The following is a 56,057-nucleotide window of genomic DNA, read 5'->3' on the forward strand; positions in this document are numbered from 1 at the left end:
CCTAATTCGTGATGATTTCCGGTCCCATGAGCGCTGTTGGGAGGAAGGTCGAGAGGGCCGGGATGTAGGTGACCATGATGAGGAAGACGAAGAGCACGGCCAGGAACGGCAGGGCGGCTCGGACGACGGCCATCATCGGCATTCCGGCGACGCCGGAGGTCACGAAGAGGTTCAGGCCCACCGGCGGGGTGATCATGCCGATCTCCATGTTGACCACCATGATGATGCCCAGGTGGATCGGATCGATGCCCAGCTGGATGGCGATCGGGAAGACCAGCGGCGCGACGATGACCAGCAGGCCCGAGGGCTCCATGAACTGGCCGCCGATCAGCAGGATCACGTTGACCACGATCAGGAAGGTGATCGGGCCCAGGCCCGCGCCCAGCATCGCCTCGGCGATGTGCTGGGGCACCTGTTCGTCGGTCAGCACGTGCTTCAGGATCAGCGCGTTGGCGATGATGAACATCAGCGTGATGGTCAGCTTGCCCGCATCATAGAGCGTGTTGATCGTGTCGCGGTGGAAGAACGCCGTGATCAGCGCCTGCGGCTTGCGCAGCAGCGAGATGTTGCGCGCCCCGTCCTTGGTGGCCAGCGGACCCATGTCGCGATAGACGAAACAGGCCACCAGGAAGGCATAGACCGAGGCCACGGCGGCCGCTTCGGTGGGGGTGAAGATGGCGCCGGTCAGGCCGGGAATGCCGTAGATGCCGATCATGATGATGGCGATCAGCATCAGCCCCCAGAAGGCGTCGCGGAAGGAGTCGCCGACCTCGCTCCAGCCCAGCCAGTCGCCCTTGGGCAGGTTCTTGACCTTGGCGATGACATAGATGGTGATCATCAGCATCAAGCCGGCCATCAGGCCCGGAATGACCCCGGCCAGGAACATCCGCCCGACCGAGACATCCGTGGCCGAGGCATAGACCACCATCACGATGGACGGCGGGATCAGGATGCCCAGGGTGCCGGCGTTACAGATGACCCCGGCGGCGAAGTCCTTGGAATAGCCCACCTTCTGCATCGCCGCGATGACGATGGAACCGATCGCCACAACCGTCGCCGGGGACGATCCCGAGAGTGCGGCGAAGATCATGCAGGCAAACACCCCGGCGATCGCCAGCCCGCCCGGCAGGTGGCCGACGCAGGCGATGGCAAAGCGGATGATCCGCCGCGCCACCCCGCCGGTGGACATGAAGCTTGAGGCCAGGATGAAGAACGGGATCGCCAGCAGCGTGTAGTGCCCGGCCATCGCCTGGTAGAGCGATTGCGCCACCGAGGCCAGCGAGCTGTCGGAATTGAGCAGCAGGAAGATGATCGAGCTGAGGCCCAGCCCCACCGCGATCGGCACGCCGATCAGCAGCAGGCCGATGACCATCAAGAACAGAAGTACGATTTCCATGGGTCAGGTGTCCTTGCCGAAGGGCGTGTCGTGGTGGGTGGCGCTGAGGTCGTCGACCTGGTCCTCGACCTCGTGGCTCACGATCAGGCTCTCATGGGTGCCTTTGATGATGCCGATGGTCACTTCGACCACCCGCACCAGCAGCAGCAGGCAGCCCACGGGCAGGATCAGATAGGGCACCATCCGCGGCAGCTTCTCGTAGGCTTCGCCTTCGTTGAAGATCGGCTCCAGCCAGCGCAGCCAGTCCACCATCGGGATCTGGTCGGTCTCGTACCAGGCCTGGTCGCGGCTATCGGCCAGACCGGTCGGGAACCAGCGCCCGGTGGTCGCGTCCATCCCGGCGAAGGGCGCGTAGTAATCCCAGGCCCCCTTCATCAGCAGGATCGCGTACAGGCAGCAGCACAGCGCCGCGATGATCGCCAGGACGCGCTGTTTCGGCGCCGTCAGCAGGTTGATCACCGCGTCCACGCCCAGGTGGGCGGTGATCCGGAACGCATGCGAGATGCCGAACAGCACCAGCCAGGCGAACAGCACCAGCACCACCTCAAGGCCCCAGATCAGGCTTTCGTTGAATACATAGCGCAGCACCACGTTGATGAAGGTCAGCAGCACCATGATGCCCAGAATGGCGGCGATGACGACTTCTTCGGTGCGGGCGACGACCCGCCCCAACGCGGTCTGCGGTTGATGTCTGGAATGCGCGCTCATCGGCTGCTCCCTCCCCTCAGGAAAAGGCCGCCCGGTCGCGCCGGACGGCCTGTCTGTCTGGTGATCGCGATTACATCGAGGCGTTGATCTGCTGGGCCGCGTCGATCGCATCGGCCCCCACGTCGCCTTCGAACTGGATCCACACCGGCTTCATCGCCTCGACCCAGGCCGCACGCTGCTCGGGCGTCAGTTCGCGGATCACGCCGCCGGCGTCCAGAACCGCCTGGCGGTTGTCGGCATCCACCTGCGCGATGGCCGCGTTGCGGGTCGCGGTGACTTCCTCGACGATGGTCTGCAGCTGGGTGCGCACGTCTTCGGGCAGCCCGTCCCACCAGTCGACCGAGGTCACGACCATATAGTCCAGCAGGCCGTGGTTGGTTTCGGTGATGCCGTCCTGAACTTCAAAGAACTTCTGGCCGTAGATGTTCGACCAGGTGTTCTCCTGGCCATCCACAACGCCGGTCTGCAGGGCGCCGTAAACCTCGGAAAAGGCCATCGGCTGCGGGCTGGCGTCCAGCGCTTCCATCTGTGCCACCAGCACGTCCGACGGCTGCACCCGGAACTTCAGACCGGCCGCATCGGTGGGCAGGATCAGCGGCTTGTTGGCCGAGAACTGCTTGAGACCATTGTGCCAGAAGCCCAGCCCCTGAAGGCCGCGGCGCTGCATCGAACTCAGCATGTCCTGGCCGGTGTCCGACGACTGGAACGCCTCGACAGCCTCCATGTTCTTGAACATGAACGGCAGGTCGAAGATGCGGAACTTCTTGGTGAACTTCTCGAATTTCGACAGCGAGGGCGCGGCCATCTGCACGTCGCCCTGCAGCATCGCCTCGAGAACCTGGTCATCGTTGTAAAGCGTCGAGTTCGGATAGACCTCCATGCAGGCGGTCCCGTTCATCTCGTCGTTCACGCGCTCTTGCAGCAACGAGGCGGCAATCCCCTTGGGATGCTTGTCGGTGTTGGTCACATGGCTGAACTTGATGACAATCTCGCCATCATCGCAGGCCGCCATCGCAGACCCCGCCGCCAGCACAAGACCCATGGCTGTCGCCGCTGCAGTCACAAATTTCATCGATCATCCTCCCGATCAGTCGCTGAAAACAGGACCACACAAAAATGCGCGCCCCCAAATCATCATCACCATTAAAAAGAGTCCGGCAACAAATCATGCGAGGACGCCCGAAATTCGGAAAAGCGCATGAATTTCAGTAAGATAAGGACGGAAACCTTGGGATAGGGCCCCTCATGTGTGCGGATTTCCGCACAGCGCAGCGCGGTGGTGTGCGGATTATCGCGCAATTTTCAAGTCCGGCTATGCTTATGGATAGGGGGCTATGCAAAAGACTTGTTCACGATTCTAATGTGCACGCGATATGTAAGTTAACAGAATTTCGTTCCTGCCCACCGTCCGTTGGAGATTGCAATGACCGTGCCAATCCGCGCATCTGCCGTCCTCCTGGCCCTTTGTCTCGCCACGGGAAGCGCTGCCAACGGAACGTTGCCGGCGCCCTCGGATCCGGTGATCCTGACCATCAGCGGCACCATCCTGCACACCAATGACGGTGACGTGGCGCGTTTCGACCGGGCCATGCTGGCCGGGCTGCCGCGCGTCGAGTTCACCACCGAAACCATCTGGACCGACGAAGCGACGACCTTCAGCGGCGTCCCCTTGCGGGAGGTTCTGGCCCACGTGGGCGCGCAGGGAAGCCATATCCTGGCCATGGCCATCAACGACTACAGCATGGAAATCCCGATGGATGAGTTGGGCGACTATCCGATCGTCGCCGATCTGCTGAACGGCGAACCCATGTCGGTGCGCGACAAGGGTCCGCTGTGGATCGTCTATCCCTATGATCAGGACGATTCGTTTCAGTCCGAGGTGATCTATTCCCGCAGCGTCTGGCAGCTTGGACATATCCAGGTTCTGCCCTGACGGTGTCGCGGGTGTTTTCGGAGGATCCTGCCGGCGCGCCTGCCGACGCCCAGACCGGGCCAAGGCCGCGCACCACCCTTTTGCACTATGCCACCTTCGTGGCGGCGATCGCCACGCTGGCCGGCGTGGTCTGGTTCGTCGCCAGCGATTTCGCGGCCAAGGTGGAAAGCCTTGCCAAGGCGCGGTCCGACAACGTGCAGTGGTCGCTGTCGCAGGTCGAGGTCGAATACCTGATCTTCGACCAGGCCCTGCGCGATGTCGGCGTTGTTGGCGCAGAGGCCCTGCCCCAACTGCGCCAGCATTTCGATATCCTTTACAGCCGCATCGACACCCTGCGCAGCAGCGACCTGTTCCGCGAGGTGCGCGAACAGGATGATTTCCAGCCCGCTCTGGCCGAGACATGGACCACCATCACCGATGCCCTGTCCTATATCGACGGGCCAGACCAGATGCTGCTGGACAATCTGGACACGCTGATCGCCCGGTTCGACGCCATCCACGACGACGTGCGGATGCTGGGGCTGCATGGCATTTCGTTCTTTGCCGAACGGTCGGACGAACGCCGCGAGGGCATCGCCGAAACCCTGAACCGGGTGGCGGCGATCACCCTGATCCTTGTCTTCATCCTGACGCTGATGATTTTCGTGCTGTGGCGGTTCTCGCGGGTGCTGCGCAGTCATGCGGAAGACGCCCGCCTGTCGGCCGACCGCATGTCGGCGGTGGTGACCACGGCGCTGGATGCGGTGGTTGTGTCGGACCACAGCGGCGTCATCCATGAATTCAACGGCGGTGCGGAAGACATCTTCGGCTACACCCGCGACGAGGTTCTGGGCCGCACCATCGAGGATATCCTGGTGCCCCCGCACCTGCGCACGGCCCATATCGAGGGCTTCCGGCGTTATCTGAGCACCGGCGAGCGCCGTGTCATCGGCCAGGGCCGCGTCAAGCTGGAAGCGCGGCGCAAGAATGGCAGCACCTTCCCGGTGGAGCTTTCACTTTCGTCCACCCGCCAACAGGACGGTGCCGAGATCTTCGTGGCCTTCCTGCGCGACATCACCAGCCGGGTCGCCACCGAACAGGCGCTGCGGCAGGCGCGCGATACCGCCATGGCGGGCGAACGCGCCAAGGCCGAACTGCTGGCCGTGATGAGCCACGAAATGCGCACGCCGTTGAACGGCATGCTGGGCACGCTGGAACTGCTGGGTGAAACCGATCTGTCGGCGCGGCAGCAGAAATACCTGTCGGTGGCCAACCGCTCGGGCCAGCTGTTGCTGCATCACGTCAACGACGTGCTGGACGTGGCGCGGCTGGAGTCGGGGAAAATGGGGATCGAGCAGCGCGTGGTGGACCTGTCGGATCTGGTGCGCGAGGTGGTCGAAGGCCAGCAGACCGTGGCCGAGGCCGGGGGCAATGCCATCGAGGTCTCGTTGCCACCGGCGGACAAGTCCCTGGTGCTGAGCGACCCGGTGCGCCTGCGCCAGATCCTGCTGAACCTTGTGGGCAACGCGGTGAAATTCACCCGCAATGGCGTGATCCACATCTCGGTGGATCGGCTGGGCTATGACGACATGGTGGAAATCAGCGTGACGGACACCGGCATAGGCATTGCGCCCGAGGATATCGAGCGCGTGTTCAGTGATTTCGTCACCCTTGATGCCACCTATGATCGGAAGAACACCGGCACCGGACTGGGTCTGGCCATCGCGCGGCGCATGGCCCGTGCCATGAACGGCGACATCGGGGTCGAAAGCGAACCCGGCGAAGGCAGCCTGTTCTGGATCCGCATCCCGATGCCCCCGGCCCCGGCCGACGCCACCGCCGACGAGGACATTCCCGCCCCGGTGGTGCCGCTGCTGCCCGAGGTTACAACCCCGGCGCAACCGGACCACGCACCGTTGCGGGTGCTGGTGGTTGAAGACAACGAGATCAACCGCCTGGTGGTGCGCGAGATGCTGGAAACCGCCGGCCATACGGTGACCGAGGCCATGGATGGGCTGGAAGGTGCCGACGCCGCACGCGACCACAAGTTCGACCTGATACTGATGGACATCTCGATGCCGCATATGGACGGGATCGAGGCGACGCGGCTGATCCGCTCCCGCGATGGCGCCTCGTCTGGCGTGCCGATCGTGGCCCTGACCGCCCATGCGATGCTGGAGGAAATCTCGCGCTTCAAGGCCGCAGGCATGGATCACAGCCTGACCAAGCCGATCTCACGCGAGTCGCTGCAAATCGCGCTGAACCTTGCACGCGGCACCCCGGCCAGCCCCGACATGCCCGAGAAATCCGCGCCCGAGGCCGACACGCCGGTGGATCAGTCCCGGCTGGATACCATGGCGCAGGAGGTCGGTGCCGAGCGTCTGGGCAAGCTGATCGACGCCTTCCTGGCCGAAGCCGACAAGACTGTCGACTGCCTGACCACCACACAGGAGACCGCCCGCGACGATCGCAGCGTACTGGCCACCCTGCACCATCTGGCGGGATCGGCGGCGGTGTTCGGTGCGCGCGACCTGCACGGCTGGCTGGCCGAGATGGAACGTCTGGGCAAATCGGGAAAAACTGGCCGGATGCACGACCGCCTGCCCGAAATTGGCCCGATCTGGGCGCGCACTCGGGCGCAGTTTGCCGAGATCCAGACCGCAGCCAACCCGGATTGATCCCGTGCCGGGGCGTGGCTTCGATGCCCGGTTTCGCCCCGATGCAGTGCCGCCCTGCCCCGGGCAACTTGAAATTGTTTGCAGAACCCGTCCAATTGCCGGAATGTCAGGACAAGATCCCGGCCCCTCGGGTGACATGGAGCATGGATATTGGAAGTTCTCATTGCCGACGATCATGATCTGGTGCGCGAAACCCTGGCGGCCTTTCTGACCGGCCAGGGCGGGATCGAGGTCGAGACCGTCGAAAACCTGGACCTGGCCTGCGACCGGATCAAGGCGAACGGCAGTTTCGACCTGGTGCTGCTGGACTATACCATGCCCGGCATGAACGGCCTTGAGGGGCTGCGCCGCGCCATGGAAATGAACGACGGCAAGCCGGTGGCGATCATGTCCGGCACCGCACCGAAATCCGTCGCGCAAGAGGCGCTGGATGCCGGCGCTGTGGGCTTTCTGCCCAAGACCCTGCCCGCCAAGTCGCTGGTCAACGCCATCCGCTTCATGGCAGCCGGCGAAACCTATGTGCCCGTCGCCTTCATGACCGCCGAGGAAGAGGTCGAGGAAAACCCTGTCGCCAAGAAGCTGAGCGAACGCGAGATGCAGGTGCTGGGCGGCCTTTGCCGGGGCATGTCGAACAAGGAAATCGCACGCGAGCTGGACCTGCAGGAGGTCACCATCAAGCTGCACGTCAAGACGCTGACCAACAAGCTGGAGGCGCGCAATCGCACCCATGCGGCGATGATTGCCAAGGAAGCCGGGCTGTTCTGAGCCCGCTTGCGCCTTGTTCCTGCGCCGCAGCATCGCCATATACCGCAGCAGCAACTTCGGAGACGGCATGAGCGACAACGAATTCCCCGGCTGGCACGGAACCACCATCATCGGCGTCCGCAAGGGCGGCAAGGTGGTGATCGCCGGCGACGGGCAGGTATCCCTGGGCAACACGGTCATCAAGGGTACGGCGCGCAAGGTCCGTCGGCTCAGCCCCGGCGGCTTCGACGTGGTGGCGGGCTTTGCAGGCTCGACCGCCGACGCCTTCACCCTGCTGGAACGCCTTGAGACCAAGCTGGAAGCCACCCCCGGCCAACTGGCCCGCGCCAGTGTCGAGCTGGCCAAGGACTGGCGCACCGACAAGTACCTGCAAAAGCTGGAAGCGATGCTGATCGTCACTGACGGCCGCGAACTGCTGGTCATCACCGGGGCGGGCGACGTGCTGGAGCCGGAACATGACGTGACCGCCATCGGCTCGGGCGGGAACTATGCCCTGGCAGCGGCACGCGGGTTGATGGAATCCGATCTGGACGCCGAAGAGGTCGCCCGCAAGGCCATGGCCATCGCCGCCGATATCTGCGTGTTCACCAATGGCAAGCTGACGGTCGAAACCATCGGCTAGACCCGCACCGGCGTTTCACCGCGTCGGGCACTGGCGGCGAATCCCATCGCAAGAAGTGCCGTGTTCGCCAGAAAGATCAGCGAATACAACGGCATCTGTCGAACCATCGGAACACCGGCATCGATCAGCGCGCCGGTGACCACCGGGCCAATGGCCGTGCCCAACACCAGCGCCGAGGCTGCCCCGGCGCGGATCGACCCCATGTGGCGCGTGCCGTAGAACTCGGCCCAGAAGGCGCTTGAAACCGTCATGAAGCCGCCTATCGTTGCGGACAGCAACATCAAGCCCACCGCCGTCATACCCAGCCCCGAGCTGACGCCCAGCACCGCGAACCCGGCCGCCATCGGCAGTTGAAACAGCGTCATCAGACGACGCGCGCCCAGCCGGTCGATCAGGATACCCGACCCGATGACCGCGCTGACCGATACCAGCGTGGCCAGTGGAAACAGCGTCACCAGTTGCGCATGGGCCAACCCCTTGGCCTGCGCCACATGCACCTGGTGGAAGTAGAAAGCGGTCATGAAAATCGCCGGGCTCATGATGCTGGGCAGGGCGCACCAGAACAGCGGATGACGCAGGGCCTGCGCGCGGGTCCAGTCCCGTCCGGCCATGCCCGGCGTATGGGTGGCATCCGACAGGCTTTGCGGGGTGCGCTCGCGCCGCAGCAGGAAAAACAGCAGCGGGATCGCCAGCAGGGCCAGCCCGGCGGCCAGCACCCAGAGCATGCGCCACGACAGCACCGGCTTCAGCGCCACGAACCCCACCGGCAACAGGGCTTCCGCCGCAGCAACCCCCAGCGTGGCAAAGGCCAGCGCCTTGCCCCGGTTCGAGGCGAACCACCGCGCCATGGCGATACTGGCCAGGTTGGTGGACATGCCCTGACCGAAGAACCGCAGCCCCAGGATGACGATCACCAGCATCGCCGGGGAGGCCACAGTCGCCATCCCCAGACAGGACGCCGCCATGCCCAGCACGATCAGCGCGCCAAGGCTGCGCACCCGCATCCGGTCGGCCCAGCCCCCGGCCCAGATCATCGCCAGCGCCGACAACAGCGTGCCCGCACTGTAAAGCGCGCCCCAACCGGCGTGGCTGAGCCCGAATTCGGCCTGCAATTCCGCCGCGAAGACCGAGATGAAGAAAGTCTGACCATAGCCCGACCCGAACGCGATCAGGAACCCGGCGCTGAGCCAAGGGGCATTGGACCGCAGAAAGCGGGGGTCGGGCATTTGCATGGACGGGGGCTCGGGCTTGGGGGCAGGCGTGCGGTCAGACTATCCGGTCTGACCAGCCCTGCAAAGACCCGCCCAGCTACAACACGTAGCGGCTGAGATCGGCGGATCTTGCCAGATCCCCCAAATGCCTCTCGACGAAGGCGGCGTTGATCTCGACCTGATCACCGGAGCGGTCCGGCGCGGTGAAGCTGAGGTCTTCGAACACCCGTTCCAGAATGGTGTAGAGCCGCCGTGCGCCAATGTTTTCAACACTTTGATTGACCTCGGCGGCAATGCGCGCCAGCGCGGCGATGCCGTCTTCGGTAAACTCGACGACGACTTCCTCGGTGGCCATCAGCGCCCGGTATTGCAGGGTCAGGGCGTTGTCGGTTTCGGTCAGGATGCGCACGAAATCGCCTTCGGTCAGCGCCCGCAGCTCGACCCGGATCGGCAGACGGCCCTGAAGTTCGGGCAGAAGGTCCGAGGGTTTGGCGATGTGGAAGGCGCCCGAGGCGATGAACAGAATGTGATCGGTTTTCACGGTGCCGTGCTTGGTGGACACGGTGGTGCCTTCGATCAGGGGCAGCAGATCGCGCTGCACGCCTTCGCGGCTGACGTCGCCGCCGCGCACGTCCTGCCGGGCGCAGACCTTGTCGATCTCGTCCAGGAAGACGATGCCGTTTTCCTGCACCGATTCCAGCGCGGCCTTGGTGACCACCTCGTCATCCAGCAGCTTGTCGGCCTCTTCCGAGATCAGAACCTCGTAGCTGTCGCCCACGGTCAGTTTGCGTTTCACGGTGCGCCCGCCAAAGGCCTTGCCGAAAATATCCCCGATGTTCATCATTCCCGCGCCGCCCATGCCCGGCTGACCGGGAATTTCCATGGTCGGGAAGGGGCTTGAGGTGTCGGTGACCTCCAGTTCGATCTCGTGACCGTCCAGATCGCCCCGGTGCAGTTTTTCACGGAACTTTTCGCGGGTTCCCTCGCGGGCATCTTTGCCCGCGATGGCCTCGATGACCCGATCCTCGGCGGCCTGTTGCGCCTTGGCTTTCACATCCTCGCGCATCTGTTCGCGAGTCTGGATGATGGCCGCATCCACCAGATCGCGGATGATCTGCTCCACATCGCGGCCCACATAGCCCACTTCGGTGAACTTGGTGGCCTCGACCTTCAGGAACGGTGCCTTGGCCAGTTTCGCCAGCCGCCGCGAGATCTCGGTCTTGCCGACGCCGGTCGGGCCGATCATCAGGATGTTCTTGGGATAGACCTCGTCGCGCAGGTCATCGGGCAGTTGCTTGCGGCGCCAGCGGTTGCGCAGGGCAACGGCGACGGCGCGCTTGGCATCGGCCTGGCCGATGATGAAACGGTCAAGCTCGGAAACGATCTCGCGCGGGGTCAGGGTGGTCATGGTCCGTCCTTTCGTTGCAGGCGATGTATGGTGCCTGCGGCCCGGTGCCAAGGGGCGCGTGGCAATCAGCGCTGCCGCTTGAGATAGACGTAGTAGGCGCCGTCGCCGCCGTGACGCAGATGCGCGGGGATCACCTGAAGCACCATCGCCGACAGGTTCTGCCCATGCAGCCAATGCGGCACCTGATGGCGCAGCACGCCGCGCGGCACCGGCATGGCATAGCCTTCGTCGCGATCCTTGCCCTTGCCGGTGATGATCAGGACAAGGCGGCGATGCTTGTGATAACTGTCTGCAATGAAACGCAAAAGGGCAGGGTGTGCCTGCGCCAGTGTCATCCCGTGCAGGTCCAGCCGACCTTCGGGGCGCAGCTTGCCGCGCCGGATCTTGCCCATGGTGCGGGCGTCCACGCGGCTGGGCATCTGCTTGAGATGCTCGGCGATGCCCGGCGCGGCCGCGTGATGCACCGGGTTCGGCGCCGGGGCGCGGCTGCCGATGCGGAAGGTGGGAAGATTTGGGGTGAAGCTGGCCTTGGGCGCCGGGGCCGACACGTCCTTGGCGCGGGGGTCGGGCATCGGCGAGGCCGAGCCCAGAAGATCGCCCAGATTGGCCTTTTCGGGTTTCAGGGGCGCAACGCTTTGCGCCACCTGAGACCAGAGTTCGCGATCTTCGTCAGACAGCGAGGAACGACGGCGACGGCGGGCCATGGCAGAACGCTCCCAACCGGTACGGGATTATTCGCCGGTGGCGACAAGCTGCCAGTTGGGATCGTCGGTGCCCATGACGCGGGCGAAGGTCCAGATATCGCGCTGGCGCTTGATCTCGTTCGGATCGCCCTCGACGATCTCGCCCGACAGGTTGCGCACGACCGAAGTCAGCTCGCCCACGAAACGTACCGTCAGTTCGCCTTCCGAGGTTGCCGGGTCGAAGGCGGCGGTCACCAGCTTGACCTCGCGCAGGCCGACGAAATTGGCGTCGATGGACAGGCCCTGTTCCTCTCGCGCGGCGATCACCTCGGCGAAACTTTCGCGCACGTCCTCGGCCAGGAAGGGGTCGATCTCGGCCAGATCGCCTTTTTCAAAGGCCATCAGGATCATTTCATAGGCGCCGCGTGCGCCCTGCAGGAACTCGCCCACCAGGAAGCTGCTGTCGATCCGCTTCATTTCCGCCAGCGCTTGCGCGGCGGGGCTGTCGGGATCCACATGATCGACGATGTCGTGATCCGGGCCCCCCTCGATCACTTCCAGATCGGGCCGCGACCTGTCATCGGACTTGGCGCCCGCAGACGTCAGGGGAGGTTTTTCGAAACCCTCACGGGTACCCAACACGCCTTTGAGCCGCAGGACCAGGAATACGGCGATCCCGGCAAGCACGAGGAGTTGGATAATTGACGAGCTCATGGAGACCTCTCAGGGCAATGGGATAGCAGAACGGGCATGAGTTTCTTATGTAGGTGACAGCATATCACAAGTCCACCAACTGGCCGGACGCAAAAACGCGAGAATTCACATGTGGCTACTGTTCGCCTTCATCGCCATCCCCCTGATCGAGATCGGCCTGTTCATTCAGGTCGGCGGCTGGCTGGGTCTGTGGCCCACGCTGGCGATCGTTGTCGGCACCGCCATCGCCGGCACCGCCCTTGTGCGCAGCCAGGGTGTGTCCGCATTGGGACAAATCCAGCGTTCCTTCGAGCAGATGGACGATCCCACCGGTCCTTTGGCACATGGAGCGATGATCCTGCTGTCCGGGATATTGCTGCTGACGCCGGGGTTTTTCACCGATGCGGTGGGCTTTGCCCTGCTGGTGCCGGCGGTGCGCGAACGCGTGTTTACCTACCTGCGCAGCCGGATGCGTGTGACCACGTTTTCCACCGGTCCGGCCCAGAACAGCGGCCCCATGTCGCGGGGCGGGCCGGGCAACGGGGTCATCGACGGCGAGTTCTACGAGGTCGACCCCGACGAAATCGAACCGCGCCCGGGCACCCGGCCTTCGAAGTGGACCCAGGACTGACCCCGCCAGGCCCGCGCACGGCTTGTGACGCCGGGGTCTAGCTGATACGCCCACGGCAAAATGACATCTATCTTCGGAGAAAACGATGAACGACGACGCCCCCGCACCCAATGGCGCTGCCCAGCAGACCCCGGTGAAGATGCAGGTCCTGGCCCAGTACATCCGGGACATGTCCTTTGAAAACATCGTGGCCCAGAAAGGCATCAACGGCGACGTGAAGCCGGACGTGCAGGTGCAGGTCAACCTGGATGCCAAGAAGCGCCCGGTGGACAACCAGTACGAAGTGCTGACCAAATTCACCGTCACCTCGAAAAACAAGGACGACCAGTCGGTTCTGTTCGCGCTTGAGCTGGAATACGGCGGCGTTTTCCACATCGAGGGCGTGCCCGAGCAGCAGCTGCACCCCTTCCTGCTGATCGAATGCCCGCGGATGCTGTTTCCCTATGTGCGCCGCATCGTGTCGGACGTGACCCGTGACGGGGGCTTCCCGCCGCTGAACCTGGACAACGTCGATTTCGTGGCGATCTACCGTCAGGAACTGGCGCGCCGCGCCCAGGCCGAAGCCGAGGCCGCCCCGGCCACGCCGCAGGCCTGATCTAGTCCTTTGTCTCGGCGGCGGGCAGGTACCGCCGCCAGACCGCATCGTCGCCAAGGGCTTCGATGAACACCGAATGCGCTTGGGCTTCGGCCCCGGACAGGCGCGCGGGCAGGGGGTTGGGGCGCGGACGCGGACGCCAGTCTTCGCCGCCGCGCCGATCCGCACCGCCCCGGTTCTGCGCCAGCATGAACCCCGGCTGACGCCCCCCGATCAATTCCAGATAGACCTCGGCCAGAATTTCGCTGTCCAGCAGTGCGCCGTGCTTTTCGCGCGCCGAATTGTCGATCCCGAAGCGGCGGCACAGCGCATCCAGCGAGGCAGGCGAGCCCGGAAACTTCTTGCGCGCGATGGCCAGCGTGTCCAGCGCCTGCGACATGGGCAGGGTGCGCAGCCCGGCCCAGCCCAGCTCGGCGTTCAGGAATTTCATGTCGAACGAGGCGTTGTGGATGACCAGCGTGGCCTCCTGCACGAAGTCGAGAAATTCCTGTCCGACCCGTTCGAACACCGGCTTGTCGGCCAGGAATTCTTCACTGATTCCATGCACTTCGAAAGCATCTTTGGGCATGTCACGCTTGGGGTTGATGTATTGGTGATACACCCGCCCGGTCGGCATGTGGTTGAGCAGTTCGACACAGCCGATTTCGACCAGGCGATGGCCTTCCGAAGGCTCGAAGCCAGTGGTTTCGGTGTCCAGAACGATCTCACGCATGGCGGTGCCCAATCTCCTGTAAAATCCGGTCCACATCCTCCTGCGCCTGCGCAAGGCTGGTGGAGCGAATAATGTAGTCCGCCCGTGCGCGCTTGTCCGCATCGGGCATCTGTTTGGCCAGAATGGCCTCGAACTGCGCCTCGGTCATGGTGCCGCGCGCCAGCACGCGGTCGCGCTGAACCGATGCGGGGGCCGAGACGACGGCCACTGCATCCATTTGCGCCTGGGTGCCGTTTTCGAACAGCAGCGGAATGTCGTAGACGGTGACCGGCGCGCTGCTGCGTGCGGCAAAGGCTGCGCGGTCGGCGGCCACAAGCGGATGCACGACCTTTTCGATACGGGCCAGCGCCGTGGGGTCGGCATCGATCCACGCCTTCAGCGCCGGGCGCGAGACCGCACCATCCACCACCGCCTCGGGATGCAGGGCCGCCAGGGGGGCCACCGCCGCGCCACCGGGCGCATACAGCCGATGCACCGCCGCATCCGCGTCCCAGACGTCACAGCCGGCATCGGCGAACATCTTCGCTGCCGTCGACTTGCCCATGCCGATCGATCCTGTCAGCCCCAGCCGAAACGCGCTCACGGTGCCAGAACCACGTCCCGCAGGGCGTCATCCACCAACGGGTTGGTCCCGAACCAGGCGTTGAAGCCCGGAACCGCCTGATGCAACAGCATCCCCAGCCCGTCGACAGTTTGCAGCCCGTGCTTGCGCGCCTCCTTCAAAAACGGTGTGTCCAACGGCACATAGACGATATCGGTCGCCAGAGCGCCCTTGGCGGCCCCGGCCAGAGACAGGGTGAAGGGGGGTTGTCCCTCCATCCCCAGCGAGGTCGTGTTGACCAGCGTATTGGCGCCCGCGGCGGCGGTTTCGGCCCGCTCCCAGTGGATGACGGTGACCTTGTCCCCGAAATGTTGGGCCAGCACCTCGGCCCGTGCGCGTGTGCGATTGGTCAACCGGATCTCGGGCACCCCTGCGGTCAGCAGCCCGTCAATAACCCCGCGCGCCGCGCCGCCAGCACCAAAAACTGCCGCTGGGCCGGCTTCGGGCCGCCAGTCGGGCGCATTCTGCTTCAAATTGGCGATGAACCCGTAGCCATCGGTATTGTCGGCATGGATCTTGCCATCCTTGAACACCAGCGTGTTGGCCGCGCCCACCCGCGCCGCCCGGTCGCTGACTTCATCGGCCAGCGCCAGCGCCGCTTCCTTGTGCGGCAGGGTGACATTGCAGCCGACGAAACCCGCTTTGGGCAATGTGCGCAGTACGGTTTCCAGATCCTCTGGCGCCACGCCCATCGGCACGTAGTGCCCGCTGATGCCGAGGAAATTCAGCCAGTAGCCATGCACGCGCGGCGACTTGGAATGCCCGATCGGCCAGCCGATGACACCCGCCAGGGGGATAGGGTCCGCACTCATCCTTCGATATCTCCTCGCAGGGTCAGGGTGTTCAGAAGCTCCAGCAGCGGCAGCCCCAGAACGTTGAAATAATCGCCCTGGATCCGGGAAAACAAGCGCACGCCTTCTTCTTCCAGCTTGTAGCCACCGACCGAATCACCCAGCCCCGGCCAGTTCCGATCCAGATAGCCCGCAAGGTAATCGTCCGAGAAGTCGCGCATGGTCAGCCGAACCATGCCGATGTGTCGCCAGATCGGCTGATTGTCGCGCACCAGCACTGCCGCCGACAGCAACCGATGGGTCTTGCCGCGCAGCTGGAGGAGTTGTTCGGCCGCAGTCTTGCGGTCGTTCGGCTTTCCAAGGACGCGACCGTCGAAATCCAGCACCTGATCGCTGCCCAGCACCAGCGCGCCGGGTCGTTTGTCACTGATCTTGCGCGCCTTCATTTCCGCCAGAAGATCGGCGATATCTCGGGGGGGGGCGCCCTCGGCTTCCATTGACGCGCGGATCGCACCTTCGTCCAGCCGGGGCTTTTCAACCTCGAAGTCCAGTCCCGCCGCGGCCAGCATCGCCTGGCGCGTCGCCGAACCGGAAGCCAGTACAAATTTCTGCATCTTGTGGATAACTCTGTGTGGGACTCTGCGGAGGGGCGGTGCATGGCGTCGGGACGAACCGGGACAGTTTCGGCAACCTCTCGCGCGGGGGGGATAAAGTCAAATCCACACCCACAGTCATCCACGGTAGACAAGTTTTCCCATGACGATAGGTCAGCTTCGGTGACTCAGATACTATCCGCAAACTTATCCACAGGTTGCGTTTTAGCATCACCCTACAGGTTGTTGTTTTTAAATATATTTTAGTTATCGACAGGACCAGAGATGGTTTCCGGACAGATTCTATTCACATGGAACAATCCTGTTGATAAACCCTTAATCCCCAATATCCCCTGTACTACCTACAACATCATCTTTTCTTTTCTCTTTCTTTATTGTTTTGAAGTGCTGCCAACCGAGGGAACGAAAATGTCCGATCTGCTTGTCAACCTGTATCCGTGGACGAAATCCTTGCATGTGATCTCGGTGATCTCCTGGATGGCGGGTCTGTTCTATATGCCACGCCTTTTTGTCTATCACGTGGAGCGGGTGAGTGCGGCAGGGCCCGAGACGGTTGAAATCTTCCAGACCATGGAACGCAAGCTGCTGCGCTTCATCATGAACCCGGCCATGGTCGCCACTTGGATCTTCGGTCTGGCTTTGGTGTTCACGCCGGGGATCGTCGACTGGGGCGCGTTCTGGCCCTACACCAAGGGTGCGGCCATCATTGCAATGACCTGGTTCCACCACTGGTGCGGATACCGCCGGAAAGACTTTCTGGCGGGCAAGAACACGCGCACGGGCCGCGATTTCCGGCTGATGAACGAGGTTCCGACGGTCCTGATGATCGTCATCGTCGTATCGGTGATCGCCCGCCCGTTCTGACGACAATCCGGTCTCGTTGACTTCGAATTGCGAAAGTCTATATACGGATTATAGCGGGCGTCCGTCCGTTATTTTCCGACTGCCGCAAGTTGAGCTGAACCGTGATCCCGGATCACGAGCGCCGGAGCGCATTGTATGAATATTGCCGTTTCCCAGGACCGGGTGAATCTCTCGGACCTCAAAGCAAAAAGCCCCACCGATCTGCTGGCGATGGCCGAGGAACTCGAAATCGAGAACGCCTCGACCATGCGCAAGGGCGAGATGATGTTCCAGATCCTGCGCGAACGCGCGGAGGATGGCTGGGAGATATCTGGCGATGGTGTTCTTGAAGTACTGCAGGACGGCTTTGGCTTCCTGAGATCGCCCGAGGCCAACTATCTGCCGGGTCCCGATGACATCTACGTCTCTCCCGACATGATCCGCCAATGGTCGCTGCGCACCGGCGACACCATAGAAGGCGTCATCCAGTCGCCGCGGGACAATGAACGCTATTTCGCGCTGACCAAGGTCACGAAGATCAACTTCGAAGCGCCCGAGCGCGCGCGTCACAAGATCGCCTTCGACAACCTGACGCCGCTGTACCCGGACGAACGCCTGAACATGGAGATCGAGGATCCCACCATCAAGGATCGATCTGCACGGATCATCGATCTGGTGGCCCCGATCGGGAAAGGCCAGCGCTCGCTCATCGTCGCGCCGCCACGGACCGGTAAGACGGTTCTGTTGCAGAACATCGCCGCGTCGATCGCCCGCAATCACCCTGAGTGCTATCTGATCGTCCTGCTGATCGACGAGCGGCCGGAAGAAGTGACCGACATGCAGCGCTCGGTGAAGGGCGAGGTCGTCTCCTCGACCTTTGACGAGCCTGCCTCGCGCCACGTCGGTGTGTCCGAGATGGTCATCGAAAAGGCCAAACGCCTGGTCGAGCACAAGCGCGACGTGGTGATCCTGCTGGATTCGATCACCCGCCTGGGCCGCGCCTACAACACCACTGTGCCGTCCTCAGGCAAGGTCCTGACCGGCGGTGTGGATGCCAATGCCCTGCAGCGGCCCAAGCGCTTCTTCGGCGCCGCACGGAACATCGAGGAAGGCGGGTCGCTGACCATCATCGCGACCGCGCTGATCGATACCGGATCGCGCATGGACGAGGTCATTTTCGAGGAATTCAAAGGCACCGGTAACTCGGAAATTGTTCTTGACAGGAAAGTCGCCGACAAGCGCGTCTTCCCGGCAATGGACATTCTCAAGTCCGGAACCCGGAAAGAGGATCTGCTGGTCGACAAGATCAACCTGCAGAAAACCTATGTCCTGCGCCGTATCCTGAACCCGATGGGCACCACCGATGCCATCGAGTTCCTGATCTCCAAGCTCAAACAAACCAAGTCGAATTCAGAGTTCTTTGACTCCATGAACTCTTGATATTGTGTAGGTTTGCGCAATGGACACCATATATGCCCTTGCCACGGCACAGGGCAAAGCGGGTGTCGCGGTTGTCCGGGTATCGGGGCCGCACGCCCATGATGCAGTAAAGGCCCTTTGCGGTCGTGTGCCGGATCCCCGGCGCGCAACGCTGTGCGACCTGCGCGATGCCGATGGCGGCCTGATTGATTCCGCCCTGATCCTGACATTTGCCAAAGGCGCATCGTTCACTGGGGAGACATCTGCCGAGTTTCAGGTGCATGGCTCCCGCGCGACGGTTGCAGCCCTGTTGCAAGTGCTGTCGCATCTTCCGGGTCTGCGGCTGGCCGAGCCGGGAGAATTCACCCGCCGCGCACTGGAAAACGGGCAACTTGATCTTACCGAGGTCGAAGGTCTGGCCGACCTGATCGACGCCGAAACCGAAGCTCAGCGAAAACAAGCGTTGCGCGTTCTATCCGGGGCTTTGGGTCAAAAGACGGAAAGCTGGCGGCAAGACTTGATCCGGGCCATGGCGCTTTTGGAAGTCACCATCGACTTTGCCGACGAAGAGGTGCCAGTGGATGTGACGCCGGAAGTCACGGCGTTGTTGCGGGACGTGACCGAAAGCCTTTCTCGTGAAATCTCCGGATTCCAGGCGGCCGAACGTATCCGCGACGGGTTCGAGGTTGCCATCGTTGGTCCGCCCAACATCGGCAAGTCCACACTTCTGAACACGCTTGCGGGCCGGGATGCTGCGATCACTTCGGATATTGCTGGCACCACGCGTGATGTGATCGAAGTGCGCATGGATGTGGGTGGTCTGCCTGTAACGTTCCTTGATACCGCCGGATTGCGCGAAACCGAAGACGTGGTCGAGGGGTTGGGGATCGAACGCGCGGTGTCGCGTGCCAACCAGGCAGACCTGCGCATCGTGCTGACGGACGGCGCAGTTCCATTTGGGGTATCGATCGGCACGGACGATCTTGTGTTGCTCGGCAAATCCGATCTTGTGGCAAAAAGCGGTCAGGGAATCTCTGGCAAGACGGGGGAAGGCGTCTCGGCCTTGTTGTCCCATGTGCAGGAGCGTCTGCAGGCGCGCGCAAGCACTGCTGGCTTGGCCGTGCAAGAACGCCACCGTCAAGCCATGACTCGCGCGCGTGAGGTTTTGGAATCGGCACTCGATGCGCTAGAGATGGGCCACCGCCCGACCGAACTGGCCGTCGAGGATATCCGGCGCGCGGTCGTGACACTGGATGCTCTGGTTGGTCGCATTGATGTAGAGAATGTGCTGGATGAGATCTTCAGCAGTTTCTGTCTGGGGAAATGACGATGTTTCACGTGAAACATGACAGCTTCGACGTGGTGGTGGTTGGTGGTGGGCACGCGGGTTGCGAGGCTGCTCATGCCGCAGCGCGCCTGGGTGTTCGTGTTGCCCTGGTAACCTTGGATACCAGCAAAATCGGCGTGATGTCCTGCAACCCAGCCATTGGCGGGCTTGGGAAGGGTCATCTGGTCCGCGAAATCGATGCCATGGATGGCATCATGAGCCCAGTGGCCGACAAGGCCGGGATCCAGTTTCGGCTTTTGAACCGCCGCAAGGGTCCTGCAGTTCAGGGACCAAGAGCACAGTCGGATCGCAAGATCTATCGTGACACCATGCAAAGGATGCTGGCTGCGGTACCAAATCTGTCGGTTATCGGTGCGGAAGTCACTGACATTGCGGTTGATGCGGGCCAAGTGACAGGTGCGGTGCTTGGCGATGGGAGCATTGTCCCGTCAAAAGCCGTTGTCATTACCACCGGCACCTTTCTTCGGGGTGTTGTGCATATTGGCGATACTTCCTATCCGGCTGGCCGTATGGGCGAGGACCCCTCCAACAAGTTGGCAGCCCGGTTTGCCGATATGGGTCTACCACTGGGCCGGTTGAAAACCGGGACACCACCGCGATTGGACGGGCGCACAATCAATTGGGCGGTCCTAGAGGATCAGCCCGGCGATGATGACCCCACGTTCTTCTCGTTTCTGACGAAATCGACCCATACGCGACAGGTCAGCTGCGGAATTACGCACACAAACACGCGCACACACGAGATCATCGAGAAAAACCTCAGCCGGTCTGCGATGTACGGCGGCCATATCGAAGGGGTGGGTCCCCGATACTGCCCCTCGATCGAGGACAAGGTGGTCCGCTTCGCTGATAAGGACAGCCACCAGGTATTTCTTGAGCCGGAAGGGCTGGACGATCCCACAGTCTATCCGAATGGCATTTCGACCTCCTTGCCCGAAGATGTTCAAAGGGCTTACGTTCGCTCGATTGTCGGTCTTGAGAGCGTCCAAATCCTGCAACCCGGCTATGCCATAGAATATGATTACGTTGATCCCAGGGCGTTGAACCTGAACCTTGAATTGCGGGAGCAACCGGGACTCTATCTGGCGGGTCAGATCAATGGCACGACCGGGTATGAAGAGGCGGCGGCACAAGGCCTAGTGGCTGGTCTGAACGCGGCCCGACATGCTGTGGGGGAAGAGGGCGTGACCTTCCAGCGCTCCAACTCGTACATCGGCGTTATGATCGACGATCTGACAACCAGAGGCGTCGCAGAACCGTATCGCATGTTCACGTCGCGGGCGGAATTCCGTTTGTCCCTGCGAGCCGACAATGCGGATCAGCGTCTAACTCCAATGGGTTTGGGCCTTGGGTGTGTTGGAGAGACGCGGAAGGCAGCGTTCCAGCAAAAGATGGATGCCCTGGAAGCTGGGCGCAAAGCCCTTGAGTCTGAAGACTGGACCCCGCGTGAAATCACATCGGCGGGCATCAAGGTTGCGGCTGATGGCGGTCGTCGGACCAGTTGGGATCTTCTGTCCTTTCCGAACGCTTCTTTTGACAACATCCTTGAGCTGAACCCAACCCACGAGGGCATGGACCCGGAAGTTCAGGTTCAGCTTTGGCGAGATGCGCTCTATTCGAAGTATCTGGACCGTCAAGCGCGGGATGTGGCGCTGTTGAAACGGGATGAAGCGGTGAAAATCCCGACCGACTTCGACTATGACGGAATTTCCGGCCTTTCAAACGAGTTGAAAACAAAACTCAACAAGAGCCGCCCGGCGTCCATGGCGCAAGCGGCGCGTCTGGAGGGGATGACTCCGGCAGCCTTGTCGCTGTTGTTGGTTCGGTTGCGTCCGGCGCGGCAGGAGAAACGGGCGTGACTCACAGCCTCCCGGGTCTCGATGTTTCACGTGAAACACTTGAGAAGCTGTCCGCCTATGCGGATTTGGTGAGGAAATGGACGCGAAAGATCAATCTCGTGTCACAGAAATCACTGATTCTGCTGTGGGACCGCCATATTGTCGACTCTGCCCAGGTCTTTTCTGCCGTTGCCCCCACGGGGGGGAGTTGGGTTGATTTGGGGAGTGGTGGTGGGTTTCCGGGCGCTGTGGTGGCAATCTTGGCGCAAGAACTCACACCTGACCTAGTTTTGACCTGCATCGAAAGCGACCAACGCAAGGCAGCCTTCCTGCGCACTGTTTCACGTGAAACATCAACGCCCTTCTCGGTGCTGGATGCGCGCATCGAGGCTGTCCCCCCACAGGACGCTCAGTATCTCAGTGCCCGTGCCCTGGCCCCCCTGACAGATCTGTTGGGGTTTGCAGAACGGCATCTTGCAAATGATGGTACCGCCATATTTCCAAAAGGCGCACGCCATGCAGAAGAACTGGCAGAGGCCCGAAAGCACTGGGAGTTCGACGTGCAAGAGATTACCAGTTTGACAGATGCCCAAGCAGTTTTGTTCAAGATCGGAGCCCCGAGACGTGTCTGAATTCTCCACACCGCGCATCATCGCTATTGCCAACCAGAAGGGCGGGGTTGGCAAGACAACCACGACGATCAACCTCGCTTCGGCGCTGGAAAAGCGGGGATTTTCCAGCCTCGTTATTGATATTGACCCACAGGGCAACGCCTCCACCGGCCTGGGTGTGGAAGTGGGTGAGCGTAGGAAAAGCACCTATGACCTTCTGATCGACGGCGCACCTCTGGGTGAAGTCCTGTGTGCAACGTCGATCGACAACATCCTGATTGCGCCGGCCACAACTGATCTGAGTTCTGCCGATATCGAGTTGGTGGCGAACGAGCGCCGCAGCTTTATCCTGCGCGACATACTGCGTAGCCCGGTGATGGCCGAGCTTGGCGTCGACTATGTCCTGATTGACTGCCCGCCATCGCTGAACCTTCTGACCGTCAATGCCATGGTCGCGTCTGATTCCATCCTGATCCCGCTGCAAAGTGAATTTTTTGCGCTGGAGGGGTTGTCCCAGTTGATGTTGACCATCCGGGAAGTGCGCCAGACCGCAAATCCCAATCTGCGGATCGAAGGTGTGTTGCTGACGATGCACGATCAGCGCAATCGTCTGGCGCAGCAGGTCGAGATCGACGCCCGCGAAACGCTGGGCGAACTGGTGTTCAAGACCATCGTCCCGCGCAACGTGCGGGTAAGCGAAGCGCCGTCGCATGCAGTGCCGGTTCTGGACTATGACCCGAAATCGAAGGGCGCGCTTGCATATGGGGACTTGGCAGACGAGCTTATTGCGCGCTATCACAGCATATCGGCATAAAACAATAAGGCAGGGCTAGATATGGGTGGAGAGAAACGCGGATTGGGCCGGGGTCTGTCGGCCTTGATGGCGGATGTTGCCCCGATCGAGGCCAATGAGAGCATCGCGCCGCGTGGTGAACTGGTGGTGCCCATTGAAGACATTGCTCCGAACCCGGATCAGCCGCGGCGTCGGTTCGGGGATCAGGATCTGACCGATCTGGCCAATTCGATCCGGGAAAAGGGCGTGATTCAGCCCCTGATCGTGCGGAAATGGCCGAACGGGGACGCCAAGTATCAGATTGTTGCCGGGGAGCGTCGCTGGCGCGCCTCGCAAATGGCGCAACTGCACGAGCTTCCGGTTCTGGTGCGGGACTTCTCGGACACCGAGGTTCTGGAAGTCGCAATCATCGAGAACATTCAGCGGGCCGATCTGAACCCCGTGGAAGAGGCCGCCGGCTATCGTCAGTTGATGGACAAGTTCGGCCACACACAGGAAAAAATGGCCGAGGCCCTGGGCAAGAGCCGCAGCCACATTGCCAACCTTCTGCGACTGCTGAACCTGCCCGCCGAAGTGCAGGCGTTCCTGGTTGACGGGCGGCTCTCGGCAGGGCACGCGCGTGCCTTGATCACCACCGAGGATCCGGTGGCATTGGCGCGCAAAGTGGTCGAGAAGGGGCTGTCGGTACGGGATACCGAACGGCTGGCCAAGGCCGAGTCCGAACCGAAAGCGCCGCGCAAGGCGCAGGTGGTCGATGACGAGAAAGACGCGGACACGCGCGTTCTTGAGCAGGATCTTTCGGCCAATCTGGGCATGAAAGTGCAGATCGCCCACAAGCCCGAAAAAGAGACAGGATCACTGACCATCAGCTACAAGTCTCTGGATCAATTGGATGAATTGTGCCGGATGCTCAGCCTTACGCCGTCGGGCGCGTCCATATAAAGATCAGCACGGCGCAGAGAACGAGGGCCTGGATCATCAGGATCTGGGCCCGAACCCCCATCAGGACGGACAGCCCGAAGGCCACGGCGATCGACACCGTGGCCAATTTCTTGGCATTTCGATGAATGGCGCCCTTGGCGTGCCAGTCGCGGATATGCTCGCCATAGACCGGATGGTTCACCAGCCAGTTGTGCAGGCGCGGCGAAGACTTTCCAAAGCAGAACGCGGCCAGGATCATCAGCGGTACGGTGGGCAGCAGCGGCAGGAAGATGCCCAAAGTGCCTGTTCCCACGGCCAGAAAGCCTGTCATCAACCAGAGCACTCGCATGGGTCAATCCATCAGCAGTTCGCGCAACACGCCGTTCAGCACCCGGCGCCCGGCTTGGGTCGCACGCAAGCGCGATCCGGTCAATGAAACAAGGTCCAACTCTTGCAGATGTGACAGGCGCGCGGGGTCGGGGACAAGGCCCAGACGCGCAAGCCGGGACAGGTCGCTGCCTTCAGACAGGCGCAGGCTCATCATCAGGTATTCGGCGGCCTGATCTTGCGCGGGCAAAGTGCTGCGCAGGGATTGGCCGGTGCCGCGCCGTTCCACCGCTTGCAGCCATGCGCCGGGGGCCAGATGGGTTTCGGTGGCCATGCGGCCTTCGGGCGTGCTGACCCGACCGTGTGCGCCGGGGCCGATACCGATGTAGTCGCCATAGCGCCAGTAGATCAGATTGTGCCGGCTTTCGGATCCGGGTGCCGCGTGGTTCGACACCTCGTAGGCGGGCATCCCATGCGCCGCGCAGATTTCTTGCGTCAGATCATAAAGGTCCGCTGACAGGTCATCGTCTGGCAGATCGCGCAGTTTGCCACGGGTATAGCGGTCGCCAAAGGCGGTGCCGGGTTCGATGGTCAACTGGTACGCCGAGAGATGATCAACGGCCATGGACAGGGCTTCGGTCAGTTCTGCTGACCAATCTTCGCGGCTTTGCCCCTGACGGGCATAAATCATGTCGAAGCTGACATGGTCAAACTCTTTTCGCGCAATATCAAATGCTTGACGTGCCTCGGCCACGCTGTGCATTCGGCCAAGACGGCGCAGGTCTTCGTCGCGCAGTGATTGCACCCCCATCGACACCCGCGTGATTCCGCCTTGCCGGAAGGCCCGGAATTTCCCGGCCTCGACCGAGGTTGGATTGGCTTCCAGCGTGATTTCGGGATCATTCGCCATGGGCCACAGGCGGCGGACGTCTTCCAGAATGGCGGCGACTGTATCCGGGTCCATCAGGCTGGGGGTGCCGCCGCCGAAGAACACCGTGTTCAGGACCCGGCCATGCGTTTCACGCGCCGCGCGCTGCAGTTCCGCCAGATAAGCCTTGCGCCAGCGGGTGTGGTCGATGGTGGCCGCGACATGGGAATTGAAGTCGCAATAGGGGCATTTGGCGGCGCAGAACGGCCAGTGGATGTAGAGGCCGAACCCGCCGGCCTCCCAATCGGGGCGCTCAGTCAAGCAGGCCCGCTTTCATCTTGGTGAAGGCATCGGCGCGGTGGCTCATGGAGTGCTTCTTTGCAGGATCCATCTCGCCGAAGGTTTCGGTTTCACCATCGGGCTGGAAGATCGGGTCAAAGCCGAAGCCCTGCGCGCCGCGCATCGGCCAGACAAGGCGGCCCGACACACGGCCTTCGAACAGCTGATCGGTGCCATCGGGCCATGCCACGCAGAGCGTACAGCAGAAATGCGCGGTCCGGGGTTCCGGCGCGCCTTTCTCTTCCAGCAGATCCCAGACCTTTTTCATGGCCATGGGGAAATCGCGCCCCATGGGCGTTTCGGCCCAATCGGCGGTAAAGACCCCCGGCGCGCCATCCAGGGCATCGACCATAATGCCGCTGTCATCCGACAGGGCGGGCAGGCCCGCCGCCTTGGCTGCTGCATGCGCCTTGATGCGCGCGTTGCCGGCAAAAGTATTCTCGGTTTCCTCCGGCTCGACGAAGCCAAGCTCCTTCACCGACACGACCTCGATCCCGTAGGGCGCCATCAGCGCCCCGATCTCGCGGATTTTCCCTGCGTTGTGGCTGGCGATGACCAGCTTGTCGCCGATCCTGCCGGTCATGCGGTGGCGGCTTTCTGGGCGGCGACCAGGTCAGCCACGCCCGCTTCGGCCAGATCCAGCAGTTCGCCCATCTGGGCACGGGTGAAGGTGGCGCCTTCGGCGGACATCTGCACCTCGACCAGCTTGCCGGAACCGGTGATGACGAAGTTGCCATCGACGCCCGCATCGCTGTCCTCGGGATAGTCCAGATCCAGCACCGGCTGACCGGCGTAGATGCCACAGGACACCGCCGCGATGGGATCGACCAGCGGATCCGAGATCACGTCGCCGGCCTTCATCAGCTTGTTGACCGCAAGGCGCAGCGCGACCCAGCCGCCGGTGATTGCAGCGCAGCGGGTGCCGCCATCGGCCTGGATCACATCGCAGTCGATGGTGATCTGGCGTTCGCCCAGGGCAACGCGATCCAGCCCGGCGCGCAGGCTGCGTCCGATCAGGCGCTGGATTTCCTGGGTGCGGCCCGACTGGCCGTTCTTGGCCTCGCGCCGCATCCGGCTGTGGGTGGCGCGCGGCAGCATCCCGTATTCGGCGGTGACCCAGCCAAGACCCGAGTTCTTCAGGAACGGCGGCACCCGCTCTTCCAGCGAGGCGGTGCAGAGCACATGGGTGTCGCCCATGCGGATCAGGCAAGAGCCCTCGGCGTGGCGGGTGACATCGGTCTCGATGGACACGGGGCGAAGTTCGTTGAGTTTACGGCCGGAAGGGCGCATGACATTTCCTTGCGTTGGGATGCCGAACCCTTATCTTCGCAAGGCGGTGTGGTTCAAGCCTGCAAGGGCTGTGTGCGCGAGAACGGGACAAACGGGATGACCGACAGCAGCAAGGTTCTGCAAGATCTGAACGACCGCTCCCGCGAGGTGTTCCGGCGGGTGGTCGAAGGCTATCTGTCCAGCGGCGATCCGGTGGGCTCGCGCACGCTGACACGCTCCATGTCGGAAAAGGTCAGCGCGGCGACGATCCGCAACGTGATGCAGGACCTGGAATATCTGGGGTTGCTGGGCAGTCCGCACATCTCGGCAGGCCGCGTGCCCACCGAAAAGGGCCTGCGCATGTTCGTGGACGGGTTTCTGGAAGTGGACCAGATGACCCTTCAGGATCGCGAGATGATCGACGCCACCGTCAAACGCTCGGACGGTGATGTGGGCGCGATTCTGGACGGCATCGGTTCGGCGCTGTCGGGGGTGACCCATGGTGCCAGCCTGGTGCTGACGCCCAAGCATGAAGCGCCGATCAAGCATATCGAATTCGTCAGCCTTGCCGCCGACCGGGCGCTGGTGGTGCTGGTCTTTGCCGATGGCCATGTGGAAAACCGCGTGTTCACGCCGCCGCCGGGGCAGACCCCGTCATCCATGCGCGAGGCGGCAAATTTCCTGAACGCGCTGGCCGAGGGCCGCACCGTCAGCGAATTGCGCCGGGTCATGGAAAGCGAGATCAAGCGCCGCCGCCAGGAAATCGACAAGCTGGCCCGCGACCTTGTGGAAAGTGGGCTGGCGGTCTGGGATGAACAAGGCGAAGGCGCCGAGCGGCTGATCGTGCGCGGCCGCGCCAACCTGCTGGAAAGCCAGGATGCGGTTGATCTGGAGCGCATCCGCATCCTGTTCGACGACCTGGAGCGCAAACGTGATATTGCCGAGTTCCTGGACCTGACCGAAACCGGCGAGGGTGTGCGCATTTTTATCGGCTCGGAGAACAAGCTTTTTTCACTTTCGGGTTCCTCTCTGGTCGTCAGTCCCTATATGAACGCGGATCGAAAGATTATCGGCGCCGTGGGCGTGATCGGGCCGACACGTCTGAATTACGGACGGGTCGTGCCGATCGTGGATTACACGGCGCAACTGGTCGGCAGGATGATCTCCGACCGGAGTTGAGAAGGAGGGATCATGGCAGATCCGAAAGCCAAAGACGTGGGCGAAATGGAAGACATTCTGCCGGGCGTCAGCGAAGACGACCTTGTCGATCTGGACACGCTGGCAGAGCAGGACTCGCCGCAAGACGTGGAAGCGGTTGCGCTTCAAGCCGAGATTGAAACCCTGAAGGCGGAACGCGACGAATTGCACGACCGCTTCATGCGGGCGCTGGCCGATGCCGAAAACGCCCGCAAGCGTGGCGAGCGGGATCGCCGCGAGGGCGAGCAATACGGCGGCTCGAAACTGGCGCGCGACATGCTACCGGTCTACGACAACCTGAACCGCGCCCTGCGCGCAGCACCCGAAACCGGCAGCGAGGCCGACAAGGCGCTGCTGGAAGGGGTCGAACTGACCCTGCGCGAGTTGCTGAACATCTTCGAAAAGCACGGCATCCAGCGCGTCGCGCCGGAGCGGGGCGAGAAGTTCGATCCGCAGCTGCACCAGGCCATGTTCGAAGCCCCGGTGCCCGGCACCAAGGCCGGCGAGATTATCGAGGTCATGGCCGAAGGCTTCCTGCTGCACGACCGCCTGCTGCGCCCGGCACAGGTCGGCGTATCGTCGATGCCGGCCTCCTGATCCGATCCCCATGACAGGTCGCGGCGCCCCGTTTCCCGGTGGCGCCGCAATTCGTTGGGGTGGCGCACTCCCGCCCCCTTTGCGGCCTGACGACCGCAAGGTGTTGGGCCCGGCGCCGCTGCGCGGCGCAAGATGAGTATTTATTCCAAGAAGAAATGCGGTGTATGGCCGGGCTGCCTGCAGACAGCCTGGATGAGGCTGTCGTTCGGCGATCAACCGTCCCGCACCATCCCGCGCAGCTCGTACAGTAGGGTCAATGCCTGGATCGGGGTCAGTTGGTCGGGGTGGACATCTGACAGTCGGTCTACAGCCGGATGGGTTTTCTCGACGGTGGGGGTGGGCGGCGGCGGCGCGGCGAACAGGGGCAGGTCGTCGAGCATCGGGGCCCGTTTGCCGCCCTCGCGGTCGCCGGCTTCCAGAGTTTCCAATACCTGCCGCGCGCGAGCGATGACCGGGGCGGGCAGGCCGGCCAGTTTCGCCACCTGCACCCCGTAGGAGCGATCGGCCGCACCGGGGCGGACCTCGTGCAGGAAGATGACCTCGCCTTCCCAATCCTTGACCGCCACGGTGGCGTTGCTGGCATGGTCCAGCTTTTCGGCCAGCGTGGTCATTTCGTGGTAATGGGTGGCGAACAGCGCCCGGCAGCGGTTTACGTTGTGCAAATGTTCCAGCGTCGCCCAGGCGATGGAAAGCCCGTCGTAGGTGGCGGTGCCGCGCCCGATTTCGTCCAGTATTACGAGGGCGCGCGCGTCGGCCTGGTTCAGGATGGCGGCGGTTTCCACCATTTCCACCATGAAGGTCGACCGTCCCCGCGCCAGATCGTCAGCGGCACCGACGCGGCTGAACAATTGCGAGACGATCCCGATGCGGGCCTCGCGCGCGGGCACGAAGGCGCCGGACTGGGCCAGCAGGGCGATCAGCGCGTTCTGCCGCAGCCAGGTGGATTTGCCTGCCATGTTGGGCCCGGTCAGCAGGCAGATGGCGGCGCCATCCCCCTCGGCGCTGAGGGCGCAATCGTTGGCGACGAAGGGCGCGCCCGACTGGCGCGACAGCGCGGCCTCGACCACCGGGTGACGTCCGGCGCGCACGTCAAAGGCGCGGCTGTCCTCCATCCGGGGGCGGGTCCAGTCGGCGCCGGCGGCCAGATCGGCGAACCCGGCGGTCAGGTCGATCTCGGCCAGCGCGCGGGCGGCGTTGCCGATCTTGGCGGCGGCGTCCAGGCAGGTGGCGCACAGACGCGCGAAGATCTGCTTTTCCAGGTCCAGCGCGTGCGAGCCTGCATTCAGCAACCCGCGCTCCAGCTCGGACAGCTCCACCGTGGTGAAGCGGATGGCATTGGCGGTGGTCTGGCGGTGGATGAAGGTTTCCGTCAGCGGTTCCGAGGTCATCTTGCCGGCATGGGTTGCCGGGGTTTCCACGAAATAGCCCAACACGTTGTTATGCTTGACTTTCAGCGAACCAATGCCGGTCAGATCCGCATATTTCGCCTGCAAGCCGGCGATCAGGCCCCGGCCCTCATCGCGGAGGGTGCGGGCCTCGTCCAGTGCGCTGTCATAGCCGCTGGCCACGAAGCCGCCGTCGCGGGCCAGCAAGGGCGGATCGGCGACAAGGGCTTCATCCAGCAGATCAGCCAGCGCCTCGTGCCCCAGCAGGTCCTGCGCGGCCCAGCCCAGACGCTCGGGCAGATCCTCGGGCAGCATCGCGGCGATGGCCCCGGCCTGGGCCAGCCCGTCGCGCAGGGCGGTCAGGTCGCGCGGGCCGCCACGGTCCAGCGACAGGCGGCTGAGGGCGCGATCCATGTCGGGCGCGCGTTTCAGAGCCGCGCGCAGGTCGTCGCGCAGGCGGGGATCGTCCAGCAGGGCCTCGACCGCGTCATGCCGGCCCCGGATTTCCGTCAGATCCTGCGAGGGCGCCGACAGCCGCCGTTCCAGCAGCCGCGCGCCGCCCGCCGTCACTGTCCGGTCCACGGTCGCCAGTAGCGAGCCGTTGCGCCCGCCCGACAGGCTTTGGGTAATCTCAAGGTTGCGGCGGGTCGCGGCGTCGATCGCCATGGCGCCGCCCGGCGCTTCACGCACCGGCGGGCGGATCAGCGGCAGTTTGCCCTTCTGGGTGATCTCCAGATAGTCGACCAGCGCGCCAAGGGCCGCGGTTTCGACCCGGTCGAACTGGCCGAAGGCGTCCAGCGTCGCCACCGCGTACAGCGCCTTCAGGCGGGCCAGCCCGCCTTCGCTGTCGAAACTGGCCGCGCCCAGCGGCATAAGGGCAGCGCCGGTTTCCTCGGCCATGCTGCGCAACGCGGGTTCCAGCGCGTCGGGGCACAGGATCTCGGGCGGCGACAGGCGGGACAGCAGATGCGGCAGCATCACCCGCTTGCAGGGTGCCACCGTCATCTCGCCGGTGGAGATATCCACCCAGGCCAGGGCGCCGGTGCCCCGGATCTCGGCCCAGGCGGCCAGGTAATTGTGCCGCCGCGCGTCCAGCAGGCTGTCCTCGGTCAATGTGCCAGGCGTCACGACCCGCGTCACGCCGCGCTTGACTACCGACTTGTAGCCGCGCTTTTTCGCTTCGGCCGGGTTTTCCAGCTGTTCGCAGATGGCCACGCGAAAGCCCTTGCGGGTCAGGGTCAGCAGATAGCCTTCTGCGGCATGGACCGGTACGCCGCACATGGGAATATCCGCGCCCTCGTGCTTGCCGCGTTTGGTCAGGGCGATGTCCAGCGCAGCCGCCGCAGCCACCGCATCGTCGAAGAACATCTCGTAGAAATCCCCCATCCGGTAGAACAGGATGGCATCGGGATGATCGGACTTGATCTCGAGATACTGCGCCATCATCGGCGTCATGGGGCGGCTCCGGGGCTGCGATTTGCGTCTCATGGGTGTAGTGCGTCGGGCGAAGCGGCAAAAGCCCCCATCGGCCCGATCCGCCTTATCTGCGCCTGTCTGCGCTAACACGCGTTGAGACCGCACGGTGGCTCGCGTAAGACGGCGGGAACCGACGGAGGAGACCCCGCCCATGTCCAAGACCAAGATCACGCCCGAAGACGCGCTGGCGTTTCACCTGCTGCCGCATCCGGGCAAACTGGCGATTCAGGCCACCGTGCCGATGAGCACGCAGCGGGATCTGTCGCTGGCCTATTCGCCCGGCGTTGCGGTGCCCTGCGAGGCCATCGCCGCCGACCCGCAGGCGGCCTATGACTATACCACAAAGGGCAACACGGTGGCGGTGATCTCGAACGGGACGGCGGTGCTGGGGCTGGGCAACCTGGGCGCGCTGGCGTCGAAACCGGTGATGGAGGGCAAGGCGGTGCTTTTCAAGCGCTTTGCCGATGTGAACTCCATCGACATCGAGCTGGACAGCGAGGATCCCGAGGAGCTGATCGCCGCGATCCGGCTGATGGGGCCGACCTTCGGCGGCATCAACCTGGAAGACATCAAGGCGCCCGAGTGTTTCATCATCGAGCAGCGCCTCAAGGAAGAGATGGATATCCCCGTCTTCCACGACGACCAGCACGGCACGGCGGTGATCTGTGCCGCCGGGCTGATCAACGCGCTGCACCTGTCGGGCAAGAAGATCGAGGATTGCCGCATCGTGCTGAACGGCGCGGGGGCGGCGGGCATCGCCTGTCTCGAACTGCTCAAGACCATGGGCGCCACGCATGACAACTGCATCATGTGCGACACCAAGGGCGTGATCTATCAGGGCCGCACCGAGGGCATGAACCAGTGGAAATCGGCCCATGCCGCGCGCACCGATCTACGCACGCTGGAGGAAGCCATGCAGGGCGCCGACGTGTTCCTGGGCGTGTCGGCCAAGGGCGCGGTCACCCGCGAGATGGTCGCCTCGATGGCCGACAACCCGGTGATTTTCGCCATGGCCAACCCCGATCCCGAGATCACGCCGGAAGAAGCCCACGACGTGCGGCTGGATGCCATCGTCGCGACCGGGCGGTCGGACTATCCCAACCAGGTCAACAACGTGCTTGGGTTCCCCTATCTGTTCCGCGGCGCGCTGGACATCAACGCGCGGGCCATCAACGACGAGATGAAGATCGCCTGCGCCCAGGCGCTGGCCGAACTGGCGCGCGAAGATGTGCCCGATGAGGTCGCCATGGCCTATGGCCGCAAGCTGAGCTTCGGGCGCGACTACATCATCCCGACACCGTTTGACCCGCGCCTGATCCATCGCATTCCGCCCGCCGTGGCCAAGGCCGGCATGGACACCGGCGTGGCCCGCCGTCCGATCATCGACATGGATGGCTACAAGCGGTCGCTGAAGGCACGGATGGATCCCACCGCGTCGATCCTTGAAGGCCTGCACGCGCGGGCCCGTCAGAATCAGGCCCAGATGATCTTTGCCGAAGGCGACGATATCCGCGCCCTGCGCGCTGCCGTGGCCTATCAACGCTCGGGCCTGGGCAAGGCCCTTGTGGTGGGTCGCGAGGCAGATGTGAAAACCAAGCTGGAAGCGGCGGGATTGGGCGATGCGGTGCGCGAATTGCGCATCATCAATGCCGCCAACACCGTGCATCTGGAGGCCTACAAGGACTTCCTTTACGACCGGCTGAAACGCAAGGGGTTCGACGGGTCCGACGTGCATCGTCTGGCGGCGCGCGACCGGCATGTGTTCTCGGCGCTGATGCTGGCGCATGGCCATGGCGACGCGATGGTGACCGGGGCAACCCGGAAGTCGGCGCATGTGATGGAACAGATCAACCACGTCTTCGACGCCGATGCCGAACATGGGGTGGTCGGGGTCACGGCGCTGTTGCACCAGGGCCGGATCGTGATGATCGCCGACACGCTGGTCCATGAATGGCCCGATCAGAACGACCTTGCCACCATCGCCGAAGGCGCGGCATCTGTCGCCCGGTCGCTGGGGCTGGAGCCGCGCGTGGCCTTCGTCAGCTTTTCGACCTTCGGCTATCCGGTGTCGGAGCGGGCCGAAAAGATGCACATGGCGCCGAAAGTGCTGGAAGCACGGGGTGTGAATTTCGAGTTTGAAGGCGAGATGACAGTGGATGTGGCGCTGAACATGTCCGCCATGGAGGCCTATCCGTTCTCGCGCCTGTCAGGCCCGGCCAACATCCTGGTGGTGCCGGCGCGGCACTCGGCCTCGATCTCGGTCAAGCTGATGCAGGAAATGGCGGGCGCCACGGTGATCGGTCCGATCCTGTCGGGCGTGGCCAAGCCGATCCAGCTATGTTCGACCAATGCCACCGAGAACGACATCTTGAACATGGCGGTGCTGGCGGCATCCAAGATCGGGTAAGCACCCATGCACCGGGAAAGGGCCCCGCGGCGCGGTGCCCTTTTTTTGAGTATTTTTTCCAAGAAGAAACAGGCCGGTCCGCAACGGGTATGATGCCCGCGCAAGGCAGCGGACGAGGGCAGGTCAACTGCCGGTAAAGGGCGCGGCGTCACCCCAGATGGCGCGGACGCGGGCGTCGCGGCCACAGGCGTCGCGGTATTTCTTGTAGGCGGAGGCCTTGGACTGCGGGCCGAAGCGCGTCAGGATCAGGCCGTCCTGCTTGTAGTAATCCTGATGATAGTCCTCGGCCGCATAGAAGGGGGCAGCCGCGCGCACCGGCACCTTGGTTCGACGGCCAAGATCATCCTCGGCCCGGGCAATGGCGGCCTCTGCCGCGCGTTTCTGGCCGGGGGTCTGGGCGAAGATTGCGGGGGCATAGGTGTGGCCGCGATCACAGAACTGGCCGCCGTCGTCGTAGGGATCGATGGAGCGCAGGAACAGATCCAGGATCTGGTCGTAGGAAATCACGTCTGGATCGAAGGTGATCTGCACCACTTCCGAATGGCCGGTGCCGCCGCGCGTCACCTGCTTGTAGCTTGGGTTGGCGACAGTGCCGCCGGCAAAGCCAGACACCGCGCCGGTCACGCCTTTGACCTTCTCGAAATCGGCCTCGACGCACCAGAAACAGCCGCCTGCCACCAGCGCGGTCTCTTGGCCTGCCGCACTTGCGTCGCTGGCTTGCAGGGTCAGCCCCAGGGCAATGGTCAGCGCCAGAAGCGCGGGTTTGAGGGTCGCAAGTTTGCGGAACAGGGTCATGGCATGGCCTCCTTTTCCCGAACCCTGACGCCATATTCGGCGGGTGATCAACGCTGGAATTGCGATGTCACGCAGGGTTGAGGGGCCGTGAAAGGATGCAAGCCTCTGTTATTTCCCGGCGGATCGGCTAGGGTTTTCGGTGCGGGGACAAGGGTTTCCGGGACATGATGGAGGATAGGATGAGCAAACGCGACGACCTGATTGCGGTATATGCAGAGGATCTGGCCAACAAATGCGGGGTAACCCCGGACAGCGATCTTCTGACCAAGGTGGTGATCGGTCTGGGCCCGGCGATCTACAATGCCGACAGTTCGATGGTGGCGGGCAGCGATCCGTCGGAACTGGAGACCGTGAAAAAGAACTTCCTGATGGGCAAGCTGGGTCTTGCGGACGGCCCGGAACTGACTGCCGGGATCGACGCGGTGCTGGATATCTATGGCCGGTCCGAACGCCAGAAGTACCGCGCGGTGGTCTATTACCTGCTGACCAAGCATTTCGGTAAGGAAGACATCTACGCCTGAAGCCAAAATTTGCGAGACTTTTGAAACGATTGCGCGACAGAAGCCTTTTGCGCCGGGGGGATGGATCGGCTATCACGGTCTTGTCCTGCCAGGATGGCTGGAACCGAAATTCGAAACACGTGTGGTGCGAAAGCACGTGGGGTGAAGGGAGGTCCGGCTTGGCGGGACCTCCCTGTTTTCTTGTCCGTGTTGGTCAGGGTTTGCCCCCGGCGACCGCTTGAGGCGGCGGTCAGAGCGTGCCGGCTTCTTGCAGTGCCGCGAAGGCCTCTTCGGCGGTTTCCACAAAGCGGAAAAGGTCCAGATCCTCGTCCGATATGGTCCCGGCGCGGGCCAGGGCTTCCCAGTTGACGATTTCGCGCCAGAAGGATTGTCCGAACAGCAGGATCGGGACCGGGCTCATGCGCTTGGTCGAGATCAGGGTCAGCGCCTCGAACAATTCGTCCAGCGTGCCGAAACCGCCGGGAAACACGGTGATCGCCTTGGCGCGCATCAGGAAGTGCATCTTGCGGATGGCGAAATAGTGGAAGTTGAAGCTGAGTTCCGGCGTCACATAGGGGTTCGGCGCCTGTTCGTGTGGCAGCACGATGTTCAGCCCGATGGACACGCCGCCCGCGTCCAGCGCGCCGAGGTTGCCCGCTTCCATCACGCCTGGTCCGCCGCCGGTAACCACGACGTTTTCGGTATTGCCGGTGGCGACGCTGCGCTCGGTAACCAGTCGGGCGAAGGCGCGGGCCTCGTCATAGAAATGGCTGAGCGCGCCCAGGGTCGGCGTGCGGGCCTTGTCGGCATTTTCCGGCGCGGGAATGCGCGCACCGCCGAACAGAACCACGGTGGAGCGGATGCCGGCTTCGTCCAGCGTCAGCTGACATTTCAGCAGTTCCAGTTGCAACCGCACCGGGCGCAGGTCTTCGCGGGACAGGAAATCGTTGTCGGTGAACGCCAGCCTGTGGGTGGGTGACCGGGTCTGCGGGGTGTCGGGAATGCCGCGCGCCCGCTCGATATCGTCGCGGGCATGGGGCAGGGGATGGGCCTTCTGGTCCGTCATGGGGTGTCCTCGCCACTCGATCGCGCGTCGTTGCGCCTTGGGTCTTGCCGAAGTATAGCCTTGCCGGAGCTTGAGCCAGAGTAAACGCGCGAAAGGGTCGCCCATGTCGAATGCCGCCTTGGAAACTGCCATCGAAGCTGCCTGGGAGGCACGCGACAGCATCACTCCCGAAACCAAAGGGGAAGCCCGCGATGCCATCGAAAGCACGCTGAACGCGCTGGACAGCGGCAAGCTGCGGGTTGCCGAGCGGCAGGCCAATGGAGATTGGCATGTGAATCAATGGGCCAAGAAGGCTGTGTTGCTGGGATTCCGCCTGAAGGACATGGAGAAACAGTCCGGCGGCCCGCAGGACGGTGGCTGGTGGGACAAGGTCGACAGCAAGTTTGCCGGCTGGAAGAAGAAGGACTGGAAGGCGGCCGGGTTCCGCGCCGTGCCGAACTGCGTGGTGCGCAAGTCGGCCTATATTGCCCCCGGCGTGGTGCTGATGCCGTCCTTCGTGAACCTTGGCGCCCATGTGGACAGCGGCACCATGGTGGACACCTGGGCCACCGTCGGTTCCTGCGCGCAGATCGGCAAGAACGTGCACCTGTCGGGCGGCGTTGGCATCGGCGGCGTGCTGGAGCCGATGCAGGCCGGACCGACCATCATCGAGGACAACTGCTTCATCGGTGCCCGGTCCGAGGTTGTCGAGGGCTGCATCGTCCGCGAAGGCTCGGTCCTGGGGATGGGGGTCTTCATTGGCCAGTCCACCAAGATCGTCGATCGCGAGACCGGCGAAGTCATGTATGGCGAAGTGCCCTCGGGGTCTGTCGTTGTGGCCGGGTCGATGCCGTCGAAGAACGGCGTGAACCTGTATTGCGCGGTGATCGTGAAGCGGGTGGATGCGCAGACCCGCTCCAAGACCTCGATCAACGACCTTCTGCGCGACTGATGTGCTGAGCGCCGGGGGCGGCTCCCGCCCCCGCGCGGCCCCCTGGGCCTTGCGGCGTTGGGCCGGGCGCCGCTGCGCGGCGCAAGATGAGTATTTTTGCCAAAAAGAAGAGATGGTCGCGACGGAAACCCCGGGCCGCGCCGTAACAGTCTTGTTCCATTCCGGGAGGCAAGAATGTTCAAGGACGTAACGCTTGTATTGGCCATTGCGCTGGGGTTTCTCGTGCAGGGCGGGTTCGGGATTGCGCCCCCTGTCCTCGGCTAGGGGCATTGACCCGGCCAAGCGCGCCGCATACCTCCGATCCCATGACCAAGGAAAAGAAACCTCAGCAGGTGTTCACCCTGCTTGTCGAGATCGGCCGCAAACCCGGCGATGGCCTGCCCAAGGGCGCTACCGGGGCCGCGCTAATGTGCTATGCCAGCGGTGTGGATGAGCCCGAAGCGGTGCGGGAAACCGTGGCGGTCCTGAAGCAGGCGGAGTTGGCGCCGCTGGATGTCACCGGCTATGGCACCCTTGAGGAGCGGCTGGAGCAGGGCCACGACATTTCCGACGAGGAGCGTGCCCTGATGGAGCGCGCCCTTGCCGAAAATTCGGTGATCGTGGCGCAGATGACCCCTTTCTTCGAGGATACCGTCGGAGGCCCGCATTGACCCCCGTTGATCCCGTAGCCCTGACCGCCGACCTTGTGCGCTGCCCTTCTGTCACGCCGGAAGAAGGCGGGGCGCTGGAGCTTCTGGCCGCGCTGCTGACCGAGGCGGGATTTTCCTGCACTCGGGTGGATCGCGCCGGCATTCCCAACCTCTTTGCCCGCTGGGGCGCGAAGGGCCATGCCCGCAGTTTCGGCTTCAACGGCCATACGGATGTGGTTCCGGTGGGCGACGTTGCAGCCTGGACCTGCGACCCCTTCGGGGCTGAGGTTCGCGACGGCTGGATGATGGGCCGGGGCACCACGGACATGAAGTCCGGGGTGGCGGCCTTTGTCGCGGCCGCCATTGACCTGGTGCGGCAGACGCCGCCTGACGGGGCCATCATCCTGACCATCACCGGGGATGAGGAAGGCGACGGCGTCGATGGCACCGATGCCATTCTTGACTGGATGGCCGAGCAAGGCGAAGCGATGTCGCTGTGCCTTGCCGGTGAGCCGACCTGCCCCGAAACCTTCGGCGAGATGATGAAGATTGGGCGGCGTGGGTCGCTGACCGCCTGGATCACCGCCAGCGGGGTGCAGGGGCATTCGGCCTATCCGCATCGCGCCAATAACCCGATCCCGGCGCTGGCCCGTCTGGTCGACCGGTTGTCAACGCACGCGTTGGACCAGGGTACGGCTCATTTCGATCCCTCGACGCTGGCGGTCACCGGTTTTGACACCGGCAATGCGGCCAACAATGTCATCCCGGCGCAATGCACGGCAATGGTCAACATCCGCTTCAATGATACGCACAGTTCCGATGCGCTGTTGGAGTGGCTGCGGGACGAGGCCGACAAGATCACCGCCGAGACCGGCATCACCTTCGAGATGACCAGCAAGGTGTCGGGCGAAAGCTTCATCACCCCGCCGGGAGAGTTGTCAGAGCTGATCAGCCGGGCCGTGCAGGCCGAAACCGGGCTGACGCCGGTGCTGTCGACCAGCGGCGGCACTTCGGATGCGCGCTATGTGCGCAATCACTGCCCGGTTGCGGAGTTCGGCCTTGTTGGCAAATCCATGCACCAGGTGGACGAGCGGGTCGAGGTGGCGCAGATCCCGCGCCTGAAATCCGTCTACACCCGCATCCTGAAAGACTATTTCGGGTGCAACTGACCATCGACGAGGTCTCCGATCCCGCAGCCTGTTTCGCGCTGCGGCAGGCGGTTTTCGTCAAGGAGCAGGAGTTTCGCGTGGCCGAGGAATTCGATGACCTGGATGCCACGGCCCGGCATTTGTTGGCCTGCGACGGCACAACCCCCGTGGCCACGGCGCGGTTGATGATCGAGGGCAACACCGGGCGCATTGGCCGGATTTGCGTGGTCAAACCCTACCGCGGCCAGGGCGTCGGTGCGGTGCTGGTGCGTGATGCGCTGGACCGATTGCGTGCCACACCCGGGGTGCACCGTGCGGTTCTGGGGGCGCAGGTACGGGCTGCGGGGTTCTACACGGCCCTGGGATTCTCGGTCTGCGGGCCGCTCTACGACGACGGCGGCGTGCCGCATCACGACATGGAGATTGCCTTGTGACCCCTAAGCTGGTGGTCATGGTGAAAGAGCCGCGACCGGGTCGCGTCAAGACCCGTCTGGCCGCCGGGATCGGGGCAACCGCCGCCGCCTGGTGGTTCCGGCATCAGACCGCACGCCTGCTGCGCAACCTGCGCGATCCGCGTTGGCAGATGATCCTGGCTGTCGCCCCGGATCGCGAAGGGTTGCGCAGCCGCATCTGGCCTGCTGACCTGCCGCGCTGGCCGCAGGGGCTGGGGGATCTGGGTGACCGCATGGGCCGGATATTCCGCGCCCTGCCGCCCGGTCCGGTGCTGATCGTCGGGGCCGATATTCCGGGGATCACACCGGCCCTTGTCCGCGATGGTTTCCGGGCGTTGGGCGACCACGATGCGGTGTTCGGCCCGGCACAGGACGGCGGCTATTGGCTGATCGGCCTGGCGCGCCGCCGCCCGGTGCCGCCGGGGCTGTTCGACGGGGTGCGCTGGTCCAGCGAACACGCGCTGTCCGACACCCTCGCCACTCTGCCCGACCACCGCATCGCCCGACTGGCGTGCCTGCGCGATGTGGACACGCTGCGGGATCTGCGCGCCCTTGCCGCCGCGGGTCAAGGATCGCGCAGCGACCGCGCGCCCCGCGCGGCCTGTCCTTGACGCGCTGCTCCCAAAACATTCTTGAACGGGTGTCTGAGACGCACAAGCGTCCCTCAGACACCTCCCCAGCCGACCTGCTGAGTCGCGCAGCGACTCAGCCCGGCCCAACGCCGCACGCGTTTCTTCGAAACGCACCGCGGCGGCGGGGGCACGCCCTTTCCCGGTGACGCGCGCCGATGCCCGTGCTAGTCCAGCCTCATGACACGTATCCCCTCCAGGGACGAGATCCTCGACTGGATCGCCGCCCATCCCACGCAGAGTTCGAAACGCGACATCGCCCGTGCCTTTGGCATCAAGGGGGCCGATCGTATCCCGCTCAAGGCGCTGCTGCGCGAACTTGAGGCCGAGGGACACCTGGAAAAGCGCCGCAAGACCTATCGCGACCCGGATCGCCTGCCGCCGGTCAGTGTGTTGCAGATCCTGCCGGTGGGCGGCGAGGGCGACCTTTTCGCCCGGCCGCTGGAATGGCATGGCGAGGGGCCGGAGCCGAAGGTGCTGTTTATCCCGCGCGGCGGCGAACCGGCACTGGGGGAAGGCGACCGCATCCTCGCCCGCCTGGCCAAGATCGAGGATCAGCCTCACGCCTATGAAGCGCGTCTGATCCGGCGCATCGGCACCAACCCGCTGCGCATTCTGGGCATCTTTCGCAAGGGGGCCGAAGGCGGGCGCATCCTGCCCATCGACAAGAAATCCGACAAGGAATACCGCGTCGCCCCCGGTGCCACCCATGGCGCCAAGGATGGCGAACTGGTCGAGGGCGAGCAGGCCGGACCGCGCACCCGGCTGGGCCTGCCGTCGGCGCGGATCGTTTCCCGGCTGGGCGACCCCAGCGCGCCGCGGGCGGTGTCGCTGATCGCCATTCACGAACATGGCATTCCCGATGCTTTCCCCGACGAGGTGATCGCCGCCGCCGATGCCGCCAAGCCCGCGCCGCTGGGCAAGCGCGAGGATCTGCGCGACCTGCCGCTGGTGACCATCGACCCGGCCGATGCGCGCGACCATGACGATGCGGTCTATGCCGAGGCCGACGGCGACCCCAACAACCCCGGCGGCCATGTGGTCTGGGTCGCCATCGCTGATGTGGCCCATTACGTCACACCGGGCAGCACACTGGACCGCGAGGCCCGCAAGCGCGGCAACTCCAGCTATTTCCCCGACCGGGTGGTGCCGATGCTGCCCGACCGGCTGTCGGGCGATCTGTGTTCCTTGCACGAGGATGTGCCGCGCCCCTGCATTGCCGTGCGGATGCAGCTGGATGCAGAAGGAGAGAAGATCGGCCACCGCTTCACCCGCGCCATGATGCGTTCGGCCGCGTCGCTGACCTATGACGAGGTGCAGGCGGCGATGGATGGCGAGCCTTCGGGCCGCATCACGCCGATGATGAGCACCATCATCCGCCCGCTCTATGCCGCCTATGCCGCCGTCCGCAAGGCGCGGGAGCGTCGCCAGCCGCTGGAACTGGACCTGCCCGAACGCCGGATCGTGTTGGGCGAGGATGGCAAGGTCGCCTCGGTCGCCTTCCGGCCCCGCTTTGACGCGCACCGGTTGATCGAGGAATTCATGATCCTCGCCAATGTCTGCGCCGCTGAAACGCTGGTGGCCAAGCGCCGCCCGCTTCTGTTCCGCGTCCACGAGGAGCCCAGCCCCGAAAAGCTGGAATCCCTGCGCGAAACCGTGCAGGCGGCGGGCTTCACGCTGGCCAAGGGGCAGGTCCTGCAAACCCGGCATCTGAACCGCCTTCTGGAACAGGCCGCCGGTACCGACGAGAGCGAGCTGGTCAGCATGACCACGCTGCGGTCGATGACGCAGGCCTATTACAACCCCGAGAATTTCGGGCACTTCGGGCTGGCCCTGAAGAAATACGCGCATTTCACCTCGCCGATCCGGCGCTATGCCGACCTGATCGTGCATCGCGGCCTGATTTCGGCGCATGGCTGGGGCAAGGACGGGCTGACCCCCGAGGATGAAGAAAACCTTGAAGAAACCGCCAAGCAGATCTCGGACACCGAGCGGCGCTCGATGCTGGCCGAACGCGACACCACCGACCGCTACCTGGCCGCCTATCTGTCGGAACGGGTCGGAACCGAGGTCGCGGGCCGGATCTCGGGCGTGGCGAAATTCGGGCTGTTCATCCGCATGGATGACACCGGCGCCGACGGGCTGGTGCCGGTGCGCACGCTGGGCGCGGAGTTCTTCCACTATGATCCCGAAAGCCAGACCCTGATGGGGTCGGACACCGGCGTTGTGCTGGGGCTGGGCCAGCGGGTCATCGTCCGCCTGGCCGAGGCCGAAGGACTGACCGGCGCCATCGGGCTGGAACTGCTGGAGGTCGAGGGCAAGGCGCTGCCGCGCAGCGGCCGGAGCTACGGCGGACGCGGCAAGCCGGTCAAGCGCAAGGTCGGCAAGGCAAAGGCGAAGGCCGCCAAGACCAAGCGAAAGGTTGCCCGCACACGACGCTGACCCCTAGCCGGAAACCACCAATTGCGCTACCTTTCGTCCAAAACACTACATACTGGGTTTCGAACAGGGGATCCCCATGAGGTTTTTCAAGCAGTTACTACCCGTCGTCTTCAGTTTGACCGCCACGGCGCTGGTTGCGGAATCCGCGCTGGTCAGCCAGGCGGCCAATGTTTCACCGCGGCCCATCCTGCGACCCGAGGTCAGCAACGTGACATCTGTTTCCGTCAGCAATCTGGGCTTTGAACGCTGGCTCAACGGGTTCCGGTCCCGCGCCCGTGCGCAGGGCATTTCGGATCAGACGCTGAACGCCGCCTTCAGCGGCATCCAGTACAACACCAATGTGATCTCGCGCGACCGCAACCAGTCGGAGTTCACCAAGGCGCTGTGGGAATACCTTGACAGCGCGGTGTCGAATGCCCGGATCGACAACGGTCGCGCGGCCTACCGCAAGTATCAGCAGACGCTGGCCGCGATCGAGCGGAAATACGATGTCGAGGCCGAGGTTGTCGTCGCGATCTGGGGGTTGGAAAGTGCCTATGGCACCTATCGGGGCAACAACGATGTGGTCGAGGCGCTGGCGACACTGGCCTATGACGGGCGGCGCGGGAACTTCTTCGAAGAACAGCTGATTGCGTCGCTGAAGATCTTGCAGGCCGGGGACGTGGCACCGCGCAACATGATCGGAAGCTGGGCCGGGGCGATGGGGCACACGCAGTTCATCCCCACCTCGTATCTGGCCTATGCGGTGGATTTCAGCGGTGACGGCAAGCGCGATATCTGGTCGAACGATCCCACCGACGCGCTGGCCTCTACCGCTGCCTATCTCAGCCGTTTCGGCTGGAAAAAGGGCCAGCCCTGGGGGGTCGAGGTGCGCCTGCCCAGTGGGTTCAACTATGGGATGGCAGGCCACGGCACGGCGAAAACGCCCCGGCAATGGGCGGCGCTGGGGGTGCGTGGCATGGATGGCCAGCCTGTGCCGAACCATGGCCGCGCCTCGATCCTGCTGCCCGCCGGGTCGCAGGGACCGGCCTTCATGATCTTCAAGAATTTCAACGTGATCGAACGCTACAACGCCGCTGACAGCTATGTCATCGCCGTGGGCCACCTGAGCGACCGGATCAAGGGCAAGCCCGATTTCATCGCCAGTTGGCCACGCGGTGACCGCACGCTGCGGCTGTCCGAGCGCAAGGAGCTGCAACAGCGGCTGAGCGCGGCGGGCTATTCCACCGGCGGTGTCGATGGCCTGATCGGCCCCAACACCATCGACGCGATCCGGGACTATCAGAAATCGGCCGGTCTGGTGCCCGATGGCTATGCGTCGGTAGAGCTGTTGAAAACGCTGCGCTAGACGCAGGCCTTCGGGCCGGTTCACCCCCGGCCCGCAGGCCCCGCGTTCAGAATTGGTCCAGCAGGCCTTCGGCGCGAAAGCTCAACTCGCGCGATTTTCCGATGATCACATGGTCATGCAGGGTCAGGCCCAGCACCGAAGCCGCATGATCGATGCGCTCGGTCATGGTGATATCGGCCTGTGACGGGGTCGGATCGCCCGAGGGATGGTTGTGCACAAGGATCAGTGCCGTGGCGTTCAGTTGCAACGCCCGTTTCATCACCTCGCGCGGGTAGACCGGCACGTGATCGACGGTGCCTTGCGCCTGTTCCTCGTCCGCGATCAGCGTGTTCTTGCGATCCAGATAGAGCACCCGGAACTGTTCGACCTGGCTGTGCGACATGGTCGTGTGGCAATAGTCCAGCAGCGCCGACCAACTGGACAGAACCTCGCGATCCAGCACCTTGGAACGGGCCAGCCGTGCCGCAACCTCGCGGCTGAGGGCAAACTCCAGCACCACCGAGGCACCTACGCCTTGCACCTCTGTCAACCGTTCAGGCGGGGCCGCAAGCACATGGGTGAGATCGCCGAAGGTCTTGAGCAGCGCGTGGGCGATGGGCTTTACATCGACACGCGGCAAGGCCCGGAACAGCATTAATTCCAGCAATTCATAGTCCGGCACGGCCTTGGGGCCACCGTCCAGAAACCGTTGGCGCAGTCGTTTGCGATGTTCGCGGATGTAAGAGGGTTGTTTGCGCGATCCGACCACTGCCGCCACCGGCGTGGCGGCACCATCCAGCGGCAGAAAGGGTTCGCGAAAGGCGTCAGGGGTCTCCATGGGCACCAGATTTCGCGCCCATGGATAAAGTTTGTCTTAACGGGTCAGCTTTTCATGCTGTCCCAGAAGCCCTTGACCTTGCCGAAGAAACTGTCGGCCTCGGGATGGTTGTCGGCAGACAGCCCTTCGAATTCCTTCAGCAGCGCTTTCTGCTTTGAGGTCAGGTTGACCGGGGTTTCGATGGCCATCTCGATGAACATGTCGCCCTGTCCACCGCCACGCAACGCGGGCATGCCTTTGCTGCGCAGACGCATCTGCCGGCCCGACTGGCTGCCGGCGGGCACTTTCACCCGGCTGCGGCCGCCGTCGATGGTGGGCACTTCGACATCGCCGCCCAGGGCCGCGGTCGTCATCGGCACCGGCACGCGGCAATACAGGTTCACGCCGTCGCGCTGGAACAGGTTGTGCTCGGCCACCTCGATGAAGATGTACAAGTCACCCGTGGGCCCGCCGCGCATTCCGGCCTCGCCCTCGCCGGCAAGGCGAATGCGGGTGCCGGTTTCGACGCCGGCAGGAATGTTCACCGAAAGCGCACGTTCCTTCTCGGTCCGGCCTTGTCCGTGGCAGGTCGCGCAGGGGTTCTTGATGATCTGGCCAAGCCCGGAACAGGTCGGGCAGGTGCGTTCAACGGTGAAGAACCCTTGTTGCGCCCGCACCTTGCCCATGCCCGAGCAGGTCGGACAGGTCACCGGCTCGGCACCGCCCTCGGCCCCGGTGCCGCTGCACGATCCGCAGGTCACGGCGGTGGGGACGGTGATGGTCTTTTGCAGGCCGCGATAAGCGTCCTCCAGCGAGATCCGCAGGTTATAGCGCAGGTCTGCCCCGCGCGCGGCACGCTGGCGTCCGCCGCCACGTCCGCCGCCGCCCATGAAATCGCCGAACAGATCGTCGAACACGTCCGAAAAGGCCGAGGCGAAATCGCCCTGCCCGCCGGGATGCCCGCCACGCGGACCGCCGCCGCCCATGCCGCCCTCGAAGGCTGCATGGCCAAACCGGTCATAGGCCGCCTTTTTCTCGGCGTCCTTCAGAACCTCGTAAGCCTCGGCGGCTTCCTTGAACTTGCCCTCGGCATTCGGGTCGCCGGTATTCCGGTCGGGGTGAAATTCCTTGGCCTTCTTGCGATAGGCCTTCTTGATTTCGTCCGCCGATGCGCCGCGCGCGACCCCGAGAACGTCGTAGTAGTCGCGTTTTGCCATATGCGCAGTCCTCTTTCACAACACAGGACCGGCCCCACCCGAAAGGCAGGACCGGTCCAGGTGTCACATGGCGCTTAACCGCGCTTGTTGTTGTCCAGATCCTCGAAGTCGGCGTCGACGATATCGTCGTCCACGCCCGAGGGTTCGTCGGCCCCTTCCGGAGCCGCTTCGCCGGACTGTTCCTGCTGCGCCTTGTAGATCGCTTCGCCCAGCTTCATCGAGGCTTCGGTCACGTTCTGGATGCCCGAACGGATCTTGCCCGCGTCTTCGGTTTCCAGGGCTTCCTCAAGCGCGCCAATGGCCAGTTCGATCGCCTCGACCGTGGTCGGATCGACCTTGTCGGTATGCTCTTCCAGCGACTTCTTGGTCGAGTGGATGAGGCTTTCGGCCTGGTTCTTGGCCTCGACCACGTCCTTGCGCTCTTTGTCGGCCTCGGCATTGGCCTCGGCGTCGCGGACCATCTGGTCGATCTCGTCGTCGGACAGACCGCCGGACGCCTGGATCGTGATGTTCTGCTCCTTGCCGGTGCCCTTGTCCTTGGCGCTGACCGCAACGATGCCGTCGGCGTTGATGTCGAAGGTCACTTCGATCTGGGGCAGACCACGCGGTGCCGGCGGGATGTCTTCCAGGTTGAACTGGGCCAGCATCTTGTTGTCGGCCGCCATTTCACGCTCGCCCTGGAACACGCGGATGGTCACCGCGTTCTGGTTGTCCTCGGCGGTCGAGAAGACCTGCGACTTCTTCGTCGGGATCGTGGTGTTGCGGTCGATCAGGCGGGTGAAGACACCGCCCAGGGTTTCGATGCCCAGCGACAGCGGGGTCACGTCCAGCAGAACCACGTCCTTGACGTCGCCCTGCAGAACACCGGCCTGAATGGCGGCACCCATGGCGACAACCTCATCGGGGTTCACACCCTTGTGCGGCTCCTTGCCGAAGAACTTGGTCACTTCTTCCATGACCTTCGGCATCCGGGTCATGCCGCCGACCAGAACCACCTCGTCGATGTCCGAGGTCGACAGACCGGCGTCTTTCAGCGCGGCCTGGCACGGCTTCATCGAGGCCTTGATCAGATCGCCGACAAGGCTTTCCAGCTTGGCGCGGGTCAGCTTCATCACCATGTGCAGCGGCTGGCCGCCGTTCGGGTCCATCGAGATGAACGGCTGGTTGATCTCGGTCTGGCTGGAGGACGACAGTTCGATCTTGGCTTTCTCGGCAGCTTCCTTCAGACGCTGCAGGGCCATCTTGTCCTTGGTCAGATCGACGCCGTTTTCCTTTTTGAACTGATCGGCAAGATAGTTCACGATCCGCATGTCGAAGTCTTCACCGCCCAGGAACGTATCCCCGTTGGTGGATTTCACTTCGAACAACCCGTCGTCGATTTCCAGGATGGTCACGTCGAAAGTACCGCCGCCAAGGTCATAGACCGCGATGGTTTTGGCTTCTTTCTTGTCCAGACCATAGGCCAGGGCCGCGGCGGTCGGTTCGTTGATGATCCGCAGCACTTCCAGACCGGCGATCTTGCCGGCATCCTTGGTGGCCTGACGCTGGGCGTCGTTGAAATAGGCCGGGACGGTGATGACCGCCTGGGTCACTTCCTCGCCCAGATAGCTTTCGGCGGTCTCTTTCATCTTCTGCAGGATGAAGGCCGAGATCTGGCTGGGGGAATATTTCTCGCCACGGGCTTCGACCCATGCGTCGCCGTTGCCACCGTTGATCACGGTGAATGGCAGGTTCTTCATGTCTTTCTTCAGGTTCTCGTCGTCGAACCGGCGCCCGATCATACGCTTCACACCGAAGATGGTGTTGTCGGGGTTGGTGACGGCCTGGCGCTTGGCCGGCTGGCCAGCAAGACGTTCATTTTCGGTGAATGCAACGATAGACGGGGTGGTGCGGGCACCTTCGGCGTTTTCAATAACGCGGGCTTGCGACCCATCCATGATAGCGACGCAAGAGTTGGTGGTCCCGAGGTCGATACCGATCACTTTGGCCATGTGTATGTACCTTCTTACTTTGGCGATGTTTGGGGACGGCCCGAGACGTGGCGCCTGTCCCCGATCCCTAACATGATGCCGGGATATCCCGGCTGACTGGGCAGTATATAGGTGGCGAGTCTTTGGGCTGCAAGCGACCCATGGCGCAGGAAAACCCGTGAATGCGGGGAAATTTGCGGCCAAACTGCAGGGAAATGGCGCGGAGGGGACTAAAATGCCCGAACTGGATCTGAACGGGGTGCGCCTGTTGCCCGGCCATCTGGACCCCAAGGCACAAGCAGACCTTGTTGCAGAGGTGCGCAGGGTCTGTGCCGCCGCCCCCTTGATGCGGCACATGACGCCGCGTGGCCAGCCGCTGTCGGTGCGGATGACCGCGGCAGGAAAATTCGGCTGGATCAGTGACCGGCAGGGCTATCGCTATGCCGCGCGGCATCCCGGCGGCACCGACTGGCCGCCGATCCCCGACGTGCTGCTGCAGGTGTGGTCCGATCTGCTGCCCAAGGCCCGCGCGCCTGAAAGCTGTCTTGTGAATTTCTACGGCGAGGGCGCGCGCATGGGCCTGCATCAGGATCGTGACGAGGCCGATCTGACCCAGCCGGTGCTGTCGATCTCGCTGGGCGACGACGGGCTGTTCCGGGTGGGCGGGACCACGCGCGGCGGCAGGACGCGTTCGGTCTGGATGAAATCGGGCGACGTTGCGATCCTGCAGGGGGCAGGGCGGCTGGCCTATCACGGCGTCGACCGCATCCGCTTCGGCAGTTCTCCGCTGTTGGCGCAGGGGGGTCGGCTCAACCTGACCTTGCGCGTTGTGACCTGAGCCGCGATGCTGCGCCGAATGCGCCCAAACCCGCAGTCCGCGCTTGTCGTTGGCGCAAACGCGGGGAAAAAGGGGCCAGTAGACAGCGTGGAGTGGTACTCATGGATTTTGGTAAACTGGAAACGGAAATGCGCCGCCTGGCCCTGGAAGCCGGCGATGTGATCATGGAGATCTATGGGCGCGAGGATTTCGACGTGAAGGCGAAATCCGACGACAGTCCGGTGACCGAAGCCGACGAGGCCGCCGATGCGCTGATCTCGGCCGGGTTGCGGGCCGCTTTCCCCGATGTGCTGCTGGTGACCGAGGAACAGGCCGCCTCGCACACCGAATCCGCGTCCAGCTTCCTGATCGTCGATCCGCTGGATGGCACCAAGGAATTCGTCAAGCGTCGCGGCGATTTCACCGTGAACATCGCCTACGTGGAAAATGGTGTGCCGATCCGGGGCGTGGTCTATGCGCCGGCCAAGGATCGCCTGTTCTACACCGATGCCAGCGGCAAGACAGTCGAGGAAACCGCGCCTTTCGCCAAGGACACCAAGGGCGCGGTGACCGAGGTGTCGGTCAAGACCCCGGACAATGCCGCGCTGCTGGTTGTGGCGTCGAAAAGCCACCGCGATCAGGCCACCGACGACTATATCGCCAAGTACAACGTGGCCGACATGAAAAGCGCGGGCTCGTCGTTGAAGCTGTGCCTTGTGGCCACCGGCGAGGCGGACATCTATCCGCGCCTGGGCCGCACGATGGAATGGGACACCGCCGCCGGGCAGGCGGTGTTGATGGGCGCGGGCGGCAAGATGATCCGTTTCGATAACCATGCCCCGTTCACCTATGGTAAACCGGGGTATGAGAATCCATTCTTCATCGCCCATGCGCCGGGTGTCGAGTTGAAGGAAGCCTGATCGCCCATGTCCGTCGTCATCGTCATTCCGGCCCGCTATGCGTCGACCCGTTATCCCGGCAAACCGCTTGTCCTGCTGCGCGGGCCTGACGGCAGCGCCAAAAGCCTGATCCAAAGATCGTGGGAAGCCGCCTCGGCAGTATCGGGCATCGACCGTGTGGTGGTTGCCACCGATGACGACCGCATTCGCGCCGCGGCGGAGGCCTTTGGCGCCGAGGTGGTGATGACCGCCGAAAGCTGCGCCAATGGCACCGAACGCTGCGCCGATGCGCTGGAGCGGATGGGCGGCGGGGCCGAGATCGTGGTCAACCTGCAAGGCGATGCGCCGCTGACGCCTGCCTGGTTCGTCGAGGATCTGGTCGCGGGCCTTCAGGCCGCACCCGATTTCAAGGTGGCGACGCCGGTGCTGCGCTGTGACGGCGCGGCCCTGTCGGGGTTTCTGGCCGATCGCCGGGCCGGGCGGGTCGGCGGCACCACGGCGGTCTTCGACCGCACCCACCGGGCGCTGTATTTCTCGAAGGAAGTCATTCCCTACACCTCGGCCGACTATGCCGATGCGGCACCGACCCCGGTGTTTCACCACGTGGGCTGCTACGCCTATCGCCCCGATGCCCTGACCGCCTATGGCCAGATGCCCGAAGGGCGGCTTGAGGCGCTGGAGGGGCTGGAGCAGTTGCGTTTTATCGAAAACGGCTGGCCGGTGCTGTGTGTCGAGGTCGAAGGCCGGGGCCGCGCCTTTTGGGAGTTAAACAACCCAGAGGATGTTCCGCGGATCGAATCCATGCTTAAATTGATTGGATAGCGTCGGGTCTTGTCCGTCCTGTGGGTGCCGGCCGGAAAAGGGCGTCGCGTTGACGCGGAGTTTCAATTTGGTCGTGCAGCCGCAGAAAGTTGTCATAAAAGCAAAGTAGTCCCTTGCCGGGTCGGGAGTGCCGAACTTGCAACGGGGCGGGCCGCAGGTCATCATTTGCAAGCGGTCGTGAAAGTAGAGGAATGGGTATAGCTATGACGCGTAAGGTCACCAAAGCCGTGTTTCCGGTGGCCGGAATGGGAACAAGGTTCCTGCCGGCAACGAAATCGATCCCCAAGGAAATCATGACTCTGGTGGACCAGCCGTTGATCCAGTACGCGATCGACGAGGCACGCGCCGCGGGCATCACCGACTTCATCTTCGTGACCTCACGCGGGAAATCCGCGCTTGAGGACTATTTCGACGGCGCCCCACTGCTGGAGCAGACCTTGAAGGAAAAGGGCAAGACCAAGCTGCTGAAGGCGCTGCACAAGACTGACATGCCATCCGGTGCGATCTCTTACGTGCGCCAGCGCGAGGCGTTGGGGCTGGGCCACGCGGTCTGGTGTGCCCGCCGCCTGATCGGGGACGAGCCCTTTGCCGTGCTGCTGCCCGACGATGTGATCGACAGTGAAACCCCCTGCCTGAAGCAGATGGTCGATGCCTATGAGAACACCGGCGGTTGCATGGTCGCGGCCATGGAAGTGCCGCACGAGAAGATTTCGTCCTACGGGGTGCTGGACGTGGCCGACGACAAGGACGCAACCGTGTCGGTGAAAGGCATGGTCGAAAAGCCCAAGGCCGAGAACGCGCCGTCGAACCTGGCGGTCATCGGCCGATACATCCTGTCGCCGGCGGTTCTGGACAGCCTGAACGAGATGAAGACGGGCGCCGGGGGCGAGATCCAGCTGACCGATGCCATCGCGGCACAGATCAACACCGCCGAAGGCGTGCACGGCCACCGGTTCAACGGTCAGCGATTCGACTGCGGTTCGAAAGCGGGCTTCCTGCAGGCAACGGTCGCCTTCGGTCTGGCCCGGGAAGAGCTGGGCGATGAATTCCGTGCCTTCCTGCACGAATACCTCGCCATCCGCAGCGCCGCCGAATAACACCGCTGCATCGCCGAACATGAAAAAACCGCCGTGGGATCCGCGGCGGTTTTCCTGTGTCAGGGCTGTGCTTGCGCGTCAGGCGGCCTTGGATTCCTCGGCGCCCGCCAGAATCGTGTAAAGGATCGACGGGTCGTCGTTGGCACGCAGCTGCGCCTGGATCTTGGGATTGCGCAGCGCCCGCGACACGACGGCCAGCGCCTTGAGGTGCTGAACGCCGCTGTTTTCCGGTGCGAACAACGCAAAGACCAGATCCACCGGCTGATGATCGACCGAATCGAACGGCAAGGGGCGTTCCAGCTTCATGAAGACGCCGACAACCTTGTCCAGACCGTCCATGCGGGCATGGGGAAGGGCGATGCCACCCCCCACGCCGGTCGGGCCGATGCTTTCCCTGTCCAGCAGGGCATCGACCGCATCATCCGGGCACAACCCATAAACGGACGCCGAAAGATCACTGAGATCGCGAAGGAGTTTCTTCTTGCTGGACATGCCAGCAACCACCTTCACGGCCTCGGGGTTCAGTAGGGATCCTAGAGTCATGCCTTGGGCTTGTCCTTCCCGCTGCTGGGCGGTCTCTGGTGTCACGCGGGGGCGGTGCTGGGCTCGATCCAGCCGATATTGCCGTCCTCGCGACGGTACACGACGTTTACACCATCCGTACCTTCATTGCGGAACACCAGCACCGGCGCCTCGGCCAGTTCCATCTGCATCACCGCTTCGCCCACCGAGATCGACGGGATGCGGGTTTGCATCTCGGCGATGATGACCGGGGTCAGCGAGTCGGGCTCCGAGTCTTCGGGGCTGTCATCCGCCGCGATCACATAGGACGAACCGCCGATTACATCAACCGGTTGTTGACGATCCTTGTGGTGGTCTTTCAGGCGGCGCTTGTAACGGCGCAACTGCTTTTCCATCTTCTCGCCGCAGGAATCGAACGCGGGGTAGATGTCGAAGGCGTGGGCCTTCGCCTGTACCGTCAGCCCGGTCGACAGGTGAATGGTCGCTTCACATTGAAACTCCTGAGCGTTCTTGGAGAAGACGATCACCGCATCGGTCGGACGTTCGGCATACTTTTCCAGAAGGCCCGACATTTCGGTCTTCACATAGGTTTGCAGCGCATCGCCAATGTCGATTTGTTTCCCGGTGATCTGATAACGCATGTTACCTCCAGTGCGTTGCGGCATCCCGGTTCCCGGTGCAACAGGGCTATCGCCCGGCTGGTTAAGGAACTGTGAATGCCAGTGTCAAAACTGACTGCGACCCGGTTAGGGGACCCGACAACTTTGGTCGGATCCAAGGCGCGAGGCAAGCAAGATGAAGCATATCGGACCTGTGGCGGTACGACTTTGCCCCAAGTCAAACTTTGCTCGAAAACCCTTCTCTTGCGGGCCAAAACTCAATCAATGCGGAATCCTTCTCCCAGATAGACCCGGCGGACATTTTCGTTCTGAACCACGTCTTCGGTCGATCCGCTCATCAGAACCTTGCCGTCATGAAGTATATAGGCACGGTCGACGATTTCCAAAGTCTCGCGGACATTGTGATCGGTGATCAGCACGCCGATTCCGCGGGTTTTCAGTTGTGAAACCAGCGCCCGGATGTCGCCCACGGCGATGGGATCGACCCCGGCAAAGGGTTCGTCCATCAGCACGTACCGGGGATCGGCGGCCAGGCAGCGCGCGATCTCGACGCGCCGGCGTTCGCCCCCCGACAGGGACAGGGCGCGGGACCGGCGCAGGTGCTCGATAGAGAATTCCGACAGAAGCTCTTCCAGCCGCTCGCGCCGCGTGGTGCGGTCGGGCGTGGCAATCTCGAGAATCGACAGGATGTTGTCTTCCACGTTCAGCCCGCGAAAGATGCTGACCTCCTGCGGCAGGTACCCGATTCCCATGCGGGCGCGGCGATACATCGGCAGCAGCGTCACGTCCTGGCCGTCCAGGATGACCTGCCCGCCTTCGGGCGTCACCAGCCCGGCGATGGAGTAGAAACAGGTGGTCTTGCCCGAGCCGTTCGGCCCCAGAAGGGCCACGACCTCGCCGCGCTTCAGATCCAGCGAAACATCGCGGATCACCGGCCGCTTGCGATAGCTTTTGCGCAGGCCGACCACATGCAGACCCATGCCGCCGTCGGTCACTTCCAGCTGCGGGTCGGGCGTTCGCGCCAAACGGGGCGCGATCACGGCTGTTCGTCCTGGGGCTGCAGGATTGTGCGCACCCGCCCCGCGACCTGCCCGATGCCGGTTTCCAGATCGACCACCAGCCGTTCTCCGGCGACGGTGTTGGCGCCCTGGGTCAGCAGCACATTGCCGGTCATCACGACCTCGTTGGACAGGGGGGTATAGATCGCCTCGTCGCCCTCGGCGGCTTCTTCGGGGGTCACAAGCAGCACGTCGTCGCGCGCGGTGATGGTCTTGATGTCGCTGCCCAGAGAGCCGTCTTCCAGCACCACGTATTCCACCAGAACCCATTGCGCCGACAGCCGCATGTCGCCCTGCACCGCCACCACGTTGCCGGTGAACAGCGCGGTGCCGGCGTCGCGGGTCAGATCAAGCTGATCCGAAGTGACCTCGACCGGCGCATCGGGATCGGCATTGCGGAACCCGCCCGTGGCAACGCTGGTCTGTGCCGCAACGGGCTGCGCCAGGCACAAGGCGACCAGGCCCAGGATGATCCGAAAATGTCGTCGCATGGTCTACCCCCGCCGTTCCCCTCAGGGGATGTATACCAGTCGCACGCCACCCGTGAAGAGCATCCGCGTGCGCGTGTCGTCCTCGGGATCGGTAAACACTTCCATCTGGCCCGCGTCCAGTGTTCCCAGTGGCCCGTCGGCCGAGATCGGTGTGAGGGTCCGCATATAGGTCAGGTCCGAGCGCAGCTCCAGCGCATCGGTGCGGATGCGGTAACCGTCCGACGTCAGGATCAGCACGTCCTCGGTCAGGTGCGACACCATGTTGATGTCATCCATGACCCCTGTGCGCGAGGTGATCTCGTAGGTCTGTGCATCCTGTGTGAGCAATTCGGCAAACAGATCGGTGCCGTGGGTGACCCGTGGCAGATCCTCGTCGGGCAACAGCGCCTTGGCGGTGATCTTCACTTCGGCCCCGTCCTCGGTGACCGAGGCATGGATCGGGGCGCCCAGCCGTTGTTGCTCGGCCAGTTCCGACACGGAATCGTCGGCATAGCGCAGGGCTTCGCCCTCAGGTGGAGTGCGGGCCAGCAGGAACATGGTCGACATCAGGCCGATGGCCCCAAGGGGCAACAGGATCTTGCCCGCCACCACCAGCCGGGAATAGGTGTTCCCGTGCGGGCCCACGGGTCAGATGACCCCGGCGCGCAGACAGTCGTGAATGGTCAGAATGCCCACGGCCTGCGCCGATTGCCCGCCGTCCACGACGAAAAGACTGGTGATCTTGCGCTCTTCCATCATGTGCACCGCCTCTTCGGCCAATACCTGTGGCGGCACGGTCTTGGGGTTGGCGGTCATCACGGTTTCGGCGGTCTGGTCCAGCAGCCCGTCCATGTGGCGCCGAAGGTCGCCGTCGGTGATGACGCCCACAAGTGCGCCGCCTGCATCGGTCACGCCGACCACGCCAAAGCCCTTCTGGCTCATGGTGACCAGCGCTTCGGTCATCGGGGTCGTCGTGGCGACCAGCGGGATCTTCGCGCCGGTGTTCATCAGGTCGGCCACCTTGGAAAGCTGCGCCCCCAACTTGCCGCCGGGATGGAATTTGCGGAAATCCTGCGGCGAGAATTCGCGATGCTTCATCAGCGCCACGGCCAGCGCGTCTCCCAGAACCAGCGTCATGGTGGTCGACGACGTGGGCACAATGCCGGTGCCGCAGGCTTCGGGCGCTTGCGGCAGCACCAGCGCCACGTCGGACTGTCGCAACAGCGTGCTGTCGGGGCGGCTGGCGACGCCGATCAGCGGAATGCCGAAGCGGCGCGTGTGGGCGATCATGTCGGCCAGTTCCGGGGTTTCGCCCGAATTCGACAGCATCATCACCACATCGCCTTCGGCCAGCATGCCAAGGTCGCCATGGCTGGCCTCGGCCGGATGCACGAAATGCGCCGGCGTGCCGGTCGAGGCCAGCGTGGCCGCGATCTTGCGCGCGATATGGCCCGACTTGCCCATGCCCGAGACGATGACCCGGCCCGAGGCTTCCAGCAGCAGGGCAACGGCCGCCCCGAAACTGTCGTCCAGCGAAGCATCAAGCTGATGTAGGGCCGCGATCTCGGTCGCGATGACCTGATGGCCGGTGTCCAGAAAGGCTTGGGTGTCTTGGGTCATGCGTGCGCAAAAATATCCGTGTCGGGCCAGCCTTCCAGATCAAGCCGGGCCCGTGTGGGCAGGAAGTCGAAGCAGGCCTTTGCCAGCTTGGTGCGGTCTTCGCGCGCAAGCCGTTCGTCCAGCTTCTCGCGCAGGGCGTGCAGGTGCAACACGTCGGAGGCAGCATAGTCGAGCTGGGCGTCGGTCAGGGTCTTGGCCCCCCAGTCGCTGGTCTGCTGCTGCTTCGAGATATCGACACTGAGCAACTCGTTTACAAGGTTCCGCAGCCCGTGACGGTCGGTATAGGTGCGCACCAGCCGCGAGGCGATCTTGGTGCAATAGACCGGCGCCGCCAGTGCGCCAAAGGCGTGGTACATTGCGGCGATGTCGAACCGGCCGAAGTGGAACAGCTTCAGCACCGTCGGGTCGCGCAGCATCCGGGCGATGTTCGGCGCCTCGGTCTGGCCCTTGGCGATCTGCACCAGATGGGCATTGCCGTCGCCGCCCGACATCTGGATCACGCACAGCCGGTCGCGGTGCGGGTTCAGACCCATGGTTTCGCAGTCGATGGC

Annotated in this window: 56 protein-coding genes (1 of these 56 running past the window's edge); 28 read left to right on the top strand and 28 right to left on the bottom strand. The window is 63.5% G+C overall.

The annotated features are described in order from the left end of the window. Window position 1 precedes the first annotated feature (1 nt). The 3 genes from ACP15K_RS14695 to ACP15K_RS14705 form a co-directional block, all read right to left on the bottom strand. Window positions 2-1,396: a TRAP transporter large permease gene (locus tag ACP15K_RS14695; RefSeq protein ID WP_193143530.1), complete on the bottom strand. Its 1,395-nt coding sequence runs from the start codon at window positions 1,394-1,396 to the stop codon at window positions 2-4. A gap of 3 nt (window positions 1,397-1,399) precedes the next feature. Continuing rightward, window positions 1,400-2,104, bottom strand: coding sequence for a TRAP transporter small permease (locus tag ACP15K_RS14700; protein WP_193143527.1), 705 nt, complete (start codon window positions 2,102-2,104; stop codon window positions 1,400-1,402). Between the two features lie 70 nt (window positions 2,105-2,174). Further along, a complete protein-coding gene (locus tag ACP15K_RS14705) occupies window positions 2,175-3,176 on the bottom strand; it encodes a TRAP transporter substrate-binding protein (protein WP_193143525.1) in 1,002 nt (333 codons plus the stop codon). Window positions 3,177-3,602: 426 nt separating this feature from the next. On the opposite strand from ACP15K_RS14705, the gene ACP15K_RS14710 reads away from it, so the two are divergent. From ACP15K_RS14710 to hslV, 4 genes are all read left to right on the top strand, one after another. Further along, entirely contained in the window at window positions 3,603-4,037 is a 435-nt protein-coding gene (locus tag ACP15K_RS14710; RefSeq protein WP_424990844.1) for a molybdopterin-dependent oxidoreductase, read from the top strand. Between the two features lie 2 nt (window positions 4,038-4,039). After that, window positions 4,040-6,694 (top strand): ATP-binding protein, encoded by a 2,655-nt coding sequence (locus ACP15K_RS14715; protein ID WP_424990845.1) that lies wholly within the window; start codon window positions 4,040-4,042, stop codon window positions 6,692-6,694. A gap of 150 nt (window positions 6,695-6,844) precedes the next feature. Next, window positions 6,845-7,459, top strand: coding sequence for a response regulator transcription factor (locus ACP15K_RS14720; protein WP_193143044.1), 615 nt, complete (start codon window positions 6,845-6,847; stop codon window positions 7,457-7,459). 67 nt (window positions 7,460-7,526) lie between these two features. After that, on the top strand, window positions 7,527-8,081 hold the full coding sequence (gene hslV, locus ACP15K_RS14725) for an ATP-dependent protease subunit HslV (RefSeq protein WP_193143045.1): 555 nt from the start codon (window positions 7,527-7,529) through the stop codon (window positions 8,079-8,081). On the opposite strand, the gene ACP15K_RS14730 is transcribed toward hslV, so the two are convergent. From ACP15K_RS14730 to ACP15K_RS14745, 4 genes are all read right to left on the bottom strand, one after another. Continuing rightward, entirely contained in the window at window positions 8,078-9,313 is a 1,236-nt protein-coding gene (locus tag ACP15K_RS14730) for an MFS transporter (protein WP_424990846.1), read from the bottom strand. The two genes, hslV and ACP15K_RS14730, sit on opposite strands and share 4 nt — an antisense overlap. Window positions 9,314-9,389: 76 nt before the next feature. Further along, window positions 9,390-10,700, bottom strand: a complete 1,311-nt coding sequence (gene hslU / locus ACP15K_RS14735; RefSeq protein WP_424990847.1) for an ATP-dependent protease ATPase subunit HslU — start codon at window positions 10,698-10,700, stop codon at window positions 9,390-9,392. A 65-nt stretch (window positions 10,701-10,765) separates the two neighbouring features. Continuing rightward, on the bottom strand, window positions 10,766-11,404 hold the full coding sequence (locus ACP15K_RS14740; RefSeq protein WP_193143047.1) for a Smr/MutS family protein: 639 nt from the start codon (window positions 11,402-11,404) through the stop codon (window positions 10,766-10,768). 27 nt (window positions 11,405-11,431) lie between these two features. Continuing rightward, window positions 11,432-12,097: a Tim44/TimA family putative adaptor protein gene (locus ACP15K_RS14745; RefSeq protein WP_193143048.1), complete on the bottom strand. Its 666-nt coding sequence runs from the start codon at window positions 12,095-12,097 to the stop codon at window positions 11,432-11,434. Window positions 12,098-12,206: 109 nt separating this feature from the next. On the opposite strand from ACP15K_RS14745, the gene ACP15K_RS14750 reads away from it, so the two are divergent. Together ACP15K_RS14750 and secB are read left to right on the top strand one after the other, a co-directional pair. Further along, complete coding sequence (locus tag ACP15K_RS14750) at window positions 12,207-12,707, top strand: FxsA family protein (protein WP_193143049.1); 501 nt, start codon at window positions 12,207-12,209, stop codon at window positions 12,705-12,707. A gap of 85 nt (window positions 12,708-12,792) precedes the next feature. Continuing rightward, a complete protein-coding gene (gene secB, locus ACP15K_RS14755; RefSeq protein WP_193143050.1) occupies window positions 12,793-13,302 on the top strand; it encodes a protein-export chaperone SecB in 510 nt (169 codons plus the stop codon). 1 nt (window position 13,303) lies between these two features. Here the strand turns inward: secB and dnaQ are convergent, their stop codons facing one another. The 4 genes from dnaQ to ACP15K_RS14775 are packed head-to-tail and all read right to left on the bottom strand — an operon-like array spanning window position 13,304 to window position 16,020. After that, window positions 13,304-14,014: a DNA polymerase III subunit epsilon gene (gene dnaQ / locus ACP15K_RS14760; RefSeq protein WP_193143051.1), complete on the bottom strand. Its 711-nt coding sequence runs from the start codon at window positions 14,012-14,014 to the stop codon at window positions 13,304-13,306. Continuing rightward, window positions 14,007-14,597: a dephospho-CoA kinase gene (gene coaE, locus ACP15K_RS14765; protein WP_424990848.1), complete on the bottom strand. Its 591-nt coding sequence runs from the start codon at window positions 14,595-14,597 to the stop codon at window positions 14,007-14,009. Before coaE ends, dnaQ begins: the two co-directional genes overlap by 8 nt. Further along, window positions 14,594-15,427 carry a shikimate dehydrogenase gene (locus ACP15K_RS14770; protein ID WP_424990849.1) on the bottom strand — a complete coding sequence of 278 codons (834 nt, stop codon included), beginning with the start codon at window positions 15,425-15,427 and terminating at the stop codon, window positions 14,594-14,596. Before ACP15K_RS14770 ends, coaE begins: the two co-directional genes overlap by 4 nt. After that, window positions 15,424-16,020 carry a Maf family protein gene (locus tag ACP15K_RS14775; protein WP_193143054.1) on the bottom strand — a complete coding sequence of 199 codons (597 nt, stop codon included), beginning with the start codon at window positions 16,018-16,020 and terminating at the stop codon, window positions 15,424-15,426. Before ACP15K_RS14775 ends, ACP15K_RS14770 begins: the two co-directional genes overlap by 4 nt. Window positions 16,021-16,428: 408 nt before the next feature. Between ACP15K_RS14775 and hemJ the strand changes: the two genes are divergently transcribed. From hemJ to ACP15K_RS14810, 7 genes are all read left to right on the top strand, one after another. Continuing rightward, a complete protein-coding gene (gene hemJ, locus ACP15K_RS14780) occupies window positions 16,429-16,884 on the top strand; it encodes a protoporphyrinogen oxidase HemJ (RefSeq protein ID WP_193143055.1) in 456 nt (151 codons plus the stop codon). Between the two features lie 135 nt (window positions 16,885-17,019). Then, a complete protein-coding gene (rho, locus tag ACP15K_RS14785; RefSeq protein ID WP_193143056.1) occupies window positions 17,020-18,303 on the top strand; it encodes a transcription termination factor Rho in 1,284 nt (427 codons plus the stop codon). Between the two features lie 19 nt (window positions 18,304-18,322). Beyond that, window positions 18,323-19,609 (top strand): tRNA uridine-5-carboxymethylaminomethyl(34) synthesis GTPase MnmE, encoded by a 1,287-nt coding sequence (gene mnmE, locus ACP15K_RS14790; RefSeq protein ID WP_193143057.1) that lies wholly within the window; start codon window positions 18,323-18,325, stop codon window positions 19,607-19,609. Window positions 19,610-19,611: 2 nt separating this feature from the next. After that, complete coding sequence (gene mnmG, locus ACP15K_RS14795; RefSeq protein ID WP_193143058.1) at window positions 19,612-21,489, top strand: tRNA uridine-5-carboxymethylaminomethyl(34) synthesis enzyme MnmG; 1,878 nt, start codon at window positions 19,612-19,614, stop codon at window positions 21,487-21,489. Next, window positions 21,486-22,100, top strand: coding sequence for a 16S rRNA (guanine(527)-N(7))-methyltransferase RsmG (rsmG, locus tag ACP15K_RS14800; protein WP_424990850.1), 615 nt, complete (start codon window positions 21,486-21,488; stop codon window positions 22,098-22,100). Before mnmG ends, rsmG begins: the two co-directional genes overlap by 4 nt. After that, entirely contained in the window at window positions 22,054-22,893 is an 840-nt protein-coding gene (locus tag ACP15K_RS14805) for a ParA family protein (RefSeq protein ID WP_193143060.1), read from the top strand. The genes rsmG and ACP15K_RS14805 overlap by 47 nt, the downstream gene beginning before the upstream one ends. 66 nt (window positions 22,894-22,959) lie before the next feature. Further along, window positions 22,960-23,814: a ParB/RepB/Spo0J family partition protein gene (locus ACP15K_RS14810; protein ID WP_424990851.1), complete on the top strand. Its 855-nt coding sequence runs from the start codon at window positions 22,960-22,962 to the stop codon at window positions 23,812-23,814. Here the strand turns inward: ACP15K_RS14810 and ACP15K_RS14815 are convergent. From ACP15K_RS14815 to rph, 4 genes are read right to left on the bottom strand one after another with little or no spacing between them, the layout of a single operon-like run. Then, on the bottom strand, window positions 23,789-24,142 hold the full coding sequence (locus tag ACP15K_RS14815; protein WP_193143062.1) for a YbaN family protein: 354 nt from the start codon (window positions 24,140-24,142) through the stop codon (window positions 23,789-23,791). The genes ACP15K_RS14810 and ACP15K_RS14815 overlap by 26 nt on opposite strands. Before the next feature lie 3 nt (window positions 24,143-24,145). Next, complete coding sequence (gene hemW, locus ACP15K_RS14820; protein WP_424990852.1) at window positions 24,146-25,309, bottom strand: radical SAM family heme chaperone HemW; 1,164 nt, start codon at window positions 25,307-25,309, stop codon at window positions 24,146-24,148. Beyond that, entirely contained in the window at window positions 25,302-25,910 is a 609-nt protein-coding gene (gene rdgB, locus ACP15K_RS14825) for an RdgB/HAM1 family non-canonical purine NTP pyrophosphatase (RefSeq protein WP_424990853.1), read from the bottom strand. The genes hemW and rdgB overlap by 8 nt, the downstream gene beginning before the upstream one ends. After that, entirely contained in the window at window positions 25,907-26,617 is a 711-nt protein-coding gene (gene rph / locus ACP15K_RS14830) for a ribonuclease PH (RefSeq protein ID WP_424990854.1), read from the bottom strand. Before rph ends, rdgB begins: the two co-directional genes overlap by 4 nt. 96 nt (window positions 26,618-26,713) lie before the next feature. Here rph and hrcA point away from each other — a divergent pair, with 96 nt between their 5' ends. Further along, window positions 26,714-27,775 (top strand): heat-inducible transcriptional repressor HrcA, encoded by a 1,062-nt coding sequence (hrcA, locus tag ACP15K_RS14835; RefSeq protein WP_193143066.1) that lies wholly within the window; start codon window positions 26,714-26,716, stop codon window positions 27,773-27,775. Between the two features lie 12 nt (window positions 27,776-27,787). Continuing rightward, window positions 27,788-28,390 carry a nucleotide exchange factor GrpE gene (locus tag ACP15K_RS14840; RefSeq protein WP_193143067.1) on the top strand — a complete coding sequence of 201 codons (603 nt, stop codon included), beginning with the start codon at window positions 27,788-27,790 and terminating at the stop codon, window positions 28,388-28,390. Between the two features lie 212 nt (window positions 28,391-28,602). Here the strand turns inward: ACP15K_RS14840 and mutS are convergent, their stop codons facing one another. Then, window positions 28,603-31,230 carry a DNA mismatch repair protein MutS gene (gene mutS, locus ACP15K_RS14845; RefSeq protein WP_424990855.1) on the bottom strand — a complete coding sequence of 876 codons (2,628 nt, stop codon included), beginning with the start codon at window positions 31,228-31,230 and terminating at the stop codon, window positions 28,603-28,605. Between the two features lie 172 nt (window positions 31,231-31,402). Between mutS and ACP15K_RS14850 the strand changes: the two genes are divergently transcribed. Further along, window positions 31,403-33,658 (top strand): NADP-dependent malic enzyme, encoded by a 2,256-nt coding sequence (locus ACP15K_RS14850; RefSeq protein ID WP_193143068.1) that lies wholly within the window; start codon window positions 31,403-31,405, stop codon window positions 33,656-33,658. A gap of 123 nt (window positions 33,659-33,781) precedes the next feature. On the opposite strand, the gene msrA is transcribed toward ACP15K_RS14850, so the two are convergent. After that, entirely contained in the window at window positions 33,782-34,453 is a 672-nt protein-coding gene (gene msrA, locus ACP15K_RS14855) for a peptide-methionine (S)-S-oxide reductase MsrA (protein WP_193143069.1), read from the bottom strand. A 179-nt stretch (window positions 34,454-34,632) separates the two neighbouring features. Here msrA and ACP15K_RS14860 point away from each other — a divergent pair, with 179 nt between their 5' ends. Continuing rightward, a complete protein-coding gene (locus tag ACP15K_RS14860) occupies window positions 34,633-34,974 on the top strand; it encodes a DUF2853 family protein (protein WP_424990856.1) in 342 nt (113 codons plus the stop codon). Window positions 34,975-35,203: 229 nt separating this feature from the next. Here ACP15K_RS14860 and ACP15K_RS14865 read toward each other — a convergent pair whose 3' ends face one another. Next, window positions 35,204-36,019, bottom strand: a complete 816-nt coding sequence (locus ACP15K_RS14865) for an LOG family protein (protein ID WP_424990857.1) — start codon at window positions 36,017-36,019, stop codon at window positions 35,204-35,206. 103 nt (window positions 36,020-36,122) lie between these two features. Between ACP15K_RS14865 and dapD the strand changes: the two genes are divergently transcribed. The 7 genes from dapD to ACP15K_RS14900 all read left to right on the top strand — a co-directional run bounded on the left by dapD (window position 36,123) and on the right by ACP15K_RS14900 (window position 43,598). Then, window positions 36,123-36,950 (top strand): 2,3,4,5-tetrahydropyridine-2,6-dicarboxylate N-succinyltransferase, encoded by an 828-nt coding sequence (dapD, locus tag ACP15K_RS14870; protein ID WP_193143072.1) that lies wholly within the window; start codon window positions 36,123-36,125, stop codon window positions 36,948-36,950. 305 nt (window positions 36,951-37,255) lie between these two features. Then, on the top strand, window positions 37,256-37,600 hold the full coding sequence (locus ACP15K_RS14875; protein ID WP_193143073.1) for a hypothetical protein: 345 nt from the start codon (window positions 37,256-37,258) through the stop codon (window positions 37,598-37,600). Beyond that, entirely contained in the window at window positions 37,597-38,748 is a 1,152-nt protein-coding gene (gene dapE, locus ACP15K_RS14880; RefSeq protein ID WP_424990858.1) for a succinyl-diaminopimelate desuccinylase, read from the top strand. Before ACP15K_RS14875 ends, dapE begins: the two co-directional genes overlap by 4 nt. Further along, a complete protein-coding gene (locus tag ACP15K_RS14885; RefSeq protein ID WP_193143075.1) occupies window positions 38,739-39,161 on the top strand; it encodes a GNAT family N-acetyltransferase in 423 nt (140 codons plus the stop codon). The genes dapE and ACP15K_RS14885 overlap by 10 nt, the downstream gene beginning before the upstream one ends. A gap of 17 nt (window positions 39,162-39,178) precedes the next feature. Further along, the gene (locus ACP15K_RS14890; protein WP_424990879.1) at window positions 39,179-39,790 is read left to right on the top strand and encodes a TIGR04282 family arsenosugar biosynthesis glycosyltransferase; all 612 of its coding nucleotides are present in this window, start codon (window positions 39,179-39,181) and stop codon (window positions 39,788-39,790) included. 198 nt (window positions 39,791-39,988) lie between these two features. Then, the gene (gene rnr, locus ACP15K_RS14895; RefSeq protein WP_424990859.1) at window positions 39,989-42,250 is read left to right on the top strand and encodes a ribonuclease R; all 2,262 of its coding nucleotides are present in this window, start codon (window positions 39,989-39,991) and stop codon (window positions 42,248-42,250) included. A 76-nt stretch (window positions 42,251-42,326) separates the two neighbouring features. Then, a complete protein-coding gene (locus tag ACP15K_RS14900) occupies window positions 42,327-43,598 on the top strand; it encodes a lytic murein transglycosylase (protein ID WP_424990860.1) in 1,272 nt (423 codons plus the stop codon). Between the two features lie 46 nt (window positions 43,599-43,644). On the opposite strand, the gene radC is transcribed toward ACP15K_RS14900, so the two are convergent. The 3 genes from radC to dnaK all read right to left on the bottom strand — a co-directional run bounded on the left by radC (window position 43,645) and on the right by dnaK (window position 47,602). Further along, a complete protein-coding gene (gene radC / locus ACP15K_RS14905; RefSeq protein ID WP_424990861.1) occupies window positions 43,645-44,415 on the bottom strand; it encodes a RadC family protein in 771 nt (256 codons plus the stop codon). A gap of 44 nt (window positions 44,416-44,459) precedes the next feature. Next, window positions 44,460-45,611, bottom strand: a complete 1,152-nt coding sequence (dnaJ, locus tag ACP15K_RS14910; protein WP_193143080.1) for a molecular chaperone DnaJ — start codon at window positions 45,609-45,611, stop codon at window positions 44,460-44,462. 74 nt (window positions 45,612-45,685) lie between these two features. Beyond that, a complete protein-coding gene (dnaK, locus tag ACP15K_RS14915) occupies window positions 45,686-47,602 on the bottom strand; it encodes a molecular chaperone DnaK (RefSeq protein WP_193143081.1) in 1,917 nt (638 codons plus the stop codon). A 214-nt stretch (window positions 47,603-47,816) separates the two neighbouring features. Here dnaK and ACP15K_RS14920 point away from each other — a divergent pair, with 214 nt between their 5' ends. From ACP15K_RS14920 to galU, 4 genes are all read left to right on the top strand, one after another. Next, a complete protein-coding gene (locus tag ACP15K_RS14920; protein WP_193143082.1) occupies window positions 47,817-48,419 on the top strand; it encodes an alpha-ketoglutarate-dependent dioxygenase AlkB in 603 nt (200 codons plus the stop codon). A 101-nt stretch (window positions 48,420-48,520) separates the two neighbouring features. Then, the gene (gene cysQ, locus ACP15K_RS14925; RefSeq protein WP_193143083.1) at window positions 48,521-49,318 is read left to right on the top strand and encodes a 3'(2'),5'-bisphosphate nucleotidase CysQ; all 798 of its coding nucleotides are present in this window, start codon (window positions 48,521-48,523) and stop codon (window positions 49,316-49,318) included. A 6-nt stretch (window positions 49,319-49,324) separates the two neighbouring features. Further along, complete coding sequence (locus ACP15K_RS14930) at window positions 49,325-50,119, top strand: 3-deoxy-manno-octulosonate cytidylyltransferase (protein WP_193143084.1); 795 nt, start codon at window positions 49,325-49,327, stop codon at window positions 50,117-50,119. Between the two features lie 203 nt (window positions 50,120-50,322). Beyond that, complete coding sequence (galU, locus tag ACP15K_RS14935) at window positions 50,323-51,216, top strand: UTP--glucose-1-phosphate uridylyltransferase GalU (RefSeq protein WP_193143085.1); 894 nt, start codon at window positions 50,323-50,325, stop codon at window positions 51,214-51,216. 78 nt (window positions 51,217-51,294) lie between these two features. On the opposite strand, the gene ACP15K_RS14940 is transcribed toward galU, so the two are convergent. The 7 genes from ACP15K_RS14940 to ACP15K_RS14970 form a co-directional block, all read right to left on the bottom strand. After that, window positions 51,295-51,759 (bottom strand): PTS sugar transporter subunit IIA, encoded by a 465-nt coding sequence (locus ACP15K_RS14940; protein ID WP_193143086.1) that lies wholly within the window; start codon window positions 51,757-51,759, stop codon window positions 51,295-51,297. 41 nt (window positions 51,760-51,800) lie between these two features. Then, window positions 51,801-52,379, bottom strand: a complete 579-nt coding sequence (hpf, locus tag ACP15K_RS14945; RefSeq protein WP_193143087.1) for a ribosome hibernation-promoting factor, HPF/YfiA family — start codon at window positions 52,377-52,379, stop codon at window positions 51,801-51,803. A 236-nt stretch (window positions 52,380-52,615) separates the two neighbouring features. After that, window positions 52,616-53,338 (bottom strand): LPS export ABC transporter ATP-binding protein, encoded by a 723-nt coding sequence (gene lptB, locus ACP15K_RS14950; protein WP_193143218.1) that lies wholly within the window; start codon window positions 53,336-53,338, stop codon window positions 52,616-52,618. A gap of 56 nt (window positions 53,339-53,394) precedes the next feature. After that, the gene (locus tag ACP15K_RS14955) at window positions 53,395-53,907 is read right to left on the bottom strand and encodes an LptA/OstA family protein (protein ID WP_193143088.1); all 513 of its coding nucleotides are present in this window, start codon (window positions 53,905-53,907) and stop codon (window positions 53,395-53,397) included. A gap of 21 nt (window positions 53,908-53,928) precedes the next feature. After that, window positions 53,929-54,531 (bottom strand): LPS export ABC transporter periplasmic protein LptC, encoded by a 603-nt coding sequence (lptC, locus tag ACP15K_RS14960; protein ID WP_193143089.1) that lies wholly within the window; start codon window positions 54,529-54,531, stop codon window positions 53,929-53,931. A gap of 3 nt (window positions 54,532-54,534) precedes the next feature. After that, window positions 54,535-55,506, bottom strand: a complete 972-nt coding sequence (locus ACP15K_RS14965; protein WP_193143090.1) for a KpsF/GutQ family sugar-phosphate isomerase — start codon at window positions 55,504-55,506, stop codon at window positions 54,535-54,537. Further along, window positions 55,503-56,057, bottom strand: the 3' portion of a protein-coding gene (locus ACP15K_RS14970) for a ribonuclease D (protein WP_193143091.1). 60 nt of this gene lie beyond the right edge of the window; the window shows 555 of its 615 coding nt (coding positions 61-615); its start codon lies off the right edge, out of view; it ends in the stop codon at window positions 55,503-55,505. The genes ACP15K_RS14965 and ACP15K_RS14970 overlap by 4 nt, the downstream gene beginning before the upstream one ends.

Origin of the sequence: Fluviibacterium sp. S390, assembly GCF_049800695.1 — a bacterium.
In the GTDB taxonomy this organism is placed as follows: Bacteria; Pseudomonadota; Alphaproteobacteria; order Rhodobacterales; family Rhodobacteraceae; genus Meridianimarinicoccus.

Coding starts and splice junctions, on each gene's coding strand:
- hemJ (WP_193143055.1), top strand. CDS start 16,429: ATGTCCGATCTGCTTGTCAACCTGTATCCGTGGACGAAATCCTTGCAT.
- ACP15K_RS14705 (WP_193143525.1), bottom strand. CDS start 3,176: ATGAAATTTGTGACTGCAGCGGCGACAGCCATGGGTCTTGTGCTGGCG.
- ACP15K_RS14965 (WP_193143090.1), bottom strand. CDS start 55,506: ATGACCCAAGACACCCAAGCCTTTCTGGACACCGGCCATCAGGTCATC.
- mnmG (WP_193143058.1), top strand. CDS start 19,612: ATGTTTCACGTGAAACATGACAGCTTCGACGTGGTGGTGGTTGGTGGT.
- ACP15K_RS14810 (WP_424990851.1), top strand. CDS start 22,960: ATGGCGGATGTTGCCCCGATCGAGGCCAATGAGAGCATCGCGCCGCGT.
- ACP15K_RS14805 (WP_193143060.1), top strand. CDS start 22,054: ATGCCCAAGCAGTTTTGTTCAAGATCGGAGCCCCGAGACGTGTCTGAA.
- dapD (WP_193143072.1), top strand. CDS start 36,123: ATGTCGAATGCCGCCTTGGAAACTGCCATCGAAGCTGCCTGGGAGGCA.
- rph (WP_424990854.1), bottom strand. CDS start 26,617: ATGCGCCCTTCCGGCCGTAAACTCAACGAACTTCGCCCCGTGTCCATC.
- ACP15K_RS14740 (WP_193143047.1), bottom strand. CDS start 11,404: ATGGCCCGCCGTCGCCGTCGTTCCTCGCTGTCTGACGAAGATCGCGAA.
- ACP15K_RS14865 (WP_424990857.1), bottom strand. CDS start 36,019: ATGACGGACCAGAAGGCCCATCCCCTGCCCCATGCCCGCGACGATATC.
- hrcA (WP_193143066.1), top strand. CDS start 26,714: ATGACCGACAGCAGCAAGGTTCTGCAAGATCTGAACGACCGCTCCCGC.
- ACP15K_RS14695 (WP_193143530.1), bottom strand. CDS start 1,396: ATGGAAATCGTACTTCTGTTCTTGATGGTCATCGGCCTGCTGCTGATC.
- lptB (WP_193143218.1), bottom strand. CDS start 53,338: ATGGGTCTGCATGTGGTCGGCCTGCGCAAAAGCTATCGCAAGCGGCCG.
- dnaJ (WP_193143080.1), bottom strand. CDS start 45,611: ATGGCAAAACGCGACTACTACGACGTTCTCGGGGTCGCGCGCGGCGCA.
- ACP15K_RS14840 (WP_193143067.1), top strand. CDS start 27,788: ATGGCAGATCCGAAAGCCAAAGACGTGGGCGAAATGGAAGACATTCTG.
- msrA (WP_193143069.1), bottom strand. CDS start 34,453: ATGACCCTGTTCCGCAAACTTGCGACCCTCAAACCCGCGCTTCTGGCG.
- ACP15K_RS14900 (WP_424990860.1), top strand. CDS start 42,327: ATGAGGTTTTTCAAGCAGTTACTACCCGTCGTCTTCAGTTTGACCGCC.
- radC (WP_424990861.1), bottom strand. CDS start 44,415: ATGGAGACCCCTGACGCCTTTCGCGAACCCTTTCTGCCGCTGGATGGT.
- secB (WP_193143050.1), top strand. CDS start 12,793: ATGAACGACGACGCCCCCGCACCCAATGGCGCTGCCCAGCAGACCCCG.
- rdgB (WP_424990853.1), bottom strand. CDS start 25,910: ATGACCGGCAGGATCGGCGACAAGCTGGTCATCGCCAGCCACAACGCA.
- ACP15K_RS14745 (WP_193143048.1), bottom strand. CDS start 12,097: ATGAGCTCGTCAATTATCCAACTCCTCGTGCTTGCCGGGATCGCCGTA.
- ACP15K_RS14770 (WP_424990849.1), bottom strand. CDS start 15,427: ATGAGTGCGGACCCTATCCCCCTGGCGGGTGTCATCGGCTGGCCGATC.
- hslU (WP_424990847.1), bottom strand. CDS start 10,700: ATGACCACCCTGACCCCGCGCGAGATCGTTTCCGAGCTTGACCGTTTC.
- ACP15K_RS14700 (WP_193143527.1), bottom strand. CDS start 2,104: ATGAGCGCGCATTCCAGACATCAACCGCAGACCGCGTTGGGGCGGGTC.
- dnaK (WP_193143081.1), bottom strand. CDS start 47,602: ATGGCCAAAGTGATCGGTATCGACCTCGGGACCACCAACTCTTGCGTC.
- mnmE (WP_193143057.1), top strand. CDS start 18,323: ATGGACACCATATATGCCCTTGCCACGGCACAGGGCAAAGCGGGTGTC.
- mutS (WP_424990855.1), bottom strand. CDS start 31,230: ATGACGCCGATGATGGCGCAGTATCTCGAGATCAAGTCCGATCATCCC.
- rho (WP_193143056.1), top strand. CDS start 17,020: ATGAATATTGCCGTTTCCCAGGACCGGGTGAATCTCTCGGACCTCAAA.
- ACP15K_RS14750 (WP_193143049.1), top strand. CDS start 12,207: ATGTGGCTACTGTTCGCCTTCATCGCCATCCCCCTGATCGAGATCGGC.
- ACP15K_RS14940 (WP_193143086.1), bottom strand. CDS start 51,759: ATGACTCTAGGATCCCTACTGAACCCCGAGGCCGTGAAGGTGGTTGCT.
- ACP15K_RS14730 (WP_424990846.1), bottom strand. CDS start 9,313: ATGCAAATGCCCGACCCCCGCTTTCTGCGGTCCAATGCCCCTTGGCTC.
- galU (WP_193143085.1), top strand. CDS start 50,323: ATGACGCGTAAGGTCACCAAAGCCGTGTTTCCGGTGGCCGGAATGGGA.
- ACP15K_RS14815 (WP_193143062.1), bottom strand. CDS start 24,142: ATGCGAGTGCTCTGGTTGATGACAGGCTTTCTGGCCGTGGGAACAGGC.
- ACP15K_RS14860 (WP_424990856.1), top strand. CDS start 34,633: ATGAGCAAACGCGACGACCTGATTGCGGTATATGCAGAGGATCTGGCC.
- cysQ (WP_193143083.1), top strand. CDS start 48,521: ATGGATTTTGGTAAACTGGAAACGGAAATGCGCCGCCTGGCCCTGGAA.
- hslV (WP_193143045.1), top strand. CDS start 7,527: ATGAGCGACAACGAATTCCCCGGCTGGCACGGAACCACCATCATCGGC.
- ACP15K_RS14890 (WP_424990879.1), top strand. CDS start 39,179: ATGGTGAAAGAGCCGCGACCGGGTCGCGTCAAGACCCGTCTGGCCGCC.
- ACP15K_RS14775 (WP_193143054.1), bottom strand. CDS start 16,020: ATGCAGAAATTTGTACTGGCTTCCGGTTCGGCGACGCGCCAGGCGATG.
- ACP15K_RS14875 (WP_193143073.1), top strand. CDS start 37,256: ATGACCAAGGAAAAGAAACCTCAGCAGGTGTTCACCCTGCTTGTCGAG.
- ACP15K_RS14955 (WP_193143088.1), bottom strand. CDS start 53,907: ATGCGACGACATTTTCGGATCATCCTGGGCCTGGTCGCCTTGTGCCTG.
- hpf (WP_193143087.1), bottom strand. CDS start 52,379: ATGCGTTATCAGATCACCGGGAAACAAATCGACATTGGCGATGCGCTG.
- ACP15K_RS14920 (WP_193143082.1), top strand. CDS start 47,817: ATGCCCGAACTGGATCTGAACGGGGTGCGCCTGTTGCCCGGCCATCTG.
- ACP15K_RS14930 (WP_193143084.1), top strand. CDS start 49,325: ATGTCCGTCGTCATCGTCATTCCGGCCCGCTATGCGTCGACCCGTTAT.
- rnr (WP_424990859.1), top strand. CDS start 39,989: ATGACACGTATCCCCTCCAGGGACGAGATCCTCGACTGGATCGCCGCC.
- dnaQ (WP_193143051.1), bottom strand. CDS start 14,014: ATGCGTGAGATCGTTCTGGACACCGAAACCACTGGCTTCGAGCCTTCG.
- ACP15K_RS14850 (WP_193143068.1), top strand. CDS start 31,403: ATGTCCAAGACCAAGATCACGCCCGAAGACGCGCTGGCGTTTCACCTG.